Source organism: Paenibacillus sp. USDA918EY (assembly GCF_009870825.1).
Classification (GTDB): Bacteria; Bacillota; Bacilli; order Paenibacillales; family Paenibacillaceae; genus Paenibacillus_AQ; species Paenibacillus_AQ albilobatus.
Genome location: NZ_WTWY01000012.1, coordinates 1 through 57,671, shown reverse-complemented (window position 1 = coordinate 57,671; position 57,671 = coordinate 1). Strand labels below are relative to the sequence as shown.

General features: G+C 47.8%; 48 protein-coding genes and 1 riboswitch (1 of these 49 running past the window's edge). Of the genes, 37 read left to right on the top strand and 11 right to left on the bottom strand.

What is annotated here, in order from left to right:
- From GQY55_RS21380 to GQY55_RS21350, 7 genes are all read left to right on the top strand, one after another.
- Positions 1 to 1,331, top strand: partial view of a GH39 family glycosyl hydrolase gene (locus GQY55_RS21380; RefSeq protein ID WP_160043945.1) — the 3' portion only. The gene continues 1,201 nt to the left of window position 1, outside the view; the window shows 1,331 of its 2,532 coding nt (coding positions 1,202-2,532); its start codon lies beyond the left edge, outside the window; the stop codon is at positions 1,329 to 1,331.
- A 180-nt stretch (positions 1,332 to 1,511) separates the two neighbouring features.
- On the top strand, positions 1,512 to 2,816 hold the full coding sequence (locus tag GQY55_RS21375; protein ID WP_160043944.1) for an MFS transporter: 1,305 nt from the start codon (positions 1,512 to 1,514) through the stop codon (positions 2,814 to 2,816).
- Complete coding sequence (locus GQY55_RS21370; protein WP_160043943.1) at positions 2,813 to 5,113, top strand: glycoside hydrolase family 3 C-terminal domain-containing protein; 2,301 nt, start codon at positions 2,813 to 2,815, stop codon at positions 5,111 to 5,113. The genes GQY55_RS21375 and GQY55_RS21370 overlap by 4 nt, the downstream gene beginning before the upstream one ends.
- A gap of 29 nt (positions 5,114 to 5,142) precedes the next feature.
- Positions 5,143 to 7,425: a glycoside hydrolase family 3 protein gene (locus tag GQY55_RS21365; protein WP_160043942.1), complete on the top strand. Its 2,283-nt coding sequence runs from the start codon at positions 5,143 to 5,145 to the stop codon at positions 7,423 to 7,425.
- 278 nt (positions 7,426 to 7,703) lie between these two features.
- Positions 7,704 to 7,883, top strand: a complete 180-nt coding sequence (locus GQY55_RS21360; protein WP_160044040.1) for a DUF1796 family putative cysteine peptidase — start codon at positions 7,704 to 7,706, stop codon at positions 7,881 to 7,883.
- 203 nt (positions 7,884 to 8,086) lie between these two features.
- Positions 8,087 to 10,483: a YcdB/YcdC domain-containing protein gene (locus GQY55_RS21355; protein WP_160043941.1), complete on the top strand. Its 2,397-nt coding sequence runs from the start codon at positions 8,087 to 8,089 to the stop codon at positions 10,481 to 10,483.
- Between the two features lie 92 nt (positions 10,484 to 10,575).
- Positions 10,576 to 11,229: a glycosyltransferase gene (locus GQY55_RS21350; RefSeq protein ID WP_201452206.1), complete on the top strand. Its 654-nt coding sequence runs from the start codon at positions 10,576 to 10,578 to the stop codon at positions 11,227 to 11,229.
- Positions 11,230 to 11,332: 103 nt separating this feature from the next.
- Here GQY55_RS21350 and GQY55_RS21345 read toward each other — a convergent pair whose 3' ends face one another.
- The gene (locus GQY55_RS21345; protein ID WP_160043940.1) at positions 11,333 to 12,508 is read right to left on the bottom strand and encodes a serine hydrolase domain-containing protein; all 1,176 of its coding nucleotides are present in this window, start codon (positions 12,506 to 12,508) and stop codon (positions 11,333 to 11,335) included.
- 55 nt (positions 12,509 to 12,563) lie between these two features.
- Here GQY55_RS21345 and GQY55_RS31545 point away from each other — a divergent pair, with 55 nt between their 5' ends.
- Entirely contained in the window at positions 12,564 to 12,782 is a 219-nt protein-coding gene (locus GQY55_RS31545; protein ID WP_236575773.1) for a hypothetical protein, read from the top strand.
- A gap of 8 nt (positions 12,783 to 12,790) precedes the next feature.
- Here the strand turns inward: GQY55_RS31545 and GQY55_RS21340 are convergent, their stop codons facing one another.
- Together GQY55_RS21340 and GQY55_RS21335 are read right to left on the bottom strand one after the other, a co-directional pair.
- Positions 12,791 to 14,071, bottom strand: coding sequence for an MFS transporter (locus GQY55_RS21340; protein WP_160043939.1), 1,281 nt, complete (start codon positions 14,069 to 14,071; stop codon positions 12,791 to 12,793).
- Entirely contained in the window at positions 14,068 to 14,775 is a 708-nt protein-coding gene (locus GQY55_RS21335) for a TetR family transcriptional regulator (protein ID WP_236575772.1), read from the bottom strand. Before GQY55_RS21335 ends, GQY55_RS21340 begins: the two co-directional genes overlap by 4 nt.
- A 328-nt stretch (positions 14,776 to 15,103) precedes the next feature.
- Here GQY55_RS21335 and GQY55_RS21330 point away from each other — a divergent pair, with 328 nt between their 5' ends.
- From GQY55_RS21330 to GQY55_RS21295, 8 genes are all read left to right on the top strand, one after another.
- Entirely contained in the window at positions 15,104 to 15,790 is a 687-nt protein-coding gene (locus GQY55_RS21330) for a response regulator transcription factor (RefSeq protein ID WP_160043937.1), read from the top strand.
- Between the two features lie 4 nt (positions 15,791 to 15,794).
- Positions 15,795 to 17,231: a sensor histidine kinase gene (locus GQY55_RS21325; RefSeq protein ID WP_160043936.1), complete on the top strand. Its 1,437-nt coding sequence runs from the start codon at positions 15,795 to 15,797 to the stop codon at positions 17,229 to 17,231.
- Complete coding sequence (locus GQY55_RS21320) at positions 17,228 to 18,016, top strand: hypothetical protein (RefSeq protein WP_160043935.1); 789 nt, start codon at positions 17,228 to 17,230, stop codon at positions 18,014 to 18,016. The genes GQY55_RS21325 and GQY55_RS21320 overlap by 4 nt, the downstream gene beginning before the upstream one ends.
- Positions 18,017 to 18,312: 296 nt before the next feature.
- Positions 18,313 to 19,179: a carbohydrate ABC transporter permease gene (locus GQY55_RS21315; protein WP_160043934.1), complete on the top strand. Its 867-nt coding sequence runs from the start codon at positions 18,313 to 18,315 to the stop codon at positions 19,177 to 19,179.
- Positions 19,180 to 19,194: 15 nt separating this feature from the next.
- A complete protein-coding gene (locus GQY55_RS21310; protein WP_160043933.1) occupies positions 19,195 to 20,076 on the top strand; it encodes a carbohydrate ABC transporter permease in 882 nt (293 codons plus the stop codon).
- 143 nt (positions 20,077 to 20,219) lie between these two features.
- Positions 20,220 to 21,380: an efflux RND transporter periplasmic adaptor subunit gene (locus GQY55_RS21305; protein ID WP_160043932.1), complete on the top strand. Its 1,161-nt coding sequence runs from the start codon at positions 20,220 to 20,222 to the stop codon at positions 21,378 to 21,380.
- 40 nt (positions 21,381 to 21,420) lie between these two features.
- On the top strand, positions 21,421 to 22,749 hold the full coding sequence (locus GQY55_RS21300) for an ABC transporter substrate-binding protein (RefSeq protein ID WP_160043931.1): 1,329 nt from the start codon (positions 21,421 to 21,423) through the stop codon (positions 22,747 to 22,749).
- A 178-nt stretch (positions 22,750 to 22,927) separates the two neighbouring features.
- Complete coding sequence (locus tag GQY55_RS21295) at positions 22,928 to 25,438, top strand: hypothetical protein (RefSeq protein ID WP_160043930.1); 2,511 nt, start codon at positions 22,928 to 22,930, stop codon at positions 25,436 to 25,438.
- A 142-nt stretch (positions 25,439 to 25,580) separates the two neighbouring features.
- Here GQY55_RS21295 and GQY55_RS21290 read toward each other — a convergent pair whose 3' ends face one another.
- Complete coding sequence (locus GQY55_RS21290; protein WP_160043929.1) at positions 25,581 to 26,075, bottom strand: DinB family protein; 495 nt, start codon at positions 26,073 to 26,075, stop codon at positions 25,581 to 25,583.
- Positions 26,076 to 26,249: 174 nt separating this feature from the next.
- Between GQY55_RS21290 and GQY55_RS21285 the strand changes: the two genes are divergently transcribed.
- Together GQY55_RS21285 and GQY55_RS21280 are read left to right on the top strand one after the other, a co-directional pair.
- Positions 26,250 to 26,660 (top strand): MerR family transcriptional regulator, encoded by a 411-nt coding sequence (locus GQY55_RS21285; protein WP_160043928.1) that lies wholly within the window; start codon positions 26,250 to 26,252, stop codon positions 26,658 to 26,660.
- Position 26,661: 1 nt separating this feature from the next.
- Positions 26,662 to 27,423 (top strand): SDR family oxidoreductase, encoded by a 762-nt coding sequence (locus GQY55_RS21280; protein ID WP_160043927.1) that lies wholly within the window; start codon positions 26,662 to 26,664, stop codon positions 27,421 to 27,423.
- Positions 27,424 to 27,497: 74 nt separating this feature from the next.
- Here GQY55_RS21280 and GQY55_RS21275 read toward each other — a convergent pair whose 3' ends face one another.
- A complete protein-coding gene (locus tag GQY55_RS21275; protein ID WP_160043926.1) occupies positions 27,498 to 28,454 on the bottom strand; it encodes a hypothetical protein in 957 nt (318 codons plus the stop codon).
- A gap of 313 nt (positions 28,455 to 28,767) precedes the next feature.
- Here GQY55_RS21275 and GQY55_RS31065 point away from each other — a divergent pair, with 313 nt between their 5' ends.
- Both GQY55_RS31065 and GQY55_RS21270 read left to right on the top strand, forming a co-directional pair.
- Positions 28,768 to 28,908: a hypothetical protein gene (locus GQY55_RS31065; RefSeq protein WP_201452205.1), complete on the top strand. Its 141-nt coding sequence runs from the start codon at positions 28,768 to 28,770 to the stop codon at positions 28,906 to 28,908.
- 359 nt (positions 28,909 to 29,267) lie between these two features.
- Positions 29,268 to 29,912 carry a flavin reductase family protein gene (locus tag GQY55_RS21270; RefSeq protein ID WP_160043925.1) on the top strand — a complete coding sequence of 215 codons (645 nt, stop codon included), beginning with the start codon at positions 29,268 to 29,270 and terminating at the stop codon, positions 29,910 to 29,912.
- Between the two features lie 166 nt (positions 29,913 to 30,078).
- Here the strand turns inward: GQY55_RS21270 and GQY55_RS21265 are convergent, their stop codons facing one another.
- Positions 30,079 to 31,257, bottom strand: a complete 1,179-nt coding sequence (locus tag GQY55_RS21265; RefSeq protein WP_160043924.1) for an MFS transporter — start codon at positions 31,255 to 31,257, stop codon at positions 30,079 to 30,081.
- A gap of 80 nt (positions 31,258 to 31,337) precedes the next feature.
- Here GQY55_RS21265 and yeiL point away from each other — a divergent pair, with 80 nt between their 5' ends.
- Positions 31,338 to 32,009, top strand: coding sequence for a transcriptional regulator YeiL (gene yeiL, locus GQY55_RS21260; RefSeq protein ID WP_160043923.1), 672 nt, complete (start codon positions 31,338 to 31,340; stop codon positions 32,007 to 32,009).
- A 115-nt stretch (positions 32,010 to 32,124) separates the two neighbouring features.
- On the opposite strand, the gene GQY55_RS21255 is transcribed toward yeiL, so the two are convergent.
- Complete coding sequence (locus tag GQY55_RS21255) at positions 32,125 to 32,604, bottom strand: GyrI-like domain-containing protein (protein ID WP_160043922.1); 480 nt, start codon at positions 32,602 to 32,604, stop codon at positions 32,125 to 32,127.
- A gap of 111 nt (positions 32,605 to 32,715) precedes the next feature.
- Here GQY55_RS21255 and GQY55_RS21250 point away from each other — a divergent pair, with 111 nt between their 5' ends.
- The 4 genes from GQY55_RS21250 (at position 32,716) to GQY55_RS21235 (ending at position 36,406) form a co-directional block, all read left to right on the top strand.
- Positions 32,716 to 33,678 carry a helix-turn-helix transcriptional regulator gene (locus GQY55_RS21250; RefSeq protein WP_160043921.1) on the top strand — a complete coding sequence of 321 codons (963 nt, stop codon included), beginning with the start codon at positions 32,716 to 32,718 and terminating at the stop codon, positions 33,676 to 33,678.
- A 186-nt stretch (positions 33,679 to 33,864) separates the two neighbouring features.
- Entirely contained in the window at positions 33,865 to 35,250 is a 1,386-nt protein-coding gene (locus GQY55_RS21245) for an amino acid permease (RefSeq protein ID WP_160043920.1), read from the top strand.
- Positions 35,251 to 35,512: 262 nt separating this feature from the next.
- A complete protein-coding gene (locus tag GQY55_RS21240; protein ID WP_160043919.1) occupies positions 35,513 to 35,932 on the top strand; it encodes a DUF1259 domain-containing protein in 420 nt (139 codons plus the stop codon).
- Between the two features lie 51 nt (positions 35,933 to 35,983).
- Positions 35,984 to 36,406, top strand: coding sequence for a DUF1259 domain-containing protein (locus tag GQY55_RS21235; protein ID WP_160043918.1), 423 nt, complete (start codon positions 35,984 to 35,986; stop codon positions 36,404 to 36,406).
- Positions 36,407 to 36,574: 168 nt separating this feature from the next.
- On the opposite strand, the gene GQY55_RS21230 is transcribed toward GQY55_RS21235, so the two are convergent.
- On the bottom strand, positions 36,575 to 37,486 hold the full coding sequence (locus tag GQY55_RS21230; protein WP_160043917.1) for a helix-turn-helix transcriptional regulator: 912 nt from the start codon (positions 37,484 to 37,486) through the stop codon (positions 36,575 to 36,577).
- Between the two features lie 101 nt (positions 37,487 to 37,587).
- Between GQY55_RS21230 and GQY55_RS21225 the strand changes: the two genes are divergently transcribed.
- The 6 genes from GQY55_RS21225 to ppsA all read left to right on the top strand — a co-directional run bounded on the left by GQY55_RS21225 (position 37,588) and on the right by ppsA (position 44,899).
- The gene (locus GQY55_RS21225) at positions 37,588 to 38,052 is read left to right on the top strand and encodes a VOC family protein (RefSeq protein WP_160043916.1); all 465 of its coding nucleotides are present in this window, start codon (positions 37,588 to 37,590) and stop codon (positions 38,050 to 38,052) included.
- 76 nt (positions 38,053 to 38,128) lie between these two features.
- Positions 38,129 to 39,310, top strand: a complete 1,182-nt coding sequence (locus GQY55_RS21220; protein ID WP_160043915.1) for an MFS transporter — start codon at positions 38,129 to 38,131, stop codon at positions 39,308 to 39,310.
- Positions 39,311 to 39,388: 78 nt separating this feature from the next.
- The gene (locus tag GQY55_RS21215; protein WP_160044038.1) at positions 39,389 to 39,958 is read left to right on the top strand and encodes a YdeI/OmpD-associated family protein; all 570 of its coding nucleotides are present in this window, start codon (positions 39,389 to 39,391) and stop codon (positions 39,956 to 39,958) included.
- Positions 39,959 to 40,002: 44 nt separating this feature from the next.
- Positions 40,003 to 40,485: a DinB family protein gene (locus tag GQY55_RS21210; RefSeq protein WP_160043914.1), complete on the top strand. Its 483-nt coding sequence runs from the start codon at positions 40,003 to 40,005 to the stop codon at positions 40,483 to 40,485.
- 227 nt (positions 40,486 to 40,712) lie between these two features.
- A complete protein-coding gene (locus tag GQY55_RS21205; RefSeq protein WP_160043913.1) occupies positions 40,713 to 41,918 on the top strand; it encodes a glucosaminidase domain-containing protein in 1,206 nt (401 codons plus the stop codon).
- Positions 41,919 to 42,304: 386 nt separating this feature from the next.
- Complete coding sequence (gene ppsA, locus GQY55_RS21200) at positions 42,305 to 44,899, top strand: phosphoenolpyruvate synthase (RefSeq protein WP_160043912.1); 2,595 nt, start codon at positions 42,305 to 42,307, stop codon at positions 44,897 to 44,899.
- Here ppsA and GQY55_RS32135 read toward each other — a convergent pair.
- Complete coding sequence (locus tag GQY55_RS32135) at positions 44,841 to 45,224, bottom strand: MerR family transcriptional regulator (protein ID WP_160043911.1); 384 nt, start codon at positions 45,222 to 45,224, stop codon at positions 44,841 to 44,843. The two genes, ppsA and GQY55_RS32135, sit on opposite strands and share 59 nt — an antisense overlap.
- A gap of 278 nt (positions 45,225 to 45,502) precedes the next feature.
- Positions 45,503 to 46,846 (bottom strand): glycoside hydrolase family 64 protein, encoded by a 1,344-nt coding sequence (locus tag GQY55_RS21190; RefSeq protein ID WP_160043910.1) that lies wholly within the window; start codon positions 46,844 to 46,846, stop codon positions 45,503 to 45,505.
- A 1,065-nt stretch (positions 46,847 to 47,911) separates the two neighbouring features.
- Here GQY55_RS21190 and GQY55_RS21185 point away from each other — a divergent pair.
- Positions 47,912 to 48,547, top strand: coding sequence for a Vat family streptogramin A O-acetyltransferase (locus GQY55_RS21185; protein ID WP_160043909.1), 636 nt, complete (start codon positions 47,912 to 47,914; stop codon positions 48,545 to 48,547).
- A gap of 207 nt (positions 48,548 to 48,754) precedes the next feature.
- Here the strand turns inward: GQY55_RS21185 and GQY55_RS21180 are convergent, their stop codons facing one another.
- Positions 48,755 to 49,624 carry a helix-turn-helix transcriptional regulator gene (locus GQY55_RS21180; RefSeq protein WP_160043908.1) on the bottom strand — a complete coding sequence of 290 codons (870 nt, stop codon included), beginning with the start codon at positions 49,622 to 49,624 and terminating at the stop codon, positions 48,755 to 48,757.
- Positions 49,625 to 49,721: 97 nt separating this feature from the next.
- Here GQY55_RS21180 and GQY55_RS21175 point away from each other — a divergent pair, with 97 nt between their 5' ends.
- The 5 genes from GQY55_RS21175 (at position 49,722) to GQY55_RS21155 (ending at position 57,163) form a co-directional block, all read left to right on the top strand.
- Entirely contained in the window at positions 49,722 to 50,444 is a 723-nt protein-coding gene (locus GQY55_RS21175; protein WP_160043907.1) for a DUF4386 domain-containing protein, read from the top strand.
- Positions 50,445 to 51,162: 718 nt separating this feature from the next.
- Positions 51,163 to 52,455, top strand: coding sequence for a group II intron reverse transcriptase/maturase (ltrA, locus tag GQY55_RS21170; protein ID WP_160043906.1), 1,293 nt, complete (start codon positions 51,163 to 51,165; stop codon positions 52,453 to 52,455).
- Positions 52,456 to 53,067: 612 nt separating this feature from the next.
- Complete coding sequence (locus GQY55_RS21165; protein WP_160043905.1) at positions 53,068 to 54,609, top strand: spore germination protein; 1,542 nt, start codon at positions 53,068 to 53,070, stop codon at positions 54,607 to 54,609.
- Between the two features lie 6 nt (positions 54,610 to 54,615).
- A complete protein-coding gene (locus GQY55_RS21160; RefSeq protein WP_160043904.1) occupies positions 54,616 to 55,830 on the top strand; it encodes a Ger(x)C family spore germination protein in 1,215 nt (404 codons plus the stop codon).
- Positions 55,831 to 56,065: 235 nt separating this feature from the next.
- The gene (locus GQY55_RS21155; RefSeq protein WP_160043903.1) at positions 56,066 to 57,163 is read left to right on the top strand and encodes a GerAB/ArcD/ProY family transporter; all 1,098 of its coding nucleotides are present in this window, start codon (positions 56,066 to 56,068) and stop codon (positions 57,161 to 57,163) included.
- A gap of 334 nt (positions 57,164 to 57,497) precedes the next feature.
- Positions 57,498 to 57,587, top strand: a riboswitch (cyclic di-GMP riboswitch).
- Positions 57,588 to 57,671 lie beyond the last annotated feature (84 nt).

The following is a 57,671-nucleotide window of genomic DNA, read 5'->3' as shown; positions in this document are numbered from 1 at the left end:
TCGACCAGCTGTTCGACTTTTTGCTTTCGATCGGTTTAAAGCCGTTCGTTGAGCTCGGATTTATGCCGTCCGCGATGGCGGCCGATCCGGAGAAAAGCATCTTTTTTCGGAAAAGCTACACCAGCAAGCCGAAGTCGGCGGCGCTTTGGCGCGAGCTGATCGACCGCTTTTTCCGGCACTGCATGAACCGTTTCGGAGCGGCAGAGGTTGAAAGCTGGAGATTCGAGTTTTGGAACGAACCCGAGCTGGAGGCGTTCTGGCCCGGTACCGACAACGAATATTACGAGCTGTATTTGCTGACGTACCAAACGATGAAGAGCATTTCGCCAAACCTTCGCATCGGGGCCCCGGGGCGGATTATTACGCTGCGCTCCAATGCGTTCAGCGAACGTTTTTATGCCTTTTGCAGGGAACATGATTGCCTTCCTGATTTCATCCCGTATCATTTCTATCCGCATGAAAATTTGGAAGGATTCTTCAACCAGGAAGACGACGTCAGCGAGCTTCGCCGGCTGGAGCCATACCGGATCCTGCTGGAACAATTCGAGGGGGTTTCGCCAAATCCGAATTATTTGCGGGATGCGTTAACCCACGAGCTGCATCTGCTTGAGCAGGAGGGGCTGACCGACCGGGAAGTGTACCTGACGGAATGGAATTCCACCGCTTTTCACCGTGAGTTGACCAACGATACGCTGTACAAAGCCGCTTATATCGTCAAAAACCTGGTCGAAAATCTCGACCGGATCGACGGCTTCGGCTATTGGGTGCTCAGCGACAATATTGAGGAAACGTCGGCATCCCCCGCTTTATTTCACGGCGGACTCGGTCTGATTGCTCAGTACGGCATTCCGAAAGCCGCGATGTATGCTTACGAATTGATGGCAAGGCTAGGAGACCGTCTCGTGTCAATGGATGAAGGGTATATCGTGACGAAAAACGGCAGCGGGTACCAAATTTTATGTTACAACTACTGCCATTTCGATGATTTGTATGCGTTGGGGGATACGTCCTTCGTTACGCCTACAAGCCGGTACGGCGGCTTCAAAGGCGAGAAAACCTTGAAGCTCGAAATAGAGCTTCAAGGAATACCGGACGGACGATACGTAATGAAATCGCGCAGCATTACCCGTTCGGCCGGCAGCAGCTTCGACGCCTGGGTGGATATGGGGGCGCCGGAGACGATGACCGAGGAAGAACTTCATTATTTAAGAGCTGCATCGCAGCCGGATCGTCGCATGATTCAAGTGGAAGTGGAGGGACGCCAATTTCACTGCAATTGTACGCTTGAACCGCATGCGGTGGAATTGGTTGAGCTTATCCCGGCGTTTTAACCGATAGCAGGGACGTTGTGTCGATTTTTAATCAAAATTTCCTTGGTATAGAATAAAACGCTTTCAAAACCGTTAAAAATGGCCATAAAAGACCGCAAACAGCCGCCTCTCATCCGATGGGCGGTTTGTTTTATAATCGGGTTGTAAACGTTTCCACACACTTTGAGGAGGTTATCTCTTATGGCTAAAGCAACGATCATCGGCCAAACGATCACGCCGTTCAAACGGCTTACGTTCGGCATCATGTTCGGTTATGCCTGCATGATGCTGGCGCTAATGACTCCGGCAACGCTTCTTCTAACATTCAAAATGATTGAAATCGATCCGAACGGCTACACCTCTTCCTATGGCCTGGTTTCGGGCGTTGGGGCGTTTTTCGCACTGATCGGCAATCCGCTTGGGGGCGCAATCAGCGACCGCACCAACATCAGGTTCGGCCGGCGGCGGACTTGGATATTGTTAGGCCCGCTTTTCGGCTGCGCGGCGCTGCTTTGGGTGGGCTTCTCGACCCAGATCTGGCAGATTTTTATCGGCTGGGCGATCGCCCAATTGTTCTTTAACTTCGGTATGGCAGCGTATACTGCGTTGATTCCGGACCAGGTGAAGGAAGAAAAGCAGGGAACGATCTCCGGCATGCTCGGAACCGTTCTGCCGGTGGCCATGGCCCTTGGCATGGTGTTGATGACGGCGATGACGAACGCGTTCTCCGTTACGAAATGGACGTTGCTGGCGGTCATCGGGATTGTGGGACCGGTTATCAGCTTGTTCATCATTCAGGACGGGAAGGTTCAAATCGTCAACGCGCCGCAAGAAAAAGTGTCGATCGGCGAGAAGTTAAGCAAGATTTATCCTAATCCGCGCAAGCACCCGGCGTTTACCTGGGCCGTCATCTCCAAGTTTCTGCTCATGATGGGTTACTGCAGCAGCTTGTACCTGACCGTCATGCTGGTCAACCGTATGGGATATTCTGAAAGCGCCGCAACGGCTTCGGTGGCTACCATCAACATCATTTCCATGATCGCCATGGCGGTAACCAGCATTTTCGGCGGCGTGTTATCGGATAAATTCCGCAAGCAAAAACCGTTCCTGTACGTTTCCGCGCTGATCATTATCGTTTCGATTTTGATTTACGCCATTTTCGCCCATAATACGGCCTTTATCATTGCTTCCGCAATCATGGGGCTCGGATTCGGATGCTTCACCGCCGTCGATATGGCGCTTGTGTCGCGGATCCTTCCGAATAAGGAGGACGCGGCCAAAGATTTCGGCATCATGAACGTAGCCAACGCGCTGCCGCAATCGATCGTGCCGGCCATCGCCCCGTTACTGTTGGGCATCGGCGGCTGGCCGTTCTTCTACATCGTTCTTGCCGTGTGCGTCGCCATCGGGATGGCTGCGCTTAAGCCTCTGCCTGAGGTGGGGCAGCATGACCATGACGACAAAGCGAATTCAACCAGTTTAGAAATGGGGAGAAGCATATCATGAAACGAAACCTGAACGAAATCCTATCTCAAATGACGCTGGAAGAAAAAGCGAGCTTGTGTTCCGGACTGAACATGTGGCAGACCAAATCCGTGGAACGGCTCGGCATTCCATCCATCGTCATGACGGACGGTCCCCATGGCCTGCGCAAGCAGGCCAACCCGGGGGACATGTCCAGCAAAACGGTGCCTGCAACCTGTTTCCCGAGCGGAGCGGGGCTGGCATCGTCCTGGGACCGCGATTTGATCCGGGAAGTCGGTGAGGCCATCGCCGAGGAATGCCTGCAGGAGGACGTGCAAATCATTCTCGGTCCGGCCGTCAACATCAAACGCTCGCCGCTGTGCGGCAGAAACTTCGAATATTTCTCGGAAGACCCGTACTTGTCTTCGGAGATGGGCGCAAACCATGTAAAAGGCGTCCAGAGCAAAGGCGTCGGAACATCGGTCAAACATTTTGCCGCCAACAACCAGGAGACGCTGCGCAATTCCATTAACGCAATCGTAGACGAGCGGACGTTGAACGAAATTTATTTGCGCAGCTTCGAAGGGCCTGTCGTAGAAGGCGATGCATGGACGGTCATGTGCGCCTATAACCAGGTAAACGGGGATTACTGTTCGGAGAACGACTATCTTCTGAATCAAGTATTGAAGAAAAAATGGGGGCATCGAGGTCTGGTGATGACCGACTGGGGTGCCATCAATGAACGGGTGAAAGGACTCAAGGCCGGATTGGAGCTGGAAATGCCGTACGTCGGTCCGGAGCATGACCAAATGATCGTCGATGCGGTCAAATCCGGCGAACTGGATGAAGCCGTGCTGGATGAAGCGGTGATCCGCTTGCTGACGGTCATCTTCCAGGGGGTCGACGGCAGACAGGAAGGCTTCACGTACGACAAGGAAGCGCATCACCTTCTGGCCCGCCGCGCCGCCGCCGACTGCATGGTGCTTCTGAAGAACGACGATCGGCTTCTGCCGCTCCATTCCGGGCAGTCCGTGGCGGTCATTGGCGCGTTCGCGAAGCATCCGCGGTATCAGGGAGGCGGCAGTTCCCACATTTCGCCGACCCGGATCGACGCCGCATTCGACGCGATTTCAAGCATGGCGCAGGATGCGGAATATGCGCAGGGTTATAACCTGAAAGGCGACGACATTCGGCAAGACCTGATCGATGAAGCGGTGAAGCTGGCCCGGAGCAAGGATGTAGCCGTCATTTTTGCAGGGCTGCCGGAGTCGTTCGAATCCGAGGGAGTGGACCGGACCCATCTGGATATGCCTTTGTCCCAGATTCGCCTGATTGAAGCGGTTGCCGCCGTCCAGCCGAATACCGCCGTCGTATTGTCCAACGGTTCGCCGATAACGATGCCGTGGCTGCCGCAGGTGAAGGCGGTGCTCGAAGGTTATCTGGGCGGCCAGGCAACGGGCAGCGCGACAGCCGACGTGCTGTACGGCGCGGTAAACCCGAGCGGGAAACTGGCCGAGACGTTCCCGGTCCGCCTGGAGCAAACGCCGTCCTATCTCAATTTCCCCGGCGGCAAAAGCGAAGTGAACTACGGGGAAGGTTTATTCGTAGGCTACCGGTATTACGAAGCCAAAAAGGAGCAGCCTTTGTTCCCTTTCGGTCACGGCCTTAGTTATACGACCTATGCCTACGAAGGGATCGCCTTGGATAAAACGAAAATCAAAGATACGGAATCGCTGAAAGTCGCCGTAACCGTTCGGAATACCGGACAGGTCGCAGGGAAAGAGGTCGTGCAGCTGTACGTGAAGCCGCTCGGCAGCAGTGTGGTCAGACCGATCAAAGAGCTAAAAGGTTTTGCCAAGGTCAATCTTGCCCCGGGAGAAGCAGCGACCGTCGAATTTACGCTCGATAAACGTTCATTTGCTTTTTTCAATACGGAGATTCATGACTGGTTCGCCGAAACGGGCGATTACGAAATCGTCGTTGGCCCGTCGTCGGCGGAAACGCCGCTTGCCGCAATCGTTCACCTGGAATCGACCGCGGTACCGTTCCGAAAAGTCGACCGCAACACCAAATTTTTTGAGCTGCTGGCCATTCCTGAAACGGCCGAATTTGCCGATCAAGCGATGAACGGCAGCCTGGAGCGGATTAAACAAATGGGAGCCATGTTTGCCGAGAGCATGGGCGATGACGGCCTTGCCGAACTTTTTGAAGCTGTGGTGCAGTGGCGCAAATACGATGCTCTCCGTTCCTTATCCGGCATGATGGGCGGGGGCATGACCGAAGCGGAGCTGGCGAATGTCATCGACGAGTTGAACGAAAAGCTGAATTTAAATTCATAAGGTGCAACACGAGTGGAGGGAAACGAATAATGCAGCATACAAAGAGAACAGAAAACGCGGAAATTCGTTATATACAAAATGACAATGGGCCGACGCTTGGATATTCCGTCGGCTCCGGCGTCAAGATTATCGAACGGGACGGCCTCTTTTTTAAGGACTTGAACAAAAACGGGGAGCTGGATCCCTATGAGGATTGGCGTTTATCGCCGGAGGAAAGAGCCCGGGATCTGGCGTCCAAAATGACCGTCGAGCAAATCGCGGGGCTGATGCTGTACAGCCGGCACCAAGCGGTTCCCGCCGCCAGCACCGGCTGGTTCTCCGCAACCTACGGCGGCAAAACCTATGAGGATAGCGGCGTCAAACCTTGGGAACTGACGGATGAACAGCTGCAGTTTCTGGCCCGGGACCATGTAAGACATATATTGGTGACAACGGTGGAAAGCCCGGAGGTTGCCGCCAAGTGGAACAACCTCGTTCAGGCTTTTGCCGAAGGGGAAGGGCTTGGCATTCCGGCCAATAACAGCTCCGATCCTCGGCACGGATCCGATTCGAGCTCGGAATTTAACGCGGGCTCGGGAGGCAAAATCTCCATGTGGCCGGAAACGCTGGGGCTGGCCGCCACCTTTGATCCGGACGTCACGAAGAAATTCGGCGAAGTCGCTTCGAAAGAATACCGGGCGTTGGGATTATCGACGGCTTTATCGCCGCAAATCGATATTGCCACCGATCCGCGCTGGTTCCGGTTCAACGGGACGTTCGGGGAAGATTCGGCGCTTGCGGCGGACATGGCCCGGGCTTATGTCGACGGCTTCCAGACTTCGGAAGGGGAGCGTGAGATCCGGGACGGATGGGGTTACGACAGCGTAAATGCGATGGTGAAACATTGGCCCGGCGGAGGTTCGGGGGAAGGCGGACGAGACGCCCACTACGGATGCGGCAAATATGCGGTATATCCGGGCGATAACTTTGCCGAGCATTTGATTCCCTTTACGGAAGGGGCTTTCAAGCTGTCCGGTAAAACGGGAAAGGCTGCCGCGGTCATGCCTTACTACACGATTTCTTCCGGTCAGGAACAGGCCAACGGCGAAGAAGTAGGCAATTCTTATAATTCTTATCTGATCAAAGATCTGCTCCGCGGCCGGTACGGTTACGACGGCGTCGTATGTACCGACTGGATGATTACGGCCGACGAATCGCCGGAGAAAGATTCCTTTCTCAGCGGCAAGCCTTGGGGAGTCGAGCACTTAAGCGTCGCCGAAAGACATTACAAGCTGCTGCTGGCCGGCGTCGATCAATTCGGGGGCAACAATGAAGCCGCACCGGTCCTTGAAGCCTACGAGATGGGAGTCCGGGAGTACGGGGAGCCGTTTATGCGCCGGCGTTTCGAGGAATCCGCCGTCCGTCTTCTGCTCAATATGTTCCGGCTCGGGTTGTTCGAGAACCCTTACCTGGATCCGGAATCCAGCGCCCGCGTGGTCGGGAACCCGGATTTTATGAAGGAAGGATATGAAGCGCAGCTGAAATCGGTTGTCCTGCTCAAAAATAAAAACCGCGCGCTTCCGCTTCAACCGGGTTTAAAGGTGTACATTCCGAAACGTTACACGCCGGCGGGAACGGACTGGTTCGGCAATCCGACGCCGGAATCGCTTGAATATCCGGTGAATCTGGATATCGTGTCCAAATATTTTACCGTTGCGGAGCGCCCGGAGGATGCGGATGCCGGGCTTGTGTTTATCGCTTCCCCCAAGTCGGGCAAAGGCTACAGCCGGGAGGATGCCGAACAGGGCGGCAACGGTTATGTGCCGATCAGCCTGCAGTACCGGACATACACCGCGGAACATGCCCGCGGGATGAGTCTTGCCGGCGATCCGCGTCCGGGCGACGTGTTGAACCGTTCATACAAGGGCAAGCGCGTTACGCCCGAGAATACGTCCGACCTGGATGCAGTGCTAGAAACCCGAAAATTGATGAACGGAAAACCCGTCATCGTATCTCTGCAGCTTTCCAATCCGACGGTCGTTGAGGAATTTGAATCCGAAGCAGACGCCATCGTCGCCGATTTTGGGGTTCAAGCGCAGGCCATTATGGAGATCATCACCGGAGCGGTGGAACCGTCAGGGCTGCTTCCTCTGCAGATGCCCGCCAACATGAAAACGGTGGAAGAGCAGCTGGAAGACGTCGCACATGACATGGAGTGCCACGTAGATACGGAAGGCCAAATCTATGATTTTGGTTTTGGACTGAACTGGAACGGCCCGATCGATGACGAACGGACGCGAAAATACCGGAAGCGACGGAACGCGCATGCCTAAAGGTTTGGAACGATGCAAAAAGCAAACGGTGAGCTCTCGAAGCTCGCCGTTTGCTTTTTTTTATGTTCGTATTTTTTTCGTAAATTGAGACGCTAAGCGCTAAAAAAAGAGATTTTACGCTAACATGGGACGAAGCTGAGCCGGGATCCTCTTCTGAGAAAAACAAACGCTGCAAGAGCCTTCCGTTGCCCGAACATCTATGACGGATTGTCGCCAGGTTGAATAGAATAGGCAAATCTATCAACTAGAAAGCGGTGACCCATGTGAAGCTAGAGAACATGAAAGGCGCTTATGACATCATCGTCAGCTTGGGCAGCTGGTGCGGGCCATCCATCTTTTTGTGTCGTCGCCAGCTGCGTCGTTTCTCCTTTCCGTTAGACTGGATGATATCAAACTCGGTTACGGATCTGACAAGACGACATCGGCACGCTGCAGGTTCCCCCCGAACGTCCTTATGATGAAGCAGCCTGGAATAGGATCATGAACGGTCTGTCGTTGACAGGCTATTGGTAAAAGGGATCAAATAAGGCGCAGACGGAATGGTCTGTTTTTGCAAATAAGTCCTAATATTTTCCCTGAAATTCCAAATTGCAATCCAGCTCTCAAACTTCCCATGTTATAATCATTATGGATGATAATGGAATAACAGGGAGGAAGAAAGATGGACGAACTAAAACATGCTGCTGACATGCCAATAACCCGGGCGAAAGGAAGGAGCCTAACAACCGCATCCGTCGTGAAGAAGGTGCTTGCAGGCACGCTTGGACTTAGCCTGATACAAGTGCCCCTGTTGGCGTCAGCGGCTCCAGGCTTAACACTGGTTACGCAAGAATCAACAGCGCCAACAAGCAAGGACAGTGCTTCCGCGGCATCCAAAGGTCTCAATCCGGCAGACGCCAAGATTACGAAAGACCAGGCCGAAGCGCGGGCAAGATCTTTATTCCCCATACTGAATGAGGCAAGGCTGGACGGCATTACTTATGGAGAACAGAACGTATACCCGCCAAACACGAAAAAAGTATGGGTGCTGAATTGGGCGATTCAAAGAGGAAACGGCTCGACGAGCTTTAATGTCGACGTGGACGCCTTAACGGGGGATATTTTGAGCTTTTATTATCCATCCACGTGGCCACAAGCGGACTCCAACACGGCCTATTACCCACCGCCGGTCTCCAAACAGGAAGCTGAAAAGATTGCCGAAGCGTTTATATTCAAAGCAGCTCCGTCCATCAAGGCGGGAACGATGAAACCATCGAACCAGTACGGTTATGCGCCTAACAAAACGTTGTTTGGACCGGTTCAGTATTCGTTTACCTATTCGGTCGATGTCAACGGATTACCGGCCGATAATGAGTACGTGAGCGTCGATGTAGATGGAAACGGCAATATCGTCCGTTTTAATCGAAGCGCTTTCCAGGGCGATTTTCCATCGGCCAAAGCAGCCATCGGCAAGGAGGAAGCGGAGAAGCGGCTTAAGCAGGGATTGTCTGTGAAACTCGCTTACATACCGTCTACCCCGCTGTTTAATTCGTCCGCCAAACGCGAATGGAAGATCGGCTATATGCCTGACCGGAATTTGGAGCCTATGGATGCCAATTCCGGGAAGCGGATCGATACGATCTGGGGAAAAGATCTCGATGAAGCCAGTCAAGCGGTTAGCTATACCGCATTAACGCCTTCCAATAAAATGTTCACCCCGCATAAGGGCGGGCAGCTGACTTCGGACCAAGCACAGGCGCTGCTACAGGGAATTGCTCCGGGTCCGGATTACCAATTCCAAGCCGCCCTGGGGAATTATTGGAGCGATCGCAGGCAGGTTTGGAATCTGAGCTGGAACAAAAGATCTTCCGGTTTGTATCAGGGGGATAGCAAACACGCGGTCGTGGATGCCGAAACAGGACAGTTGCTGGCCTATAATGAGTTCCAGTATCCGGGAAGCGAACCGGTCAAAGCCACCGCTTCCGCCGTGACGGAAGCCCAGGCTAAAACGAAGGCCATCGAGATGGTGTTGGCCTATTATCCGAATGCCACAGAAGCCTTGAAACTGACGGACGCCAAAACGTCGAACAACCCGTCATCCTCGAAAACGGTATACCAATTCGTGTTCCAACGCTTTTATAAGGACTTGCCCATTAACGGTAGTACGGTGAACGTCTCGATCGACGGCAGCGGCAAGCTGACAAGCTACGATACGAATGGCAATCTGTCGGATGCGGACTTCAAAGCAATGGATGCCTTGACGGCGAAAATCAGCCCGAAAGACGCTCAGGAGCGCCTTCTGAACGAGCTCGGGGTGGAGCTGCGGTATATCAGCAGCGGCGGCTATCCCGTTGATAACACGTATGTGGAGCCTACTGTTCGATTGGCTTACGTTCCAATGCTTAATAAGGACAGGTACCTGGGTTATATCGACGCGGTCACAGGCAAAACGGAAGTCTTTAACGTGCTGCCGAATCCGGGCAACGGACAAAGCACCGAGCTTCCTAGCGATGCGGTGAATCATGCGGCAAGCAAGGATTTGGCGACGCTGCTTGAATACCGTGTTTTGTCTCCGTCGCAGGACGGATTGCTTCATCCCGACGCGGAGCTGACTTTGGGCGATTGGATTCAGATGATGGCTAAGGGGATGAATCCCGATCAAGATTATTTTGGCGGCCCAATGAAGCCGATTTTCACGGATGTACCCGCGGACAGCCCAATTGCTCAGGCGGTGCAGCTGTTCTCCGAAAAAGGATGGTTTGGCAATGTCAAATCTTCCGAGCTGCATCCGGAGCAGAAGCTGACCCGTGAAGCGGTTGCGGCCACCCTGACTTTGGCTCTTCATTACAATCGTTTGTCTGATTTCTTACAGCAGGACGCGGAGGCGTTGTCCCTCTCGGACGCAAATGCGATTAAAGACAAAGGAGCCGTTGCGCTTATGCTGAAGCTCGGTCTGATGGAGGCCCTAGGCGGCAAATTTGATCCTGCGAAGCCGGTCACCAGGGCGGAAGCGGCAACGATTATGGTGCGGCTGGCGAATCTTCAAGGAAAAGTGGATACGCCGCTGAACGAAAGGTAAACGAATCAAATCATCCTTCTGTATAAAATCGGGTACTGCAACCATAATAAGACAAACTATTTTATTCCCGAAGTACAGAGGAGCAGATCAAAGTGAAAAACAGACGGTTGCAGGCTTTGCTGATCATCATGGCGCTCGTTTTTAGCGTGACGCAGGCGACGGTACCCGTGCAGGCGATGGCAGTCGAGAAGAAGGATCCTACTTGCATTAGTCCGAAAATGGTACGGTTGAAGACCGATATGCAGAAGGTTTGGATCGACCATACGATATGGACCAGAAGCTACATTGTCAGCGCTGTATCCAATCGTCCGGACCAGAAGGACGTATTGGACCGGCTTTTGCGGAACCAACAGGACATAGGCAATGTGATCAAACCTTATTATGGTGAAGCTGCGGGCAATAAGCTGGCGGATCTTCTAAGGGAACATATTCTGATTGCAGGGAAAATCGTAGCTGCGGCCAAAGCGGACAACCAAGCGGATGTGCAAAAATTAGAGGCGGATTGGCATCGAAACGCCGACGATATTGCCAAATTTTTAAGCACGGCGAATCCGAACTGGCCATTTAAAACGCTGCAAGATATGCTGTATACGCACCTGCAGCTGATTACGGAAATCGTCCTTGACTGTCTCAAAGGAGATTGGAAATCGGATATTGCGGCAACCGACAAAAACGAGATCCATATGATTCATTTAGCGGACATCCTGACCGAAGGCATTGTCAAACAGTTTCCTGGAAAATTTTAAAGAAAAGGCGACGTCGCTGTAAAGTTTTATAAAGCGGCCCGCTAAAATTAAAGTGAACCGCGCCTGGGATCATTCCCTCAGCGCGGTTCACTTCGTTGTGCCCTTACAAGGTGCTGAACACGATATTGCGCAGCTTGCGCGTAATCGGCATCGTTCCGGCATCTTTTTTCTGGATCATAAACAGGATGGTTAGACGGTCTTGAGGACTGTTGCAGAAGTATGCCCCGAGCCATCCGTCCCAGCCGTATTCGCCATGGCTGCCGATATAGCCGGCTTTTCCCGGGTCGGTCATGACGCGCATCTGGTTGCCATAGCTATGGCCGCGTTTGGTATGCCATGTATCGAAACCTTTTTGCTGCCAATCGGTCAACGCAGCCGACGTCATATATTGAACCGTTCTGGGCCTTAACAGTTGAACGCCGTCGAAGCTGCCTTGATTCATCAGCATCGTCGTAAATTTGGCGGCATCGTCAATGGTGGAAGCGAGGCCCGCTCCGCCGGACTCGAATGCCGGTTCCCTGTCCATTTGATGGACGATGCCAAGATGGCTTTCCGCGTACAGTTTAAGGCCGCCTTCACCGTCATCCTGATAGGTTTTCACAAGGCGGTCTCTTTTTTCTTCAGGCAGCCAGAAACCGGTGTCCTTCATTCCCAACGGTTCGAAAATTTCTTTTTTCAAAAATTGCCCGTACCGCATGCCGCTTACCGCTTCGACAACCGCGCCGAGAACGTCCGCCGACGTTCCGTATTGCCAATTCGATCCCGGCTCGAACGAAAGAGGCCCTTGGCCCAGGCGGTTTGCGAATTCCATGGTGCTTATGGGGTTTTCTCCATACAATCGGCTGCCGATTTCCTGGAACAATGCTTCCGTATGACGCCCGGCTTTGTCGGTTCCGCCATAGACCAATCCCGACGTCATGTTCAGCAAATCGTGAATGTTGACTTCCCGGCTGCAAGGCACCAATTCTCCGTTTTTCTCTACCCGTTGGTTTTTGAATCCCGGAATATAGCGGCTTACCGGATCAAACAAATCGATATCCCCGCGTTCCAACAGCATCATGACGGAAGTGGCGGTGATCGGCTTTGTCATCGAATACAAACGGAAAATCGAATCTCTTGCTATCGGACGTCCCGATTCGATGTCGGCCAATCCGTCTTCATGGTAAAAAACTTCGTCGCCGTCCTTGATTACCATAAAGTTCGCGCCTGCGATATCCCCGTTGTCGATACTTGCTTTCAGCTTTTTTTTCAATTGGTTGGTTATGCTTGGTTCCAGCATGTTTCTTATGGGCTCCTTCCGAATAAGTTCTCTTCAATGAATGGGGATGTTAACCATGCACTATACAAATATTAAGCGCTTTCGAACCGATTGTATAGAAATTATTATCCGATTCTTTGAACTTCAATGGACTACCGAGAAAAAGGGAACTGACGCCAGAAAGCCAGATATGGTTTATTCGATGTTAAGCGAAAGTAAAGCGACTGATCGGGCGCTCAAAACAGCAAGAGGCGATGTTATGGAATATGCCCACCTGTCATTTTTGGTGATCTGACCGTTTTTTTAGAAGATTTCCTCCTTAGCGGTTGTAGGCTCATCCGTTGCACGAGCCATGTTTTTGCGGACCAGGGGAGGGAGGGCGGTTAAATAGAAAAAGCTTACTCCTACGGTACAAATGGCCAGTATATAATGCAACCATGTGACGGATATCCAAGCCGGAAAAGCTAAAGCAATTCCCCCCAAGGCCAGGGAGTGGCCAAGCATCATGACCGGCTCGATCAATGCGTTAACACGCCCCATATTTTGAGGGGGAACGAGCTCCGGCATCCAGCTGCCAAGGGCGATATTTATGGGAGCAATGGCTACACCCGCTACCAATACAAGTACAAAATAAACTTCAACTCGTTCGGCCCAGCCCAGTCCCCCAATAAGCAGGCTGGATATAAACAGGCCGGCTACTAGGATCGGCGCTCTCGTGAAACGACGGATCAGGTGCGGACCAAGCACGGTCCCGACAAGAAAGCCGATGCCCAGGAAGACGGTAATAAGTGAAGAATGAACGACGTATTGATCGGGACTAAGCTTATATTTCATAGCAAATATGGGGAGGACGGCGAAGACGCCGTTTACGATGCCGAAGAACAGAAAACCGCTAATCAGCACAAGAAGCAGCCGATTACCCGCAATATATTGAAGGCCATGCCAAAAATCTTTCAGGATGACGGAAAAACGCAGTTCGCGAATGCGGTTTTTTCCGTTTGGAGTACGCGCATGTTCAGGAAACTCCCCCAAGGAAAGAAGCAAACCGGATAATAAGAAACTGAGCCCGTCAACAACGATGGCCCCTTCAATTCCGATGAAATGATAAGAAGCGGCCCCTAAGCTCATGCCAAAAAGCATAAAAACACCCGTGATCATTTGGTTCAAACCGGAGGCCTGAATATATTGATCCTGATCGATGCTCCCTTGCAATAGTCCCATTTCGGCGGGACCGAAAAATTTGGATATCGAACTGCGCAAAAACAACACCAGAAAACAGGGGAGAAGGAAGTCATAATGAACAAAAAGCAGCAACAGCAAGGTCAACCCGGCCCGAATCCAGTCACTATAGGCTGCGATCCGTTTGCGGTCGAACCGGTCTGCGATGACGCCGACCATCCAGAACAAGGCTAAAGTCGGCAGTGAGTACATAAGCTCTGCCGTTGTAGCTAACGACGGTTTTTCACTGTACCTGTCTACCAAATAATAGGCGAATGCCATATTTCCTACAACCGTTCCTAGCTGGGAGGCAAATGTTGCAAAAAACAACTTAGAGAACGTAGGATTGCGAAAGAGCGCCTTCATTCCATCTCCTCCTGTTGATCTGACTCGTGAACCCATTTCGAACAGAGGAGGCTTTTCAAATATTCCACCAAAGAATCAAACTGCATACGGGTGCTCGCTAGCTCGGTACCAACGGTGATGGAATGGGTCATAATGCCTTCCTGATAAGATGCTGCAAGTCTTGCGATATCCATAATGCTCATATCAGGTGAAAATTCACCGCGATCGACACCCATCTGAATCAGCTTCGCAAATTGGGCTACACCCTTTTCGTAGCGCTTCATAAGAAGTGCGCGGCGCTGCCCATCTCTCCATCCGATGAGGAAATACTCGTAGAATGCGGGCATCAATCCGGCGTTAGGGGGATTGTACAGTTCCTGAAACTGCTGCGTTAAGAGCGTAATCATCACTTCCCATATATACGAGGACGATTTGATGAGTTCTTCCACATAGCGTTCATGCTGCATGTCCTGAAGATCCAGCAGTGCCTCAAAGATTTCATCTTTGCTCTGAAAATACAAGTAAATCCATCCCCGGCTCATTCCGGTTTCCTCAACAATATCCTTGAGCGTAGCTGCCCCGTATCCTTTCTCGATGAAAACTCGCTTGGCCGCTTCGAGTATTTGCAAGCTTCTTCCTTCTTTACGACGATCCGTTAGTTTAGGGGACAATCGCGCCACCGCCTTTTCGTTTCCGCAAAATGAATTGCGTGTCACTTTGATCATAATGACATGCGATTCATTTTGCAATAACAAATTACATTCTTGGCGACGAATTCCCTTTGTCCGGCTTAAGGAAATATTAAGAAAAAAATTAGAATACTACAGTTTACTTGTATTTTGTCTTTATCTCTCTCTATTATTCTTTCTATTGGAGAGAGGGACAAATAAAATATGACAAACCCTTTTTCGCAAAGCCTGCCGTGAGGGGATTTGATCCGTAATCCGTTTCAAGATATTTTTAGAAAGTCAGGATGGGGTATGGATTGTAGCGACCTGATACCCCAAGCACAGCAAGGCGGTTATTACAGGGAAAGGTGGCATTGGAATCCGAGTGAACAAGCAGATTTTAATCGTAGAGGATGACATACATATTTCGAATATTATCAAGATGAATTTGAATATCGTAAACTACGAAACGGTCCAGGTTTATGACGGACTGGCGGCGCTTGAGGCCGTTCAAAACAGACAGAACCAGGGAAGCGGCTCCTCCGCCAGACCGTTTGACCTAATTATAATGGACGTGATGATACCCGGGATGGACGGGTTTCAATTGATGGACCGGATTCGTCCGCTGGGCATACCGGTTATTTTTCTGACTGCCAAGAATGCGGTGTTTGACAAGGTCAACGGCTTAAAACTGGGAGCGGACGATTACATGGTCAAGCCGTTCGAGGCGATTGAGCTGTTGGCTCGTATTGAAACCGTGATGCGCAGGTACGGGAAAGAAGAGCAACTGATTCATTTTAAAGGGATAAGCGTCAACCTGAATAAGCGGGAAGTCACCGTAAGCGGGGAAAAGGTGGAGCTGACGCCTAAGGAATATGATCTGCTCGTCGTTTTATTGAAGAACAAAAATATTGCGCTCTCCAGAGAGCAGATTCTGGATAAAGTGTGGGGGTTCGATTATTTCGGTGAAACCCGAACCATTGACACGCATGTCAAAGCGCTGCGCAAAAAGCTTCATCTGCAGGACAGCATCCATACGGTCTATAAAATCGGCTACCGCTTAGAGGATTAGGGCTATGAAATTTTGGCAGAAAATTTGTCTGTTTTCCATTCTCACGTTTGTCGTCATCTTCAACATCGCCTCGATTATGGTCATTGAACGCAATCACAACCAAATGCTGCAGCAGGAAATAGGCAATGCCTTAAGTGAAAATATGAGCATTCATTCCAGTGTAAATGGAGTTATTCCCATTCTGAACGTGTATGACAGCATCGATTATGAGAAGACGGTACTGACGAATATCGCGACAGGATTTGTGAATAAGAACCAAGAAGAGAACGTATACATCCAGATCACCGAAGGCAGCCGGATCGTGTACAGCAATACGAATTTTTCAATGCCCCAGAGCCGTAAGGAACTGATTCGACTGACCGCTGATGAAATTAGGTATATTCTTCGTGATATCGGCAAAAGAACAATGCTGTTCACCTCAAATCTTGCACCCATTAACGGCAAATATTACGTGTTCACTTATATTAAAGACGTGACGCCTCTTTATGATGAGCGCATGAATCAATACAGCTTTTTCTTCAAGGTGGATGCAGGTGCCGTCATTCTGTATGCACTCGTCATGTTCCTGATCAGCAAAGGGCTGACAAAGCCAATTGACCGGATGATCCGCATGGCGAAGGTTATTGCGCAAGGCAGATTCTCGGAACGCGTCAAGTTGAAATCACGGGATGAGATCGGCATGCTGGGTGCGAACTTCAATGAGATGGCTGAAGTCGTCGAAGAGAAAATCAATGAGCTCGAAAGAAACAACAATGAGAAAGAGCGATTTATCCAGAACATTACGCATGAGTTGAAAACACCACTCACTTCGATTATCGGTTATGCGAATTTTTTAAGAATGACGAAGGTGGGAGAGGAAACACTGTTGGATGGACTGAACGTCATCTATTCCGAAGCAAAGAGACTCGAGCATCTTTCATTTAAATTGATGGATCTGATTCTGCTCAGGCAAGGCCATACTGAACTAAGAACGGTCAATATGAAGAATGTGATCCGGGAAGCGGAGGCTTCCTTGCAAATGAAAGCCGCGGATAAGCATCTCCGGCTCATTACCCGTTGCGTGGATGGAGAAGTGCGGATGGATCCCGACTTAATCAAAGTTCTGATCCATAACCTCGTGGACAACGCGATGAAAGCATTAACCGAAGCGGGAATGATCACGCTGCAATCACAGGCAGGGCAAGGGTGCTATACACTTGAAGTTATTGATCACGGGATCGGTATTCCTGAGGAGCATCTGGCAAACCTGTTTGAGCCGTTTTATATGGTAGACAAAGCTAGAACCAAAAGCCAGCATGGTGCCGGGCTGGGTCTATCCATCTGTCAAAGCATCGCCGAAGTGCACGGGGCCCGGTTAGAAGTGGAGAGCCAGCCGGGAGAGGGAACCACCGTGCGTGTGATGTTCCCGCTTCAATATAAAGGGGGAGGTGAGCGGGAATGAAACGGTTGTTATTCATTGCCGCATATGTATGTACGATCTGCGTTCTAAGCGGGTGCGACGGCTTTTATCAGGCGATCGAGAAAGACACCGTCATGGTAAAACATATCGCCAAAGATTCTGATGCCAAATTGGTGGAATATAACGGCATGCTGTCGCAAGAAACAGTAACAAGATTAAGTATTAATGCAGTGAATAAATTTTATCATCTGAAGCTGACTTCGGATCAGGTAAGAATCGGGATCTATTCCATGTCTCAGAAAGAGCTGGAGAACCTATTAGCTATGATGGAAGGGAACTATAAAAACTATGAGAACTTTAAAGCAGCAGGAGAACGGGAAAAGAAAGCTTTAAAAAGAATCGGGAAGAGGATCACTCAGTTTACAGATGGCCTTACCTTTGTCAGTCTTCAGGGCAAAACCGATCAGAGTGGATTCGAGGTGCTCATGAACCCCAAGGACGGTAAAGTGGAAAGCATCATGCAGCGTGGCGCGGAATATTTTAATGATGCAACGGGAAGCGATATGAATTCAAAAATGATACCCAAAGGACTCTCGGGCGAAGAAATGGTCCATAAGGCCGAGAAGTATCTTGCACAGATCGAAGGCACTGCAGCATCCGCTTATCAGTTGGACTACCAATACTCGTATGGGACAACGCAAGAATTGTATTATCGAACCAAGGAACCCGATGTCGGCGAACTCAGACTTGTGATAGATACTAATGCGGGAGAGTTCATAGGGTTCGACAAGGATAACTTGAGCGAAATGTGGTTCTACAACAATTGACATTAGCGGTTCGAAGGCAAAGCTGTATTCTACAGCGCGAGCGAGAAAAAAGAAATGTTTGATCCCCAAAATGGGTAGATCAAAAAGGCTGGATCTGATGACCGGCCTTTTTTGTATGTCATTACTGAATTGAATATCATTATGCAGGCCAATTTTTACAATTTCATCACAACTCTACCCGACTTCCAATATATACGTGCCATAAGATAGCTTTGTGCTGCTGAGATGAAATATCGAATGTAGATATGTTAATCCGTCCACCTTTAGCAGCAGGTCATGAAAGGATGAAGACAACGATGAAGAGATGGCTCCGCAAAGATGCTTCGGCAGCCGTGATGTTCCTTGTGCCTAGCGGCGTCGGATTTTCCGTTTTTTACCTGATCCCGTTTGTCATGGGAGTGTTTTATTCCTTTATGGACAGTACGGTGGGTGGGCATTTTGTCGGATTCGACAATTACCGCGAACTGCTTGCGAGCGGTTCCTTCCGCAAAGCGGCATCCAACACGTTTTATTTCAGTGCGGTTAGCGTTCCGCTTATGCTTGCACTGTCGCTGGGGCTGGCCATGCTTTTAAACCAAAGTACATATCTTCGAAGATGGCTTCGGACGGCCTATGTGCTGCCGCTGGTCGTACCCGTGGCCTCGATCGTTATGATCTGGCAGATCCTGTTCGATTGGAACGGTTCTCTGAACGCCTGGCTGAGCCATTTCGGGGCAGCTCGCGTGGATTGGATGAAGACGGATTCGGCCCGAATTGTCGTCATCGTCGTGTATTTATGGAAAAACATCGGCTACAACGTGATTTTATTTTTAGCCGGTTTGCAGCAAATTCCGAAAGACTATTACGAAACCGCCCAAATCGAGGGGGCAGGGCGTTTACGGCAGTTCAGAAGCATCACGCTGGTCTATCTAACCTCCACGATGTTCTTTGTCGTCATCATGTCGATCATCAATTCGTTTAAAGTATTCCGGGAAACGTATCTGATCGCAGGTGATTATCCGCATGACAGCATCTACATGATGCAGCACTATATGAACAACATGTTTATGTCGCTCGATACCCAGAAGTTGACTGCAGCGGCGACCTTCATGTTCGGCTGCATTCTGATGATTGTCATGGGACTGTTCATGCTTGAACGCAGGCATCGGCAATACATGGAATAGGAGGTGAGAGAAAACGTGCCGATTGCCAAAGTTTTGCGAAACATTTCATTAACGTTCGTCACCAGCGTTATTGCCATCCTATTGCTGCTTCCGATTGGGGTCACATTCGTCAATTCGCTGACGACAGAAAAGGAAATAGAGATCAATTATAGAGCCATAGGGCAGAAGAATGATGTAGCCGCAGCCGGGAAAACAATGCCATTCGTCAATTTGAAATTGTTGCCGGACAAAGTTTCTTTGGAGCAGTATGGCAAGGTGCTCGTGGACAACCCGAAATATTTGACGATGTTTTGGAACTCCGTAGGAATGGTTGTGCCGATCATTGCCGGACAGACTTTTGTGGCGGCGCTCGCAGCATACGCGTTCTCCAAGCTGAAATTCCGCGGCAGGGATCCTTTGTTCCTCATCTATGTTTTAACCATGCTCATGCCGTTTCAGGTCACGCTGGTTCCGAACTATATCATGGCGGATCGGCTTGGAATGCTGAATAGTCCGAGTGCCATTATATGGCCCGGCATTTTCGCGGCATTCGGCGTATTTATGCTTAGGCAGTTCATGCTGGATATTCCTTATGCTTATATCGAAGCGGCTAAAATGGAAGGAGCCGGGCATTTGCGGATATTTTTCAAAATCATCGTCCCGATGATCAAACCGGGTCTGGCGGCGCTCATCATTTTATTGTTCGTCGATTACTGGAATATGGTCGAGCAGCCGCTTATTTTTCTGGACGACCCGTTCAAGCAACCGCTGTCGGTTTTTTTATCCAGGGTCACCGACGGGAATCGAGGGATTGCTTTTGCAGCATCCATGCTATATATGGCTCCGATGGTGCTGTTGTTCCTATATGCGGAATCGTATTTCATTGAGGGTATTCAATTGTCAGGCATCAAGGGTTAATGAACTCGAAGCTGAATGTTTGCAAGGGAAGTCAGGCTTTCGCGCAGCCAAGAGCCTACGTGGCAGCTTTCCTTTGGGGATTTTAGCCAGCGCTTACGATGCAATCTTTCCTGCAGAAAGGTTTTAGGAGGAGAAAGACGGATATGGAGTTAGGAAAAGAGCCGTCTGACCGAAGACGCAAACGCATGATTCAAATCGTATTTACCCTTTTTGTGGGGGTGCTTCTGTTTTTTACCTTGTTCAGCAATACGCTACAGTCGCTCACCCTGCCGAAAGTAGGGACGGAAAAGCCGACCAAAGGAAGCCTTACTTTTAAGATCGAGGGCAGCGATATCCTAAAGCCGCTGGACGAAGTGAAACTGTCGAACCCTGCCGGCTGGAAGGTTCAAAAGATTCTCGTCAAAGAAGGAGATTACGTCCAAAAGGGGCAGAAGCTAATCCTCTATGACAGCAAGGCGGCGGAGCAGGAGTTAAATGCAGAAATCACAAACCTGGAAAAACAAAAAATCGAGCAACAGAACTCTCAAGATCAGTACATCCTTTCGGCGGTGGAGGAGGACGAGCTGAAACTTCGGAATGCAAAGCGGGACATAGAAAAGGGCAAGCTTGAAATCGCCTTGGAGGAACAAAAAATTAACGGGATGAGAGAACTTTTAACCAGCCAAAAGCAGCTGACCGCTCCGTTCGATGGGATCGTTACAAAACTGAATGCGATTGAAGGGTTCGCCTCGGCGGGAGACCCGGACGTGATTGTATCGAACGGCAGCCTGGGTTACCGGATGAATATTCCTGTCGATGCCAAGCTTTTGTCCAGCTTAGGGATAAAGGTAGGGGAGAAGATCGAGGTCGAAGTGGATACAGCCCAGGATCAACAAGCAAGGGTATTGAGCGGGACGATTGCGGAAATCGCGAATGCAGAGCCGCTTCAAGGCAGCTCAACTGCCGAGGAGGCGGAGAAGAGCACGACAATCCCGCAGAAGACGCTTCGCATCAAGGTTGTTGATACCGAATTGAAAGGAGGCGAGCAGGCATCGATTAAACTCGAGAAACGCTCACTCCATGAGGGATTCCTTGTTTCCAATAAAGCGATCCATCAGGACCGCGAGGGAACGTATATCTTCAAAGTCGAAGAACAGCCGGGGACATTCGGCAATGTCTTTGTTGCCCGCAAAGTCCGGATTGCATCCAGTGAAACGAATGGTGCGGTAACGATGATTCAATCCGAAAATATCTTCGAGGACGACCAGATTATTTTAGAAAGCAGCGAGCCTTTGCAAGACGGCGACCGCATTCGCTTGCAATAGTCAAGCATTGAAGTAAGAAGAAACAATAGGAGGTTATACGATGAAAAAGTGGCTTTTGATGATGATAGCAGGCGCTTTAATGATAACAACAACGGCATGCAGTTCCGGAAGCAGCGGGAAAGAGAAACAGACCACCAAGGAAGGAAAGACCGTTATTACGTTATCTCTGCAAGAATCGAGCCCATTCTACGAGATCTTAAAGAAGAAGTTTGAAGAGAAGTACCCGGATATCGACCTGCAAATCAAATCCTATAAAAACGCGGGCGAACAATGGGGCCAGGGCGAGTATGAAAAATACGTAAAAACGACGAATACGGCCCTGTTATCAGGGAAAGGCGCGGATATCATCGAATTAAGCGGATTGCCTTTGGAAGAATATGTGAGCAAGAAGATGCTTCTCGACATGAAAGATTTAATGGATCAGGATCAAACGCTGGATAAGAACGATGTACAAATGAAAGTGTTAGAGTCTTTGAAGTTAAAAGGCGGGATGTATACGATCCCTGCCGGTTTCGGAATAGCAGCATTCGTTGGTGATGGGAACGTGTTGAAGAACTCCACGGTGAAGATCGACGATAAGAGCTGGAGCTGGAATACCTTTGAGGAGATCTCGAAGCAGCTTATTCAACAAGCAAGGAAGAGCGGCAGCAAACAGCTGTATGCCTTGGCGAATTACCCGCCGGATATGTTACTCGAGGAAATGGTTGTAGAAAATTACGCGCAGTTCGTCGATGGCGAGACGAAAAAAGGAAAGTTCGACTCTCCCGAATTCGTGGAACTGATGCAGCAGATCCAAAACATGTACGAAGAAAAGGTCATGACCGCAGATCAAGCCGAAATGGGTCATCAGTTGTTTTCTCCCGCTTCTTTATTGTCGCCGGGAGACTTGATCGACGTCTTATATTCATCCTTCGAAAATCCGGTACTGCTGCAAAAGCCGCATACGGGGCAATCCGAAGGAACGCGGATTTTTCCCTTAAACGAATTTGCGATCCGGGCCAATTCTCCGGTGAAAGACGAAGCGTGGAAGTTCATTTCCTTCTTATTATCTGACGAGGCGCAATCGCTGCAAGATCGGGAAGGCTTTTCCCTGCTTGCATCCGTAAACGACAAAAAAATAAACGAGCTTCAGGAAAAAGCGAAAAGCGGAACCTATAAGCTGCCGGACGGTAAAAAAGCCAAAATATCGGACGATGCATTTACGCAGTTCAAACAATTCGTTCATAGTGCGTATCGATATGTGAACGTGGATGGCAGAGTCGTTCCAATTATAGGCGAAGAGTCCGCAACCTTTTTTAATGGGCAGAAGTCTGCAGAAGAAGTAGCGAAGTTGATCCAGAACCGCGTAACAACCTATTTAAACGAATAGGAAAAACGGAAACGAAAGAAGCGGCCCACCTTCGTGCGCTGCTTTTTTCTAAGAGGAGCATGAAAAGATAAATTTCAAAGGCTTAACATTCCACATCTCTCGAAACAGTTTGCGTTACACACGGTTTGTCTTCTGAGAAAAGATTGTCGATATACATGTTCAACAAGGAGGGCAAGTTATGCTCAAGCCAATAAGGAACTGTGCTGCAGTTTTGCTCAGCTCAGCGATAATAAGTCAGACTATTGCACTTGAAGCCCATACAGCACAGGCAAGCGTTCCATCCAATAACAAATCAGCGGCGGCAGCAGTATTCACGCTGGAGAGCCTCGGATCCGTAGCTTTGAGGAGCCATGTCAGCGTCAAGCTGACGAATATCGACATGTTCGCCCAGCCGGGCGGTAACATCCTTATCTATACGCTGAGTTATAACAACGGCACCGGGAGCAATGTCGCCCTCATCGATTATTTTTCCCAGGTAACTACATCGGGCGGTACGGTTGTACAAGGAAAACCTATCACGAAGGATGCAGCCATAAAAACAGTACCCGCCAAGAGCAGCCAAACCGTTACTTATTATGTCAACATCGGCAAGGCCGCCAAAGTAAACGGAGTAAAGGTATCTATATTCGGTTTTGATTTCAGCAGCGCCAATTATCAAAAAAGGCTGGGCGTTTTTACCATTCCAACTCATTATTCAACGATCGTTCCTGAAGGACAAAGCCGGAAAATGATGGTCGATGATCTACCTGTGACTGCGAAAGCGGAAAGTCTGCAAAAGATTCAAATGAACGGAAAAGTATATTTGAAGGCAGGCATCAGTTTGGCGAATTCGGGTACAAAGGCGCTAAGTGATCCCGGTTATAAAGCATACCTGAAGTCTTCCGGCGGCTCGGTTTTTGATCTCAAATTGGATGATGCCAGCAGCAGTTACGCAGTGCAGCCGCAGGAGAAAAAAATGATCTACTATCTGGCAGAGGTTCCTTCCTACTTGAAAACAGAAAATATGATACTGCAATTAGCGCAGGAAGACCCGACTTTGAAAGTGAATCTGCCGATTCAATCCTTTAGTCTTCCAGCTGTAACCGTACTGGATTCAGCGGTACCTATTTACGCTGTCAAGAACATTTTCATCGGCAAGAATGCAGTCGAAACGCAGCTCAAGAGCACCTCTGTTTATCCGGAGAATGATTTCGCGAAATGGAGTTTGAAGTTTCGAATGAAAAATCTCGGCAATAAATCTGTAACGCTGCCAGCTTACGAGCTCGTCGTTAAGACCGCTGAAGGTTACAGCATTCCGGTGGATGCTAAGGCGTTTGCCAACGTAACCTTAAAACCGCTGGAAGAGAAAATCTTTGATCTCAGCGTTGATGTGCCGTTAAAGCTGAACCAAGACAGGTTGCAATTGCACTTGAGCGAGCCACCGGCGCCCGATAAAGTCATTTTCCCGACAGCACGTTACATGATCCCTTATTCCTTGGAAAATAGCGGCAAGCTGGGAATAGAAAACTTGTTTGAAAACAGTCACGGGACATTCGCGGTCAAGCTCGACTCTTTCCAGCGTTTGCCATGGCAAGATGGCGATCAAATGGCAGCCAAAATCAGCATTCGCAACACATCGTCTCATGCCGTTCAGATGCCTAAACTTAAAGCTCTGGTCAAGGCGGGAATGAGCGACCTCAGCGGCTCGGCGCACCTCGTAGCTCCTAATGGCTTAACGGCGCTCGCTCCTAACGAATCGGCAGAGATGTACGTGCTTGCGGGCGTTCCGTATTCCTATAGCTTCAACCAATTAAGGATTATTCTGCAGGAGAGTTCAGGTGATGAAGTTACGACATTCATCTCATTGAATACGAATGCTCTCAACAATGTGATGAACAACGTGGATGCAGGCGGTTCCTTCCATATTGATATCCCTGGCAAAAAAGCAGAAGTTCGCGAACGACGGACAACCGTTTATAGCGACAGCGGATCGAATGTAATATATACGGAGTTGGAGATGGTGAACGGAGAATCCCGGCAATCGAAACCGGCACAGCTTGTTGCTTATTACAAAACATCTGATAATCAATACTATGAAGCTAAGGTGAGTCAATCGCCCAATTCCATAGGCCCGAATGGTAAAAGTTTGGTAACCGTCTGGAGCAAGCTTCCGCAAAGTGTGAATACTTCAGAGCTTATGCTTTATATTGGCGCAGGTGTAGCTGACGGTAAGCTGACAGATCTAGGCGGTACATCAACCGGATATATCAATACGGTTGGGCTATCCCTTAACGCCACACCAATAAAGCCGTCTAATTTAAACAGCTTGGATTTGTTCCCTTACAATCTGTCGATTGTAAATGCGGTTAGTACCATTACTGAAGGGAAGGATACGCTGGATACAGTTATCCATTACAACTTATCCAAGAACGAAGAATACGAAACAGGTTCTTATGAGCATAAGCTTGTGTTGGAACTCATTGACCCTTATGGAGAATCCATGGAAAAAACTTTAGCCCTTGGGACGGAGTGGACGATTGGCAATGGTAAATCATACGAAATGTCCTTCAATAACAAACTCCGCAAAATATATGGCGGAACCATTCGCATAAATCTGTATGATGAGTTCCAGGGCCGAAGAATTTTGCTGGGGAGCCAAGCTTATCCCATAACTTACGTGAAAGCGCCAAACGATGCAAATCAACAGTGATAGGGTGCTTTGATCTAATCGGAAGGGGCCACTCCTTCAAGATCTCTGTCTTGAAAAAGTGGCCCCTGTTTTATTCACCTATAAGGCGGCATATTGGCATATTCGCCTTTTGCCCTGCGAGTTTTATGCACAACCCAATTTACTAGCTTTGCTCGTCGGCGGAGGGACCGTACATCCCCGGCACCGGAATATCAAGAAGCCGGTAATAAACCCCAAGCTGTGCCCGATGGTGAACCATGTGGCTTATTCCGAAGGTGCGAAGCGCGATCGCCCGAGGTTGGCGGAGGATGATATGGTCGCCATGCCGCAAAGTCCATTCCTCGCCGAGCGCATTCTCGTCGCATTCGTCTAACAGCTTTTCAAGCTTGACGACGTTCGCGTCGAACTCCTCCAGCACGTCTTCGCGTCTTTCCAAAGCTTCCCGCCGAGACGGCACGGTCGAAAGATCTAATTCCGCGGAAAGAAAAATTGCGACTTGCCAGTTCAGCAGATTGATCAGGTGCGTCGCCAACCCGCCCAAGGTCATCGATTTGTCGTGCGGTCTCCAGTTCATGTGTTCATCAGGCAGGCGCTCCAATACGCGGCGCGTAGTAGCGAGCTCATGTTTGGCATCTCCGAAGATCAGTTGTTTCATCATAGATTCCCTCCCCTTCGCTATAAGGCAAGCATACTATAAACCTAATTGACTGAAAAGGCTTTAAATGTAAACTTCACGGATTAAGAGGTTTTTTCTTTTTCTGTTGACTTAAACCATGGTTTAAGTCGTATCATATTCCTGTCGACACGTTAAGAAAAAAATGGAGGCCTCCAGATGAAATATTGTTCCATTAGCGAAGCTTCAGCCAAATTCAATATTCCGGAATCAACGTTACGTTATTATGAAAAAAAAGGTCTGCTGCCATTAATCGAGCGTGATGAAGCGGGGAGGCGGTTGTTTTCAGAAGACCAAATGACGCTCCTCGAGATCATCATTTATTTAAAAAACACGCACATGTCAATAAATGATATCAAGCAATATGTGGATTGGGTCGTGGAAGGCGATGACACCACCGAACTCCGGCTTGAAATGTTGAAAAATCACAAACAAGCGGTACAAGCTGAAATGTCGTTAATGCAAGAAGCCTTAAAAGGAATTGACGTTAAAATCACACGCTACATCAAACGTATCGAGAAAAGGAAAGAAGCAAGACAAACTGAAAAAATAATCGAAAAGAGGAATTAGCATGAAACTTTCGGGAAACACGATCCTCATTACCGGAGGCGGTTCCGGAATCGGGCTGGCTTTTGCCGAACGCTTTATCAAGGCCGGGAATAAAGTCATTATTTGCGGCCGGCGCGAACATGTACTCCAAGAAGCGAAAGAAAAATTCCCTAACCTTATTACCCGTGTCTGTGATCTGGATATTGAATCCGAACGCATAGCGTTGTTTGACTGGGCAACGGCAAACTATCCGGAAGTGAATGTGCTGGTTAACAACGCAGGCATCCAACAACGATTTAATGTATTAAAATCAGATGCGAAGCAGAATTGGAGTTATTTCCGAAAAGAAATCACAACCAACATTGAAGCGCCTTTCCATCTCGTTATGCTGTTCGCTCCATTTTTTGCTACAAAAGAAGAGGCGACGATCATTAACGTGACATCCGGGTTGGCTTTTACGCCGTTTGCGATTGCTCCGATCTACTCGGCTTCCAAAGCGGCGCTTCATTCATTTACAGTGAGCCTAAGACACCAACTTTCCGAAACGTCTGTAGAAGTCATTGAGGTCGCTCCTCCGGCAGTGAATACGAATTTAGGCGGAGCGGGGTTGCATGTCCAGGGAGAACCATTGGATGCCTTCACCGATGGAATTTTCAAAGGATTAGAGGAGGGGCAAAAGGAAATTGGATATGGTTCTTCCGCGAACCGCTTACGCATGTCACGCGACGAAATCGACCAATATGTAGAAAATATGTATAAAGCCACAAAAAGCACAATTGAATAACTTCAATTCGAATGTACCGTATCTAAAACCCTTCAATCCCTTTCAGCAAGAGATTGAAGGGTTTTTATATTCCATTATTCGGAGGCGCTGTAATCGTTGAAATAGTGCACTCCGTCGTGAGCCGTATCACCAGGTTGTGTTCTTCGGTTGGTGTTGAACCAGAGTTTATCCCCGTCCGCGATCCCAACGCCCTCGATTTCAAAAAGGTCAGGGTAGGCAGAGGACGTAACACGGAATGATAGATTGTCATCTGCGCGTATTGTGCCTGAAGCGGTAGAGATATTTCGATACACAAGTACAATGCTGACGTTTTTGTATGTCATTGGAACATAAATGGTATTGTTATAATAACCGAAACCTTGGAATGCATATGACGTGATGTTAGGCACGGTGCTGCCGTTGACCCGTGCATCTTCAACATTTAAAGTGAAGCCGCTGGATAAATCAATGGTTCCACTGTTTGCGGTCAGGGGGAGCGATCCCTTGTAAAAGGTCCGTCCGGTTTTGAATAAAAAGTATATCTTGTTTGCGTCTTTGCCGGTAATTTTCACACCCGACATGGCCTTATCCGCATGATCGTATTTGATGGCATAGCTGCCGACTTTATAATATGTCGTTCCGACATACTTCAGTTTTACGAGACTCATATTGCCGGAGTTCATGGTGACGATAAACATATAATAATTCCCGTCGATTGTACTGAGGGCGACATCATTGGCGTGGCCGAGGTAGGTAGCGAAAGTTTTCCCTGTATCCCCGTTCGTCATAAGCGTCGTGGTTCCATCGCTCATTTTGGTCCGATAAATGACTGCCTTAGTATTCTCAGTGTTGACTTTCACAGAATAGACGTAGGTAGATCCCACAGCAAATCCCTGAGCGGCGTTGCAGTCATTTGCATTGCCCAGCGTGGCGACGGTGGTGTAGGTGTTGTAATAGGCTGCACTGGCTATCGCGGGGATGAACATGGACGCACAGAGAAGAAGGATTGCAAATAAGGCGAATCCCTTTTTTCGTGGATAAAAACTTTTCATACACGGAAACCTCCATAAAATTTGTATGTTTATATTGAAAACACAGGAAATATATGGTTGATTTTATTGTACAACATTAACCTCTTCCGTGAACATTGAATCACATGATGCATAACCAAAAAATATGTAAGAACGTTTTCATCCATCGCCGCGCTGGTTTCTTTTATGATCGCTATCCGTAAATGGTGAATGAGTCTTTACGCTTGTGAACGACAGAAAGATAACCAAGAGAAGAATTGTCGATATCTGGATTCAGCGCCAGGGTATGAAAACAAGGTCAGGCGCACAAGTTATGTATGGGGGTGAACGTCAAATGACTGGAAGAAACAACAAGCCGAAAAACGACGGACCTGCCTCTTCGCCGGGACGGCTGGATCAATTCGGTGAGAAGCTGACAGAAGTCGATGGGAACAAACCGATGAACCCTGGTAAAAACGGCGGAAAAAGCTGCTGAATAAAGAGCTTACCTTTTCCTGCTTAGAGAAATCCCGTAAAGAAACGGCCCCATTAAACGGCAGTCGTTTCTTTTTGTATCATGATCACCAGCTTTATCATAAACTCGACCTACATAAAATTCTAAAGTACATGGCGTGATTTCAAGAAGGGTTAGCACAAGGGTTAGGCGGAATATGCCTAGCCCAATTTTCATTTCGTCAAGTATGGGTCCTCCACAATATCTTTATCTTGCGGTCATATTCGCGAAAGCCAATCAGGCATAAATATGCGTGTTATACTCTTGAAGACAACAACGGGTTGCCGATCTCGCATGATGAACCATAAGAAATCATTTCAAGAGAAGGAGCGTCGTTTGAAATGCATAAAGTTATAGAGCCTAAAATTCTTTACTTTGGAACTCCTGTCGTTCTCATAAGCACATTAAACGAAGACGGTTCCGCTAATTTGGCACCCATGTCCTCCGCATGGTGGTTAAATCAGTCTTGCATGCTCGGAATGAGCCGCAAATCGAAAACGGTGCAAAATCTTATCCGTGAGCAAGAGTGCGTCTTGAATCTTCCATCGGCGGATCTTGTTGGCGCCGTCGACAAACTGGCTTTGCTTACCGGCGCAAATCCTGTGCCCGAGACCAAAATGCAGCGGGGATACAGCTACGAATCCGATAAGTTCGGCACGGCCGGACTCACCCCGGAGCCTTCCGATTTGGTCAAAGCACCCCGCGTGGCGGAATGTCCCGTTCAGTTAGAGGCCTCTCTCATTAAAGTACATGATTTCGGTGAACCCAGCAGTCTGGTCTCGATCGAGGTAGCCGTCACCAGAGTGCATATTGATGAAAAGCTGTTAATGACGGGGGAGAAAAATTACATTGATCCTGAAAAATGGAGCCCGCTGATTATGAACTTCTGTGAATATTTCGGATTAAGCGGTAAACTGCATCCCTCCAGATTGGCACCGGTATTCGGTCCGCCATCCCGCGAGGAAGGTTCGCGAGCCTTGAGCTAAGATGGAGCTGCATCAAAATCAAAAAAGCCGGATTCGTTTATTAACGAGCCGACTTTTTTGGTTTAAGATCCTTTTATACCCTTGATGGTGGTTGTTTACGTCCTGCATTTAAAAATTTGGGCCGGTGGCATGCTCGTTTAATCGCGCTGCTTTACCTTTTTATTGATCACTTGTTTGTCTCCATTTGTTCACCCGCTTGATGGTCTAATTTCCGGTAAACGAGGGCAAGCAGCATTGAAGGAATAGTACAAACAATCATCCCGATAAAAGCGTATCTTGGCTCGATTTCGTACAAATAACCGCCGAAAATCGTAAAGATCGCCGTGCTCCAGCTCAGTGCAAGCGCGGAATACATGCCTTGAGCATTCGGAATTTGCGCAGGAGGCATATTTTTAAACAAGTATTTCATAAAGGCATAATGCCCCATCGCAAAAGAGCAGGCATGCAACGCTTGCGAGATACAGAAGACGACCACGTTCGGAAAGGCAAAGACGAGTATCCAACGCAAGGTTGAACCAAGCGCCGCAAACGCCAACAAGGAACCAACCGAAAATCGTTGAAAGCTCCGGTCCGCGATCAGAAAGAAGATGATTTCCGCGATGACGGCAATGTTAATGATGACGCCGATCAAATATTTGGGTGCATGGATTTCCTGCAAATAAATATACCCGTAGTTGTAATAAGAAGCGTGCGCCGCTTGCAGCAATATGACGATCATCAGCACGACGCCGAAGTGTTTAACGCGAAACAATTGCAGCATGCCGAGTTTTTTGCTTCGATTTGCCGGCGGTTTTTCGCTTAAAATAACGGGGGCACGCATGAAATGAAGACAAACGAGCACCAACATGCCAAGCAGCAGCGCCCATAAAATCACTTGATCTCCCAGCGCTCCCGTGAAGACGGTTAAAATCATGCCGGAAACGACAAAGCCGATGGAACCCCACGAACGGCTTTTCCCGTAGTGTTTTAATTGCTTGTTTTGTACCAGGATGCCGGCCGCGCTATCCAATGCAGGCATCAAAGCCGGATAAAACAAATGCAGCAGCAATGTGGCTGCAAGCAAGCCGGCAAAAGAATTCGCCGGAATATAACATAACATGGCGATCAGGGTGCCGATGGACATCCCGGTCCGCAAAGTTTTGCTGCTGAATTTGCCTGATAAAAACGGAAAAATGAATAAGGTAGAAAGGCCTCGCGCCACCAATCCCAAACTCATAATCAAACTGGCTTGCGAAACCGAAATTCCTTTGGTATGAATCATCCATCCCGTCCAAAAGGGGAGGAAAATCCCCCAAGTGATGAAGAAACTAAAAAACTGTCTGCTCATCCAACGTTGCGAATTCATTTTTATTCCCTCCAATGTTTTGCATCTTATCATGGAGAGTCGTACAATAATATGAGATATCTCATCTTTTGGAGCGGGTTATGGAAATTTACAGAAGCGAGAAAAGGCAGCGTTATTTGGAGGAAGCTTCGATTGGGCATTTATTTTCTTTTCCGATCGAAGAGTTTATGGAAGTGCATAAATATGAACGCGATGAATGGATCATTCAGGAAGGCAAGCGGCCGGATTTTTTGTTTTACGTCATAGAAGGTAAAGCGAAAATTTATGTGACGCATCATAACGGAAAGGTTTCCTTATTAAACTTCGTTCAGCCGATGGATTATATCGGGGAAATGGAATTATTAAATCAGACTTATTATTCCAAAGGGATTCAAACTTCTACCGAAACCGTTTGTATTGCGATCCCTTTTCATGCTTGCCGCACAAAAATGCTGGAGGACGCGAAGTTTCTGCGCGAACTTGCCAAGTTTTTAAGCATCAAATCGACGCAAATGGCTGCAAAGTATGCGCAAAGCCGCTCTTTCCCGCTTGAAAACCGGCTTGCAGACTTTATTTTGCAAACGGCCGATGGAGAGATGTATAAGGAGAAGCACGTCACCGTCTGTGATTTTTTAGGCGTCACCTACCGCCATTTGCTATATGTGCTTGCGCAGTTTTGCGATAAGGGATATTTGCAAAAGGATGGGCGTCACTATCGCATTCTGCAGCCCAACGCGCTGAATAAACTTGCAGGCATGTTAACGAATGAATAACGAGAGCGAGCAGCTAACAATTCAGAAAATTCCATGCGTAAATCCGTTGAAAAAAAGGAACAGCACCCTCGAATTGGTTGGAGAGGTGCTGTTCGTTCGTAACCGCAGTATTTCTTTATTTTCTAACCACGGGAATCCACATTTCGCCAACGACGTCGCCGTTTCGCTGCCCCATCTCAACCGTTGCATTTGGCCCGCCGACATAGGCAAAATCCTTTGCTTCAGGCAGCACTTGGCCAAAGGCGATGCCGGCAAGCGTGTTACTCAACTCTTCGGAAGTCTTCGCTTCCCCTTTAACCACGAGGTATTCTCCCTTCGGGAATTGAATGATTCTCGATGCTTCGGGTAGCGATGCCTCCGTCATGACGCCGGCATAATACATCATCTTGTTATTCACCGCTTCGTTCACGGCAAAAATGTATTCATTTGCGGCGATGGATTTTAAAGTGTCCAGTCTTCCGTCTTGTTCGACGGCCGACCAAAAGTCTGCTTTTTCCTTGTTTATGCCGGCATAGTCCGTGTAATGGCTTTTAAGCTCCGTTCCAATGCCCAAAACGGTAAAGCCGTCTTTTTCCTCAAGCGTAAAATTTGCCATATTCAAAACCTTCCTTTTTTTTTGAATTTATCAAATGATTTGTCTTTTCACTTGATGGGTTTATAATAGCTTTTAATCATGTCAAAAAATGATACTGTTTAGGGGGTTCCGATGAAAAAAGTTGAACGGATTAATATCATCATGCGGTATATCAACAACCGCGCCCACTTTACCATTTCTGAAATTATGCGGGAATTTAACATTTCGCGTTCGACAGCGGTTAGGGATATTAGAGAAATTGAAGCCATGGGGATGCCGCTTGTCGCAGAAGTGGGGAGGGATGGGGGGTATTTTGTGATGAACAACTCCGTCCTGCCCACGGTGCGTTTTACCGATACTGAAATCAAGGCTCTTTTTATTGCTTTTATGGCCACAAGAAACCAGCAGCTCCCTTATCTAAAAAGCCGCCAGTCTTTGGCTGAAAAATTGCTGGGCCTCATCTCGGAAAACCAGCAGGATGACCTTGTTCTTTTAAATCAAATTTTGCTGTTTGAAGGGACCAACCCGAATAATCCCGACCTGCTTGATTTGTCGGACCTGCCCCATCCCATGTTGGAAAAACTGATCCAAATCCTTCTTGTGGACAGCTATTTATTGATTACGATCGAAGAAGAGAAGGTAATCAAGTCCTATTCCATTTATCTTTTGCATCTTTATCGCGAAAAAAGCTTATGGCATATTGAAGGCTTTGACTTGGAGGAAGAGCGGAGACGGATTTTTTCTGTCGACAATCTCACCGATGTCAAACCATACCCAGTGAAACATAGATTAAGCAAAAAAAAGATTCTAGAAAAGCTAAGTATGAAGGATGAAGTCACTAATCTTGTCCTTGAACTTGGTCCAAAGGCGATTGCCCAATTCAAAAAATACCATCCTATCAAAGTTTCCATTTCCTATACGAATCCTTACCAAACGACAGCTGTTCTAAAGACTTTTATTAATGTGAATCATTCCGAAGAATTGACCGAAATAACAAATTGGCTGCTTTTTCTCGGCGAGGATGTCAAGGCTAGGGAAGTGCCGGAAGAAGTCTTAAAAGGTATACAAGATAGGTTATGCATATTCCGCCCTTAAGCCGTGCGGGTGAAACCCAAATCGTTTTGAATTTACCCGGACGCCCCTTGAATGTTTTCCAAATGAAGAGGATTGTTTTCATGCGTACAAGATAATACAATTAGAGTAGCGCTTACAAAACCAAAAAAGTAATCCATTGCGACTTATCCAATGAACAGCGAAGAGAGCAGCAGAGGGGGAAACTGCATGAAAAACAACGAATTAAAGAGAGGGCTCGGAGCTCGTCATATTCAGATGATAGCTTTGGGCGGCACCATCGGTGTCGGGTTATTTATGGGCTCTGCAAGCACGATCCAATGGACGGGTCCATCGGTGATGCTTGCGTATGCCATTGTAGGGATTTTTATCTTTTTTATTATGCGCGCCATGGGGGAAATGCAGTACGTAGAGCCGAGCACGGGGTCATTTGCAACCTTCGGCCATAAGTACATTCATCCATTGGCAGGGTATATGACGGCTTGGAGCAACTGGTTTCAATGGGTGATTGTCGGGATGTCGGAGATCATTGCCGTTGGGACGTACACGAAATATTGGTTTCCGGATTTGCCGGCTTGGATTCCGGGAATCGTCGCCATGGTGATTCTCGGGGCAGCCAATCTATTTTCCGTGAAATTATTTGGCGAATTTGAGTTTTGGTTTGCGATGATTAAAATCGTCACCATCATATTGATGATTGTTGCTGGGGTTGGCCTTATTTTCTTCGGGATCGGCAACGGAGGGACTCCGGTCGGATTTTCCAACCTGTGGCAGCATGGAGGCTTTTTCACCGGTGGATGGTCGGGCTTTTTCTTTGCCCTCGCGCTGGTGGCCGGGGCCTACCAAGGCGTTGAACTCATCGGAATTACAGCAGGAGAGGCAAAGAACCCGCAAAAAACGTTAATGAGCGCGACGCAAAGCATTATTTGGCGGATTTTGATCTTTTACATTGGCGCGATTTTTGTGATCGTAACGGTTTATCCTTGGAATCAATTGCAAGCCGTCGGCAGTCCGTTCGTTGCAACGTTTGCGAAAATCGGCATCACGGCAGCGGCGGGGCTCATCAACTTTGTCGTCATCACCTCTGCCATGTCAGGTTGTAACAGCGGGATATATAGCGCAGGACGCATGCTTTATACATTAGGAGTCAATGGACAGGCGCCGAAAATCTTTACGAAATTGTCCCGCAACGGCGTGCCTCTGCTGGGAACGATTGGCGTACTCGTAGGATTGGGCATTGGCGTAATCTTAAGCTATATTGCACCGAAAAATTTGTTTGTGCACGTGTACAGCGCCAGCGTACTTCCCGGTATGGTACCGTGGTTTGTCATTCTAATCAGTCAAATCAAATTCAGAAAAGTCAGAGGGGACGCAAATCATCCGTTCAAAATGCCTTTTGCCCCGCTGACCAACTATGTAACCATCGCCTTTTTGCTGATGGTCCTGGTTGGAATGTGGTTAAACGATGAGACGCGCATCTCCCTTTTGATCGGCATCGTTTTCTTAGGTATCGTTGTGATTAGCTTTTACGCTTTTAGGGTCGGCAAGGCTGTTCCCATAAGCGATCAAACAACTTCCGAACATCGCGGCAGATGAATCGGGCGGCAAACGTCCGCTAGAATAAACTATAAACATCCCACTCTCGCCGGAGAAATGGGATGTTTTTTTATTTTCAAATATTCGTGTCAGAAGAAAGAGGCTTCTTGCCGCCCTATGTTTTATAAAAAAATCGTATTGTTTAAGACCTCATTCCGCCTAGGCCATCTTGCAATTAGTTTTTAAAATACGAACAGCCATCCAAGTCCTTTCATATCTTTCGTCATAGAATGAACCGAGCATGATGAAAGGGAGGATTCATATGGCGAAACAAGTGAAAGTAAGCCCGCAATTCCAAAAGCTTTGTACTCAATTCGGAAAAATATTAGGAGGCGAATCGGAAGTCGATCAAGGTCCGGTTTGTTTTGTCACGCGGATGACGAACCTCAGAGAAACCATCTTGGGAAGAAGAACGCGATCCCCATTGGTTCAAATGCAAATGTTTTCGTTTGAATCTCTGGATAAGTCGGGACGCGCGCTTTGTTTGGGTGAGACTGCCGTACACCAAAATCAAGTCAATCGATTGATGTCGAATCTCCGTAAACGCGGGATAAAAGTGACTGCGGTCCACAATCACTGGCTGAACGAAAACCCACGGTTGATGTACATGCACTGGGAAGCCAAGATGAATCCTATTGTGTTTGCAAAAAGAACCAAAGAATCCATAGCGTTCTTAGGTTAATGCGGCCCGAATTGAAGGTGTATCGATCATTTAATGAAAGGATGATACTGCATGTCTCAACCAGTGAAAGCAAGTGCCCGCTTTAGAAAAATATGTAATGAATTTTCAACTATATTAGGTGGAACAGAGCATTCCATTACAAAAGGTCCGGTTTGTTTTGTTACCAGAAATAGAAAGATAAGAGCGTCTGTTTTAGGAAGACGTTCGACATCCCCATTGATCCGCTATCAACTGTTCTCGTTTGAATCATTGGACAGTTCGGGACGCGCGCTCTGCTTAGGGGAAACGGCTCTCTTTCAAAACCAGGTAAATCAATTGCTGACAAACCTCCGTAAAAACGGCATTAAAGTAACCGCCGTTCATAATCACTGGCTGTTTGAGGAACCTCGTCTAATGTACATTCACTGGGAATCGATCGACAACCCCATTGCTTTTGCAAAGAAAGTAAAACGCTCCATCGCTTTCTTAGGGTAGTAGGGATCGTATTATATCCCGCGTCGATGGCAGCTTCTTTGGAATACCCTCATTCCAGTGAATCGATCATGAATTATGACTAGACTGCTTCAATCCGTGTTAAGATCCTCTTATGGTACGAGGCGAAATAATACCTGGTGCTGTAAGGGGATTTTTAAATGCCGGCTTTTAGATGTACTTTTCCATCATTTGATTTAAATAATTTCGAAAGTCTTCAACATATGTTCTCGGCGCTACGATTTTTAAATTTGTACCGAAACCCGCTAAAAATTGAAATCCAATGCTGTTTTGAGGCACATGGATCGTTGCCAGGAAAAATTCGGAATTATAGTTTTCGATACTCTTACGGCCGTATCTTTCAATGAAATGATCTTTGATGTTAGGCGAAATCAACGCTTTTACAGCGACCAGCTCCGGTTGATAACTCGCATCTTGCTCTTGTTCTAACGAATCATCTCTAGGGCTGAATGTTTTTTCATCCAACTGAAGATGATCCATCCGGGACAATTTAAACGTTCTGTATCTCATACGATGCAAACAGAAACCTTTTAGATACCAACTCGTTTCGCTAAAATGAAGCTGATACGGCTCGACCATTCTGTTCGTAATTACGCCATTTTTATCGATATAATCAAATGAAATGAACCTTCTCGCTAATATTGCTTCTTGACACTTCTTCAAGGTTTGGCGAATTTCCGACCGACCCTCCCAATCATAAAACGACAATTGGATCGAACCTTTCGGAGTCAATGGGCTAACCATGGCTTCTATTTTTTTTATCGTCACTTCAACTTCTTCGCTGATGAGAATTTGTTCCAATCCGCCGAGCGCAGTTAATATATTCTCCAGGTCGGCGCTGCTTAAAAGGCGTTTATCAACCTTGTATTCATCCATAATACCGTAGCCGCCGTTAACTCCGTTGACCGCATAGATGGGGATGTTGGATAAACTCAGCGTTTCCATGTCACGAAGAATCGTTCTTTTGGAAACGTTAAACAATTGTGCGAATTCTTTGGTTGAAACAACATCCTTTTTCAGCAAGATCATGATGATGGATATTAATCTCTCAACCTTTTCCATAGGTTCTCCTTCTTTTTTTGCACTTATTTATAAACGGTGACATACAGCTGTCACCTTTTGATCATTATACTACATTTATACCAAGAAGGAGGTTTTACTTTATGCCAGCGATTGTTTATTTAAACTTTGATGGGAATGCAGAACAAGCGATTGAATTTTATGCGGAGGCTTTAAACGCCATTGAAGTAAAAAAGGTTAAATTTAAGGATTTCCCGCAAGATCCAAATTACCCGTTGCCGGAAAACGAACTGAACATGATCATGGAGTCTTCAATCGAATTTGCAGGCGGGAAAATCATGATGTCGGATATTTTGCCGTCGATGAAAAATGTAACTGGCGAGTTGGTTAAAGGCAACAATATACTGATTAGTATCGTTAATGATGATAAACAGACGCTGGAAAATTACTTTTCCAATTTGTCTGAAGGCGGTTATGTGATCATGCCGTTATCGAATACGCCTTGGTCTTCGTGCTTTGGAATGTTGGTTGATAAGTACGGAGTCTCCTGGAAGTTTAATGGTGACGCAGACAAGTTTCTTGATAACGTCATCTCTAACAATCCGTAAATCACTCTCAAAAATGGTCTTGCAACTGAAGGCCATTTTTTTATTAGTATGACGCAAACCCATGGAGGCGCTATTTATGAAAAACATTCGTTCTTCGCTTATCTTTTTTCTGGCTTTAGGTATCTTTGGCATCATTACAACCGAAATGGGCATGATCGGCGTTCTTCCCCAAGTCGCTCAAAAATTTGGAATAACGTCTTCACAAGCCGGGTACCTTGTAAGCGTATTTGCTTTTATTGTCGCCATTTCAGGTCCATTCCTGGCATTACTCGCTTCCGGCGTCAATCGAAAAGTGATTTTACTAACCGCTATCCTTATGTTTGCCGTCTCTAATATTGTGTATGCCTATACTACCAGGTTCGAAGTGATGCTGGCTTTCCGGATTGTTCCTGCTTTTTTCCATCCTATCTTTTTCTCGATTGCGGTTGCGACCGCCGCCAGCCTTGTTTCTCCCGAAAGGAGCGGCAAAGCGGTCACCCAAGTATTGGCCGGAGTAACCGCCGGATTTGCTTTTGGTGTGCCGATTACAACCTATCTTGCCGCAAAAATTTCACTCGGAGCTGCATTCCTGTTTGGAGCTGTTGTGAGCGTGATTGCTTTTATAGGCATACTTCTCTGGCTTCCTTCGATGCCTGTTAAGGAAAGAATGTCTTTCGGCAAGCAGCTCGGCATATTGCGCAAACCCCAATTGTGGTTAACGATCTTGATCGTCGTGACGATCTTTACAGCCATGAGTTCGGTGTATAGCTACTTTGCCGAATATCTTGGAGAAGTCACCCATATGAACGGCACATGGATTAGCGTGATGTTGATGGTCTTTGGCGTCACCATGATTGTCGGGAACTTTATGTTCGGGTTCTTTCTGAACAAAAGCATGACAAAAACGGTCATCTTGTTTCCTCTCGTATATGCGGTCATTTACTTGTGCGCTTATTATTTTGGTGCTTATTTTTTGCCGATGGCGGTCATCGTATTGGTTTGGGGAGCCGTGCATTCCGGAGGGCTTATTCTAAGTCAAGGCTTGTTGATGACGGATGCAAAAGAAGCTCCCGAATTCGGGAACAGTTTATTTGTTTCCTTTTCGAATGTCGGCATTACGGTGGGGACATTGATCGGCGGCTGGTTTATTTCTCGGCTGGACGCGCATCGGCTTATCTGGAGCGGTATAATGCTTTTGATGATTGCCTTTCTGCTGATCATGATAAAAATAGCAATTGCCAAATCAACGGTCGAGAAAGCAAACATAAACGAACGTTAGGGAGGCAATAACGAAAATAATCAGGGCTGGCTAATATGGGGAATGAAATTCATTTAGAAAGGAACATGGATTTTAATGATGGAAATCGAAAATTTAATTCCAGTACGATCGAGAGAAGACTTGAGGAGTTGGCTGCAGGAAAATGGCCAGATTGAAAAGTTCTGCTGGGTCTTGGTTAGTATGAAGCCTACCCCGGATATGCTGTATTATTTGGACGCGGTCGAGGAAGCGTTGTGTTTTGGTTGGATCGATGGAGTCAAAAAGAAAATTTCGGAAACGGATCTGGCGCAGAGACTGTCTCCCAGAAGTAAAAAAAGTTCATGGACGGAATTAAATAAAGAACGTGTCCGCCGACTTGAAAAGTTGGGGTTGATGAGGGGCGAGGGAAGAAGGGTTCTTCCTGATATGGATCTAAATTCTGTTAAAATAGATAAGGGGATAGAGCAAAGGTTAAAAGAAGATAAGCAAGTATATGAGAATTTTTTGGCGTTTCCGGATCTCTATAAAAGAGTTCGGATCGACACGATCCAAAGCATTAAAAATCAACCGGAGTTATTTAAGAGCAGATTAGACAAATTCATAACGAACACGAAAGAAAACAAACTGTATGGTCAATGGAACGATCACGGTCGTCTATTAGATTATTAAAATGCTCTGGGGTTGTTGTTAAACCTTCACGGGAGGCTGCAAAAATGTTGAAGCTATTCGAGTATAACTGGCAAGTTCGGGACGAGTGGTTCGACTGGTGCGATTCGGTGAGCGAGGCAGAGCTGCTTAAAAAACGCACCGGCGGCATAGGTTCTATCCTTCCCACGCTGTATCACATTGTTGCCGTTGAATACGGATGGATATGCGGTGGTATACAAGAAAAAACGATTCATATCCCTCCGTTTGAGGAAGTGGCTAGTGTGCAGCGAGTAAAAGCTTTTTCCGCCTCTTGCCACGCGGAGCTCGCTCCATTCGTCTATGCTTGGAACGACAGCCTGGAAGACCGAATGATGATCGACATCACCGATTCAGGGGAACGGGAACCCCATAAATACGGGGAAGTGATGCGGCACTTAATCGCCCACGAGATTCATCACATCGGTCAATTGTCCGTATGGGCAAGGGAGATCGGAAGAAAACCGGTGACCGCCAATTTGATTGGCAGAGGGTTGTTCGAAATTCAGTGACTACATATTATGAATGAAAAATAAAACGTTTTGACAATCTTATCTATTGATTCATGGAGCAGGCCAAAGGGGCCTGTTCCTTTTTTTCTTGCGAGGTTTGAGGGTTCGGGATCTGATTCAAGTGAAGTGAGCACAAAGGATCTCTACGAGGAACGGAGTGCCAGTTGAAACGCATCTTAAAGACCGTGATGAATAAGTTTCAGTTTTGTTACATATTGTAGGACAAAATGGATCTTAAAAAAAACGGGATACTCGGTGCCAGGTCCGGACGAAAGTTGGAAAAGAAAATACGAGGAAGCATCTCTGTCAAGGAAGCACAATCAGCCGGACACACTCCGTTTATGGAGTGGAGTACAATTCAAACCTTTATCGTTACGAGGAACTTCATCACTTTACTGGGAAGAGGTGTGTTCATGCGTAAAATATTCAAGCAAAAATTGTTCGTATATGTGATTTGTCTTAGTGTGTTACTTACCACCGGTATGGATTTTTTACCGAGTCTGGTCGCTGATGGGCAGAAACCCGATAGATTGGCGACGTTTGTTCAAAAATCGAGTCCGCTCGTTATTACCTCAAACGAGTTGTCCCCTGTTTATTCTCCCACGGTTCCGCAAACCCTTTCATCCTCTCGAATCATGCAGGCCGAGGCTTTGCGTTCTGAAAAATTGCATATGCGAAAATCCGTGAACTTATCCGGGACGGAACAACCGCACACGTATAAAGTGACTGCATCCTATCTGAATGTTCGAAGCGGGCCGACTGCGAAATCCCGGATTCTCGCGGTGCAAGAGCAAGGCGACAAGCTGCAAATCGTCGGTGTGACGGGAAATGGATGGCTTAAGCTTAAGGATGGTGGATACGTACATAGCGGTTATGCGAAAAAAATGGAAGGGCAGACGTCATCACTGTTACCCGATCCCGTGACTACGACGAAACGCCCTGCTCAAACGATTCCGAAAACTTCGGCCAAGTCTGCTGCGAAGCGATCCTCTGCCAAACCTTCGGCACCGTCGTCATCGATTCGTTCGGATTCGGGATTGGAGGCACAGCACATTAAGGAATTGCTTCGCGGAACGGGGCTTGCGGGACATGGTCTCGAAGAAGCGGTGCTCGAAATCGAAGAAAAGTACGATATTAATGCCTATTTCACAATTGCGGTCATGAAGCTCGAGAGCGGCAATGGGAGAAGCAAGCTTGCGACGAGGAAGAACAATTTGTTCGGACTGAACGCGACAGGAGGTTCGAACAATAAAGCGTTTTATTTTAAATCGAAGGAAGATTGCGTGGAGAAATTCGGCCAACTCATCTCGAAGAACTACGTGAATAAGGGTTATACCACCGTAGAGAAAGTCGCGAAAAAATATTGCCCTGCAAATCCGGAATGGCCGAGGCTCGTGAAAGGGATCATGAATAGCGACTATAAGAAAATATAAGGGAAGATCATTACCCGTTAAAAGTCGCTATTTTAGCGGCTTATTTCGTTATATGAATATGAACCAAGTTCCTGTCCGAACACTGAGGACAAAAACTTGAATCCTATGCAGTAAAAGACAGGAAGAGGGGCATGGGAATCGCCGAAGCTTGACTCACCGTAATGTAGAAAGCAGTCAACGACAAAATCAAGAAACCAAAAAAGAACCTGGACAAAAACCCCAGGTTCTTTCTTATTGCACAAAAAAAGACGTGATGATATAATCAGATCACGACTGACTCATGTCATAAAGTCATAAGTATCTTATCTTACATTTTAAGTATAACATGCCGGTTAAATTTTTGTCAAATGTTTTTTTCTCAATCTAATGGTTAGGGAGATGGTCGAATGAGTTCCATGGTTATTGGGTTTCAGGAAATCGAAAAATCGCAGCTTTATCTCGTTGGCGGAAAAGGGCTCCATTTAGGGGAATTGTCTAAGATTGAAGGAATACAGGTCCCCGAAGGATTTTGTATTACAACAGCGGGATATCAAAAAGCCATCGGACAAAACGAAACATATCATGCTTTGCTCCATCGACTAATCATGCTAAACGCAGATGATCGAGACCAAATTGGTGACATCAGTAAGAAGATCAGGCAGGCCATTATGGAAGCAGAAATTCCTTCCGCTGTCGCGGAGGCTGTGACTCGCTATCTCTCCCGGTTCGGTGAGGAGCACGCTTACGCCGTGCGTTCGAGTGCGACTGCCGAAGATTTGCCGCACGCCTCTTTTGCGGGTCAGCAGGATACTTATTTAAATATCATCGGCGTCGATGCCATTCTGCAGCATATCAGCAAATGTTGGGCTTCCCTTTTTACGGATCGCGCTGTTATCTACCGTATGCAAAATGGATTTGATCATAGTCAAGTTTATTTATCCGTCATCATTCAAAAGATGGTATTTCCGCAGGCTTCGGGGATATTGTTCACCGCTGATCCAATAAGCGGAAACCGGAAGCAGCTGTCCATCGATGCCGGTTTTGGACTAGGGGAAGCGCTGGTCTCCGGCTTGGTATCCGCCGATCATTACAAAGTACAAGACGGGGAAATCGTCGACCAAAGGATAGCAGCCAAAACATTGGCGATCTATGGACGAAAAGAAGGCGGAACCGAAACCCGGCAGGTCGATCCGGATCTGCAAAAGGCCCAGACCTTAACCGATCAACAAATTGTGCAGCTGGAACGGATCGGAAGACAGATCGAAGCTTATTTCGGCCAGCCGCAAGACATCGAATGGTGTTTGGCTGATGATACGTTTTATATTGTTCAGAGCCGGCCGATCACGACGTTATACCCGATCCCTGAAGCAAATGATCCGAATAATCACGTCTATCTGTCTGTCGGTCATCAACAAATGATGACGGATCCGATAAAGCCGTTGGGATTGTCCTTTTACCTGCTGATTACTCCAGCACCTATGCGTAAAGCCGGTGGAAGGTTGTTTGTTGATGTTGCACATTGGCTGGCTACACCTGTCGGACGGGAAACTTTATTAAATAACATGGCATCCGATCCGTTGATAGAAGGTGCACTTAAGACCATCATCGAGCGGGATTTTATTAAATTGTCACCGAATGATCAAACGGCACCGACTCCCGCTAAAATTAATACAGATAAGCCGGCAGCCTTCGAGAACGATCCGACCATCGTTTCTGATTTGATCCAGCAGAGTCAAGCCTCCATACAAGCTTTAAAACAAAACATCCAAACGAAATCCGGAGCGGAGTTGTTCGATTTCATCCTCGAAGACATCCAGGAATTAAAGAGGATTTTATTTAATCCGCAAAGTACGGCTGTGTTTACGGCTGCGATGAATGCTTCAGTATGGATCAATGAACGCATGTACGAGTGGTTAGGCGAAAAAAACGCAGCCGATACGCTATCTCAATCCGTGCCGAACAATATCACCTCGGAAATGGGCTTGGCGCTATTGGATGTCGCGGATGTGATCCGCCCTTATCCGGAAGTGATTGCATATTTACAGCATACAAAAGATGATCGATTTTTGGATGAATTGGCTCAGTTTGAAGGCGGGCAGGAAACCAAAGAAGCGATCGATGCTTATCTGGAGAAATACGGCATGCGATGCGCTGGAGAAATCGACATTACCCGTCCCCGCTGGAGCGAACAACCGACTACGCTTGTCCCGTTGATCCTGAGCAACATCAAAAACTTTGAGCCTCAAGAAAGCCAAAGGAGATTTGAGCAAGGGCGTCAGGAAGCTTTGGCCAAAGAACAAGAATTGTTAGTTCGATTGAAGCAATTGCCGGATGGCGATCTAAAGGCTAAAGAAACCAAACGCATGATCGACCTTATCCGGAATTTCATCGGATATAGAGAGTATCCCAAATACGGTTATATTTGCCGTTACTTCGTTTATAAGCAGGCTATACTGAAAGAAGCTGAACGACTCGTAGAAGCAGGCGTGATTCATGATATCGAAGATATATATTACCTTACCTTTGAAGAGCTTCACGAAGCCGTTCGCACCAATACACTGGATGATCGGATCATCGGCAAACGCAAAGACGAGTACAAAATCTATGAAAAACTGACCCCGCCGCGTGTCATGACGTCTGATGGTGAAATCGTTACAGGTGCGTATAAACGGGGAAATCTCCCAGCCGATGCGATTTTAGGTCTGCCTGTTTCTTCCGGAGTGATCGAGGGACGAGCGCGTGTCGTCCTAAACATGGAAGATGCCGATCTGGAGGAGGGAGATATCTTGGTCACCGCTTTTACGGATCCAAGCTGGACACCTTTATTTGTATCCATTAAAGGATTGGTCACGGAAGTCGGCGGCCTGATGACCCATGGAGCGGTCATCGCGCGAGAATATGGCTTACCTGCAGTTGTCGGGGTGGATCATGCGACCAAGCTGATCAAAGACGGACAGCGAATTCGCGTGAATGGAACGGAAGGGTACATTGAAATAGTGTAATGATTGATATGAGACGATCAATAGCCATTTTCCTGTGGATTTGTTCATTTAATGCAGCGGAAATCTCGATGCGTTTGCGTATCAATTGGTGAACGAAGCTTGTACTTTCCATGGGTCCGCTTAAGAGCTCCTTGATTTCTCTCAGGGAAAATTCCAATTTTTTCAGAATCATGATCCAATTCAAAAGATGCGATCGCTCTGACGTATAGGATCGGTAACCTGTTTCGGAATCAATTGCCGCTGGCTTAAGCAATCCGATCTCGTCATAGTGTCGGAGCATTTTTGTAGTCACGTGATTTAATTCCGCGAACTCTCCGATTTTCAAACAAAGACACCCTTTCGCGAGGTATTCCGGCCGGAAATCCTTAGGTAAAGCATAAACCTTACCATAACAGGAAAGTCAAGACTTCCAGATATAAAACCGGAAAATTTCCGTTAAATACTTGCCGTTACAAGCAGTTGTTGCGCTAACGGTCGTGCTAGCTCATGAAATGACGAAAGAACCTCCCATTTGACTGGAAGGTTCTTTTACACGAGGGCATTTGGCGAATGTTGAAAAATACAGAAGGGATGGAGAATCTTCCGTGCTCCGCGTCAGAAGATTTACCAGCCTATGCGAACAATCAGGCCTTTCGGATCGCTTACTTCAAGATAAGAGGATTGGCCGTTGACATCGTCATAAGGAAACCCGTAGGCCAAGCGGTTTATACTGTGATCATGCCAAAATTTTGCGTAATAATTGGCCGGCGCGGCTTGATAGTAATTCGAAACGTTATTCCAGTCGTTAGTCGTATATACATGACGATTAATGGCTGCACAAGTGGCCGCATCCGTTAAAGCGCCGTCGCACCGGAAAATATCCTGCGTACTGTATGGAGCGTACCCGCCGAAATAGTTGGCATTTGCGCCACCCTGGGCGAAAGAACCGTGACTTGGCGCGACGATGCGATAAGGCGCTTGAATCGTGGCCAGCGATTTGAAAGCGGCAGGAACTTCGGCTTGGAATTTGGCGAAGAGGCCGCTTCGGGTTTCGGATTCGAGCTCACCCGTGGTTTTATCGAAGGATCCGGATTTGTTGACCAGTCGATGCTGGATGGGGAAACCGAATACATCGACGCGTGTCGTATTGCCGTGATATCCAGCCGCGTCGATCGTGAATTCGACGAAATCGAAATAGATGTCGCGGTTCGGATCGGTCGGATTGTTCAGATCGGGGCCGGCGAATCCATCATTGTAGGTTTTGATGTACAGTGGAGTACCGACGCTAAGGAACATACGGCCTGCCGTGATCTTTGGCAAGGTGACCCAGGAAGCGTCGCTGATCTTATGGTAAATGTTGGCGTAATTATTGCCGTTTTTGGTTAGATGGCCCGGCGCATCATTCAAGGCGCCCGAGATGGGGAGCAGATTGCCGTTGAGGTCCAAATAGCTCCACTGATTGTTGGCGGGATTAATGCCGAGAACGCCCCAGTATATTTGTTGATCGGTGTAAGCGCCGTTGGTGCCGTTCATGAGCTTCACCGAGACGGCGCCGTTTGGCGGCACGGGGATCGAGGATGGAAGAATGTCATAAATAGAGCCGGATGAGGTGGGTGGCGTGGAGCCCGCGGTATAAGTAAAGACTTCGGTGTCGTAGGCCGGGTTTCCATTATTGTAGGTAAATGAATACGTAATCACGGAGCCTGCGGCAATGTTGGAGATGGCCTGTTCATATCGGAAATTGCCGGCGTTGTAAGCCATTCTGAAATTTTGCTGAACTCCTCCGTTCACTTGATAATGTACATCGACCCAACTAGTGTTGACGGCGGATTTGAACCATACGGTGGCTACGCTTCCGGATAATTCGACGCCCCGCGTATAGTCTGCAGCTTCGGCCTTCGTTCCGAAGAAGGCACAAAAGGTCAGCAGCAACGACAGGATCAACAGGTAAGGCATTCCCTTTCGCATGTTCAAATTTTCCTCCTTTAAAATGGGGATAAAATCAGCTTCGCAATTGGGTTGGGAATGGCATCACCCCTTTGTTCCGGCGGAGGTATTGGGTTGTCTGAAATTTAATGAATGCGGTTACAAAGGGATTATAACCCCAATCACTAAAATATGTAAGTATTGGAATTTCGGGATGGGGTTCATAATTTCGGATTAGCCGGTTCGTGTTTATCCGGTCAATTGGATAATCGGTTACCCGCTCATTATTTATGGGTTCGATGAACATGTGCATTCGCCTAAGCATACTGTAGCGTAACAATATATATTGATCCTAATCAGGAAGGAAGAGGTCCATGAATACCAATAGAGCACTCGGTCCGTTTTTGCCTTTTCCGCCAGGTATCCCCACGCCTGGAATTCCGGTGCCAGGTGGCGTGCCCATGCCTGGAATTCCGGCGCCGGGAGGAGTACCGGGAGCGGGATTGCCTCCAGGCGTTACGCCGCCACCGCCTCAATTGCTCGGTGCGTTTCAGCAGCTAGCGCAGTCCCCGGCTCAAGTGCAAAGCTTTGTATCCCAGTATCCGACCCAAGGCATCACCACATTAGCTGCAGGCTGTCAGAACCGATGGACGCTAATTGTTACTCGTACCTTTAACGTTTTCCTTATGTATGTCACTTCTACCAACCCATTTGGTTTTACACAGGGTTTCGTATTTCCGACGTATTCGTTTGGAAGATTCCCTTCATCCGTCATTTTATGGTATACCTGTTTCTAAACAAATACAGCGTGAACAGGTCCCCTATGCCGTCATGGTGCGGACCTGTTCTTCTTGTTGGGGAGTATTACGGCGGCTCCAAAAAATCTCGGAATGAACTCTGAGGAACACACAAAGGGAAGGGAGGAAAGCAAAAAAAGTCTATTTTGGATACAGAATCAAGCTATAATAAAATAATCGAAATCATTTTATGGATTAACCGAGAACACTCGTGAATTCAGTCATGAGATGAATCGGCTTCGGACAAGGCGTAACTTTTGACACGTCAATTGTCCGACATATGTTATATAACATGAAGGAGGGATTTTAGATGGAATATGGACCTGATCCTAATGCAATCTACCCGAACGAAGCTATGAAAAGTATATGCTATATTAAAAACGTTATAACGCGCCCCAATATTATTGTCGGTGACTATACATATTATGACGACATAAACGGTGCCGAAAAGTTCGAAGAGCGTGTCACACATCATTATGAATTTATTGGAGATAAGCTGATTATCGGAAAATTTTGTGCAATTGCAAAGGGTATTGAGTTTGTAATGAACGGTGCAAACCATAGAATGTGCAGCGTCACGACCTATCCATTTAACATTATGGGTCATGGTTGGGAGAAAGCAACTCCAACATTGGCGGATTTGCCCCTAAAAGGGGACACCGTAGTTGGAAATGATGTGTGGATCGGTCAAAATGTCACCGTGATGCCCGGCGTGCATATTGGCGATGGCGCCATTATTGCAGCCAATTCCGTCGTCGTAAAAGATGTTCCTCCTTATCATATTGCAGGCGGGAATCCATGCAAAATCATAAAGAAAAGATTCGATGACGAACTTATCGATTATCTTCTTGCCATTCAATGGTGGAATTGGCCTGTCCGTAAAATTTTTAATCATCTTGAAACGTTATGCAGCGGGGATCTGACAAAAATCAAGGAAATGAAATAGCAAGGACATCATTTATAAAAGCCGCATATTTGCGGCTTTTTGAGCATTTATCACGAAATGCATCGGAGAGGTGCATTTTTTTGTTCCGAATTACAGCAAGATGTGGAAAGTCCGGCGAAACCCGTTATGTTATTTTATTAGCAAGAAAGCAATGATCAAATTCGGAAACAGGAAGGAGCAGACAAAAATGAGAGGTGGGCCGCGATCTTACACATCGGAATCGGTAGGAAGTTTCTTGATTGGTGCATAGATATGGTAGTTCGAATCCAGATGGTGGACGTCATCAAAAGCTTGAATGAGTTCAATTTCCGTTTCTGCCGTTTCTTGCCTGGAGATTTTCAAAAATCTGGCATAGTCGCTTTTCAGTACATCCCCAATGTCCAGCAGATCGCCGCGATAGTTGAATCTGGCACAAAAAATCCGTGGCACATCAACGGTGAAATAATAAGGTTTATCAATTTCAATGTTGCTTGGGATTCCGAATAGAACCTTGAACCGAGGTGAATCCGGCTGACAGTTTGAATAGATGACATAACAGGGGCCACTTATGGTTTCATCAATCTGACTCAGCAGCATTTCTGAATGTGCGCGGATTTTCTCCTTATAATCATCATGGGCTAAATCCACTTCAAAGGCGATCCCGCTGATTCGGGTTTCCTTGAAGTCGGTCAGGGTGAAATCCGTGACGATATCGCCGTTAATGTTTTTTACAGGTCTATTCACGACTGTAGGTACGGGAACCGGAGAAATGGTGGCCATCCCTGTTTTTAAAGAGCTTGGAGCAACACCGTATTGTCGTTTGAAAGCACGAGTGAAGGAGGCTTGCGTACCGAAGCCCAGATGATAAGCAATATCGGTTAGAGAACTGTTTTGGATTTGAATTAAGGCTAAGGATGCGTTCAATCTTCTGGAAAGGATGTATTGGTTTAACGAACAACCCATCATAGCGGAGAACAGCCGATGAAAATAGTATTTGGACATGTTAAAGGCATTGGCGACGGATTCCACGGTTAAGGGCTGCTGTAAATGGTCCTCGATATGGATCAAGGCACGTTCGACGATTTGGTTATGGTTCATAATACCTCCGGATACCAAGTGTTTGCAGGTCATTGTTATTCTAAGTGTTCAATACGTCCATCAGCAATAACATTATGATCCTTAGGAGGAAAAAAAGATGAAGCAAGACCGAAGAAATGCCATAATACTGGGGATTTTTTATATCCTTGCTGCAGTGACATCCATTATAGCGGTTGTTTTGTATGGGCCGGTTTTGTCTGAATCATGGCAGACGGCCGTGGCAAACGGATCGGAAACGAAGATCTTAATCGGCGTATGCAATGACCTTTTGCTTGTGGTGACGGCTGTTGGTACAGCAGTGATGCTGTTTCCATACGTTCGGCATTGGAATGAGCATCTTGCATTAGGGTACCTTTGTTTTCGCTTTATGGAAGCCGTTTTTATTGCGATCGGTCTCGTAAGTATATTGGGCTTGTTACAACTTAGTTCGTATTATGATACGGCTGACCTCGCCAGTAAAACCAATATTGAACCAATGGGGCTGCTGCTGCAAGCGATTTACCGCTGGACGGCGATGTTGGGTCCAAATCTCATGTTGGGCGTCAATACAAGTCTGTATAGTTATTTGCTTTATCGAACGGGCTATGTGCCTAGACCGCTCGCGATCTTCGGAATGGTAACGGCGGTAATGGTTTTTATAGCTGGTTTGCTGCAAATGTTCGGGATCATCGGGCCCTATTCGGCGGTAAAAGGACTGATGGCGCTGCCTGTAGGCGTTTACGAGATGAGCTTGGCAGTCTGGCTCATTGCGAAGGGATTTCATGGGGAGACCCTTGCCAAATTGAGAATGAAAGCAGCTTCTTCGTCTATAGCAAAATAATCGAGCGGAAGGTTTTTGACCGTCAAGATGATCGGATGCCTTATCGTTTGATGCAAGTTTTAAACCCTTAAGAGAATTTCAAAATACCCGTTTTATAAAAAAACACGAAACTGCGCAGAAATGACGATGCGCAGTTTTAGGGCAGTTCCGGCTTACCGGGGCTGTCCTTTTTTCTTCTTAGCGTGCCCAGCCAAGCACGCATCTTCTAGCCGGTGAAAGTCCGGTCACGGGAGGGGCCAAGCCCCCGTGTAGCTAGGATGCCTGCATACAGCGAAATCTGTGTGTAGAAGCGCATCGACAAAAGTACCCGTCAGAGACGGGGCGAGCAACCGATCAGGCCGTAACATCAAGTGAATCCTGCCGCGTCGTCAAAAAGGCCTCGCAAGAGGGGCAAGAGGAAGCCGAGTCTCGTAAGATTGGACGAAGGCCATGGAAGTTGCCTGGAACTTGGAGCAGCAACGAAGAATCCTCCGGCGTAAGGGGAGCGGCATGTCCGGAAAGAAGATGCAGTGAACTGGGGAGACCCTCCCCTGCATGGAATTTCAAATTTTTTTTTTGAGACCGTAAAGAGACGTTCTATAAGCCCGGAAGGTGAAGTGAATCGTCTGCAGGAAGGGAGTCCGAGGGGCTCATACTACCGAGGAACCGTAGGACAACACAACCTGCGGGAGGGAAGGAGCCCTGCTTTGTTCATGTTTTTTTTAGGAGGTACGAGTCAGTGAATGCCAAACGGCTAACGACACCAAAGGAAAACGTTCAACAACTCCAGGAAAAACTAGGTCATGCGGCCAAGGAAAATAAGAAGCGAAGATTCCACGCACTGTACGACAAGGTCTATCGCATGGACATCTTAGAGGAGGCTTGGCGGAGGGTGCGAGCCAACAAAGGGTCGGCCGGAATCGATGGAGAAACACTATCGGATATCGAGAAGCAGGGAGAAGCACGCTTCTTGCAAGAGTGCCAAAGATGCCTGAAGGAAGGCAAGTATCACCCACAGCCTGTTCGCCGGCACTACATTCCGAAGAAAGACGGGAAGCAAAGACCGCTGGGCATTCCCACCGTCCGGGATCGCGTCATACAGATGGCAGCAAAATGGGTCATAGAACCGATCTTTGAAGCGGATTTTCAGGAATCGTCTTTTGGATTCCGTCCGAAGCGAAGCGCGAAAGGGGCGCTTGACCGTATCCGAAAAGCATGTAACCGCAAAGGGAATTGGGTGGTCGACGTCGACATCCAAGGCTACTTCGACAATATTAACCAAGAGAAGCTGATGAAACTGGTGGAAATGCGAATCAGCGATAGACGCATCTTGAAGTTGGTGCGGAAGTGGCTGAACGCGGGAGTGATGGAGGAAGGAAAGGTCAGGCGCTCAGATTTAGGAACGCCACAGGGCGGTGTAATCTCTCCGCTGCTTGCGAACATTTATCTGAATTACTTCGATATCCTGTGGGAACGACATGGCAGTGGAATCGGGGAACTTACGCGTTATGCGGACGACCTCGTCGTTGTATGCAAAACGAAGAGAGACGCAGACCGGGCATATGAACTTATCCATGCGATCATGGGGCGGCTGGAACTAACACTGCATCCAACCAAAACGCGCATCGTCGGGCTATGGACAGGAGAAGAAGGGTTTGATTTCCTAGGCATGCATCATCGCAAGACGAAAGCCGAAACCTCACAGGGGAAAGTGTACTACACAACGCAGCAATGGCTGTGCCGGAAAGCGGAAGAACGCATCCGGGAAGTGGTAAAAGAACGCCTGTCCCCGCCTAACCAGAGGCATAAGTCACTTATGGAACATGTGAAGTGGCTAAACCCGAAGATTCAGGGCTGGCGTAACTACTACTATACGGCCTACAGTCAACGAAAGATGGCAAAGTTGGATTGGTACATCGTGCAGCGTCTGGCGAAATGGTATGCAAAGAAAAGACAACTTTCGCGGTGGCAAAGTACGGTCCGGGAGATCCGGCACATGGCGAGTCAATGTGGGCTTAAAACGCTCTTATAATCTGTATGCACATGAATGACGAACATCGGAAAGCCGTATGAGGGAAAACCTCGCGTACGGTTTGATGAGGAGGGGCAGAAATTCTCTGCCCTTTACTCTAGTTCCGCAGTCAGTCGAACTTGTTCAACGAATCAGACAATCGCCTTAAATGATTCAACAAGTTTGTTTTTTCCTCCGGTGTCCAATCCTCCAATGCTTCACGCATGATACGCTGACGGGTATGGTTAATCATTGAAATGAGTTCCTTCCCGTATGTTGTCAATTCTGACAAACGAATCCGAGAATCTTCCCTTGATGGATAGGTATGAGCAGCAAACTCCTTTGTGGAGATTGTTATCTTCCCCGCGGCTGCTATTTCAAAAACGCTTTTAACGGCCGAAAGCATATCCGATTTTGAAACACTACCCTTCTTTCATTTAAAATAATGTGCATTTTGCACATAAAATAACATGACACAATTATGTGCAAAATGCACGCTATTTAATGGAAAATGAAATTGCCCGATGAACGAATAAAGAAATTAAAATGTTATTTTTGGTAAAAATAACAGGAAGAGAAAACAGATGTCAATCATGAGAAATGGACTTCACAGAATAGGCTAGGTGACCCGTTATGAATAAACGGTCTTCATTCTCAAAAACAACCGATGAAAATTCTTCATCCCATACGGCGCTTGTTCTATCGCTTGAGCGGAACGTCGAATCGCTGAAAAACATTTTGGGAGAAGCCGACGATGTAGTGTTTCGCTCCTTCCGAGTAGGCAAGGAGCTTGAGGCTCAACTCGTTTACATTCCAGACATGTCGGACAGACTGGAGATCGACAACAACGTTCTGAAGCCGCTTATGATGATGACCGATTCGGAACCCCTAGATTTTTCATCGATAAAAAACAGGATTTTGCCCGTCGGATCGATTGAGGAGCACACCGATGCCCATGAATGCGTGAGACAGTTGATTAAAGGTTATCCTTTGCTGCTGCTGGAGGATTGCAACCGGGCACTGCTGCTGAAGATCGCCAAATGGGATAAACGCTCGGTGGAAGAACCGCAGACCGAGACGTCGTTGCGGGGGCCGCGGGAAGGGTTTACCGAATCGATTTCGACCAATTTGTCGCTCCTGCGGCGAAAGGTCCAAAGCGTCAAGTTGAAATTAAAATCGTTCCGGCTTGGCCGATATACGGAAACCGAGATTTATATCGCTTATATGGAGGGCATTGCAAAGCCGGATCTAATTCAGGAGGTGGAAAACCGCCTGAAACGTATTGATATGGACAGCCTCCTGGAAACCGGATATATAGAAGAATTTATGGAGGATGATCCCTACTCGCCGTTCCCTCAACATCAGTTTACGGAACGGGTTGATATCGCCGCGGCCGGATTGATCGAAGGCCGCATCGTCATCCTAGTCGACGGTACGCCTGACGTGTTGATCGTTCCCGTAACGTTCGTAACGCTGCTGCAGGCGGTGGACGACTATTACAATCGCTCGTTATATTCCAGCTTGCTGCGGATTCTTCGCTACTTTTCACTGTTTGTTTCCCTAACGCTTCCGTCGGTGTACGTTGCGCTCCTGACTTTCCATCAAGAAATGATTCCGAACAAACTCCTGATGAGCATTGCTTCCTCGCGGGAGGAGATCCCGTTTCCAACCATCGTGGAAGTGTTAATAATGCAGCTTGCATTTGAGGTGTTGCGGGAAGCGGGGCTTCGTCTTCCGCGGCAAATTGGTTCTGCGGTAACAATTGTCGGCGCGCTCGTTGTAGGCGAGGCGGCGGTATCCGCCGGTCTCGTATCGGCGCCGATCGTGATCATCATCGCCTTTACGGGCATCGCCGGATTTACGGCCCCGCATTATTCGCTGGAATTCTCGGTTCGCCTGCTGCGTCTCCTGCTTGTTTTGGCCGGAGGGATGCTCGGGATTCTTGGCGTCATGTATGGGCTGATTGCCATAGCGGTTCATTTATGCACGCTGCGCTCATTCGGCGTTCCATACATGTCCCCGATCGCGCCGTTTGTGGCGAGCGATATGAAGGATGCGGTAGTTCGAGCCCCTTGGTGGAAAATGATCATGCGCCCGAGATATTCGGCAAAAAGCAACCGCCGGCGCCTCGCGCCGGGACAGCGGCCGAATCCGGGGAAAGGGGGCGACCATTGAAACGATATGCGAAAAAGTAAACCGATAGCTGTCATGGTTCAACTGGGCAAGCGGCTGCTGCCTTTAGTGGCGGGAGCGGCCATCCTGTCTTTGACAGGCTGCTGGGACAGCGACGAAGTGAACAGCTTGGCCATCGTTGTGAGCGCGGGTTTTGATCGGACGGAGGACGGAGACATTGAACTGATCTTGGAGATCGTCGCGCCGGAACAGAAGCAAAGCGGGAAGCCTCCAAGCGGGGACCAAAAGAAAGGGGACGGAAAAACGATAATACGCTACGCGGTCGGCGATACGGTGGCAGATGCGCAGGGGCGGCTGCAATTCAAGCTGCCGCGCACGATTTATTGGGGGCAGCTTCAAGTGCTGGTTGTCGGGGAATCGCTTGCAAGGGACGGGTTCCGAGAACAACTGGATTACCTGGTGCGGGACAATGAAATCCGCCTGCGGGTTGTGCCCTTTGTCACTCACGGAAAAGTCCGGGAATTTTTCGAATCGCCTTTTTTGTTGGAGCAGACGAAAGCGGACTTTCTGAAGGGTGAAGCCGCGCGCGTTTTTCATAAGCCGTTGACGATAAGTCGGCTTGTTCAGCGTTTAAGCACCAATGACAACGCAGCGATCCTGCCCTTCGTTGATGTCCCGCAAAACGGAGGTGATGGAGGTGGGGAGCCGTACATCAAGGGGTATGCGGTCTTTAACCGGGGACGTATGGTCGGAACGATGACGGGGAATTCGTTTTTCGCTGCAAAGTGGGTGATGAATCAATTGAAAAACGATGTCCAAACCGTAGACCTCGGGATCGGGTCTCCCTCCCGGGTGACGTTCATAACCATCGCTTCCAATTCGCGTTTGATTCCATCCCGGAAGAAAGGGGAGTGGCAAATGATGATTCGTGTTGATTCGGAACTGAGTATGATCCAAAATACATCCCGTCTGGATATGGCCGATCCAGCAAATGCCCGCTTACTAGAAGCGGCGGTGGCAAAACGTATTCGGGAGATGGTAAAACAGACCGTTCATGATGCTCAGCGGATGCACGCTGATATTTTTGCTTTCGGGGAAGCGATCAACCGCGAGAATCCCCGCGGATGGAGCAAGCTTGAGCCGCATTGGAAGAGTTTCTACCCTGGGATGGAAGTCCGGGTGGAGGCCGGCGTGAACTTACGCCGCATCGGCATGAACAGCACACCCCTTGGACAGCAGCAAAAGGAGCTTACAAAACCATGATTTGGCTGAAGGTTGCGGGGATATCGCTAGTCGTAGCTCTTATCGTAAGTTTCGAGTGGGCTCGTCTGGACAAAAGCAGCGTCCGTGAACGTGGGACACTCGTGGCCATCGCTGTCTTTAGCTGGATATCCGCCCTGCTAGTCGTGTTATTTCCGGAAATGCCGGGCCCAATCCGATTGATTGAGTGGCTCTACAGACCATTTTCCGGCTTATTAAGTTGATGAGGTGTTTGCAGATGGTGGAAAAAGGGAAAATATCTTCAGGGCAATTGGCGCTTCTACTCTATTCCCTGATGGCCTACGACGGTCTGCTGCTGATTCCCAAAATTGCGGGGGAGGCGGCGGGTCGGGATTTATGGTTGTCGCCCATTTGGTCGCATCTGGCCGGAATATTCTTCGTGCTGGCCATGCTGCGGCTCAACCGCATGTTTCCGGAAGAAACAATTATCGGGTACAGCAAGCGGATTTTTGGAAAAATACTGGGGAAAGCGGCGGGATTAGTCATCATATTTTACGCCGCTTATCTGACAAGCGTAATTTTACGAATTTACAGTGATTTCATTTCCTCCGTCTTTTTGGAGAATACCCCGCCCCTCGTCATCTCGGGAGGCATAATGTTTCTTGTAGCATATGCGGTTAGAGGGGGCGTAGAGGTGCTTGGCCGGTTGGCGCAATTGTTTCTTCCGGTTACCATCGTTGTGTTCGTAATACTGAGCGTTCTCACGATTCCTGAATGGGCCGTATCGAATGCTTTTCCGATCATGGGAAAAGGTCCGGTACCTTCGCTTAAGGGAGCCATCGTTCCATTCACCTGGTTCTCCGGGTATCTTTTGTTGGGATTGTTTTTCCCGTTATTGTCGAGTAAGCGAAGGGCAGCGTTATTCGTAATGGCTGCCTGGTTTGGAGAAATGCTCACACTTGCAGCGTCCGGGCTTGTATCCGTTTTTCTTTTTGGCGAGTATGCCGGTACATTGAACTATCCGTTTATCGAAGTCGTCCGATATATCGGACTCGGTGAATTTTTTCAGCATATCGATGCCCTGCTGTTAGCTGTATGGCTGCCAGGCACGTTTATCGAATTGTCCACTTATCATTACGCTGCCGTGACAGCCATTGCCGAATGGAGCGGACTCAAGGATTACCGGGCGCTCGCCTTGCCGCTTGGATTTTTGTCATTGATCGTGAGCTTCTGGGGCCTTTCCAGTGACGTCGAGTTTGAACGTTATTTGTCGACGAGTCACATATGGTTCGATTTCTCGTTGCTTGTGTTCGGGCTGCTCCTCTTCCTGGTAGCATGGATCCGTAGCAAGCTGCAGGCGGCAAAAGGCGGATAGGGCGCTGATGAGAAAGCAACATGAATTCGGCAGGAATTTTGAGGAAAATGACAAAAACTCAATGGGGCAGCGTAAGAAAATTTCAACTGTTCCATTAAGCTTTTTGTGCTTCATGCAATTATTGCTATGAGTAAATGTAATGCGGACAATAGTATGATACAGCCAACTTAGCAAGTAAACCCATTTTGAGCCTATGGGTCTGCTGCTTCAAGATAAAAGTTTTATTATTTCCTTTTGAAAATACATCGAATATACTGTTTATATCCAATCATTTTCATAATGCCGCTTTTGTTTAATAACCCATTATGAAATGGATTCATCAACAAATGAATACAGACTTTTGGGGCAAACCGGTTGAAAAGCCGGGACGCAAAGGCATGGGTCGTCGATTTCGTTCATGGAATACCGATTGCCAGCCCGCATTACATATGTCTCCTAAGCAAACCTCCTTATACTGAACTGCACCCCAATAGTTAGACACCATCTAACTATTGGAGGTGCAGTTTTT

Coding starts and splice junctions, on each gene's coding strand:
- GQY55_RS21300 (WP_160043931.1), top strand. CDS start 21,421: ATGAAAAAGTGGCTTTTGATGATGATAGCAGGCGCTTTAATGATAACA.
- GQY55_RS21255 (WP_160043922.1), bottom strand. CDS start 32,604: ATGGCAAATTTTACGCTTGAGGAAAAAGACGGCTTTACCGTTTTGGGC.
- GQY55_RS21185 (WP_160043909.1), top strand. CDS start 47,912: ATGGAATATGGACCTGATCCTAATGCAATCTACCCGAACGAAGCTATG.
- GQY55_RS21235 (WP_160043918.1), top strand. CDS start 35,984: ATGTCTCAACCAGTGAAAGCAAGTGCCCGCTTTAGAAAAATATGTAAT.
- GQY55_RS21180 (WP_160043908.1), bottom strand. CDS start 49,624: ATGAACCATAACCAAATCGTCGAACGTGCCTTGATCCATATCGAGGAC.
- GQY55_RS21340 (WP_160043939.1), bottom strand. CDS start 14,071: ATGAAGGCGCTCTTTCGCAATCCTACGTTCTCTAAGTTGTTTTTTGCA.
- ppsA (WP_160043912.1), top strand. CDS start 42,305: ATGAGTTCCATGGTTATTGGGTTTCAGGAAATCGAAAAATCGCAGCTT.
- GQY55_RS21175 (WP_160043907.1), top strand. CDS start 49,722: ATGAAGCAAGACCGAAGAAATGCCATAATACTGGGGATTTTTTATATC.
- GQY55_RS21165 (WP_160043905.1), top strand. CDS start 53,068: ATGAATAAACGGTCTTCATTCTCAAAAACAACCGATGAAAATTCTTCA.
- GQY55_RS21155 (WP_160043903.1), top strand. CDS start 56,066: ATGGTGGAAAAAGGGAAAATATCTTCAGGGCAATTGGCGCTTCTACTC.
- GQY55_RS21305 (WP_160043932.1), top strand. CDS start 20,220: ATGGAGTTAGGAAAAGAGCCGTCTGACCGAAGACGCAAACGCATGATT.
- GQY55_RS21280 (WP_160043927.1), top strand. CDS start 26,662: ATGAAACTTTCGGGAAACACGATCCTCATTACCGGAGGCGGTTCCGGA.
- yeiL (WP_160043923.1), top strand. CDS start 31,338: ATGGAAATTTACAGAAGCGAGAAAAGGCAGCGTTATTTGGAGGAAGCT.
- GQY55_RS21205 (WP_160043913.1), top strand. CDS start 40,713: ATGGATCTTAAAAAAAACGGGATACTCGGTGCCAGGTCCGGACGAAAG.
- GQY55_RS21210 (WP_160043914.1), top strand. CDS start 40,003: ATGTTGAAGCTATTCGAGTATAACTGGCAAGTTCGGGACGAGTGGTTC.
- GQY55_RS21190 (WP_160043910.1), bottom strand. CDS start 46,846: ATGCGAAAGGGAATGCCTTACCTGTTGATCCTGTCGTTGCTGCTGACC.
- GQY55_RS21270 (WP_160043925.1), top strand. CDS start 29,268: ATGCATAAAGTTATAGAGCCTAAAATTCTTTACTTTGGAACTCCTGTC.
- GQY55_RS21230 (WP_160043917.1), bottom strand. CDS start 37,486: ATGGAAAAGGTTGAGAGATTAATATCCATCATCATGATCTTGCTGAAA.
- GQY55_RS21220 (WP_160043915.1), top strand. CDS start 38,129: ATGAAAAACATTCGTTCTTCGCTTATCTTTTTTCTGGCTTTAGGTATC.
- GQY55_RS21335 (WP_236575772.1), bottom strand. CDS start 14,775: ATGATCAAAGTGACACGCAATTCATTTTGCGGAAACGAAAAGGCGGTG.
- GQY55_RS21215 (WP_160044038.1), top strand. CDS start 39,389: ATGGAAATCGAAAATTTAATTCCAGTACGATCGAGAGAAGACTTGAGG.
- GQY55_RS21285 (WP_160043928.1), top strand. CDS start 26,250: ATGAAATATTGTTCCATTAGCGAAGCTTCAGCCAAATTCAATATTCCG.
- GQY55_RS21325 (WP_160043936.1), top strand. CDS start 15,795: ATGAAATTTTGGCAGAAAATTTGTCTGTTTTCCATTCTCACGTTTGTC.
- GQY55_RS31065 (WP_201452205.1), top strand. CDS start 28,768: ATGACTGGAAGAAACAACAAGCCGAAAAACGACGGACCTGCCTCTTCG.
- GQY55_RS21355 (WP_160043941.1), top strand. CDS start 8,087: ATGGACGAACTAAAACATGCTGCTGACATGCCAATAACCCGGGCGAAA.
- GQY55_RS21160 (WP_160043904.1), top strand. CDS start 54,616: ATGCGAAAAAGTAAACCGATAGCTGTCATGGTTCAACTGGGCAAGCGG.
- GQY55_RS21240 (WP_160043919.1), top strand. CDS start 35,513: ATGGCGAAACAAGTGAAAGTAAGCCCGCAATTCCAAAAGCTTTGTACT.
- GQY55_RS21265 (WP_160043924.1), bottom strand. CDS start 31,257: ATGAATTCGCAACGTTGGATGAGCAGACAGTTTTTTAGTTTCTTCATC.
- GQY55_RS21290 (WP_160043929.1), bottom strand. CDS start 26,075: ATGATGAAACAACTGATCTTCGGAGATGCCAAACATGAGCTCGCTACT.
- GQY55_RS21315 (WP_160043934.1), top strand. CDS start 18,313: ATGAAGAGATGGCTCCGCAAAGATGCTTCGGCAGCCGTGATGTTCCTT.
- GQY55_RS21375 (WP_160043944.1), top strand. CDS start 1,512: ATGGCTAAAGCAACGATCATCGGCCAAACGATCACGCCGTTCAAACGG.
- GQY55_RS21320 (WP_160043935.1), top strand. CDS start 17,228: ATGAAACGGTTGTTATTCATTGCCGCATATGTATGTACGATCTGCGTT.
- GQY55_RS21275 (WP_160043926.1), bottom strand. CDS start 28,454: ATGAAAAGTTTTTATCCACGAAAAAAGGGATTCGCCTTATTTGCAATC.
- GQY55_RS21245 (WP_160043920.1), top strand. CDS start 33,865: ATGAAAAACAACGAATTAAAGAGAGGGCTCGGAGCTCGTCATATTCAG.
- GQY55_RS21360 (WP_160044040.1), top strand. CDS start 7,704: ATGAAAGGCGCTTATGACATCATCGTCAGCTTGGGCAGCTGGTGCGGG.
- GQY55_RS31545 (WP_236575773.1), top strand. CDS start 12,564: ATGCACTATACAAATATTAAGCGCTTTCGAACCGATTGTATAGAAATT.
- GQY55_RS21225 (WP_160043916.1), top strand. CDS start 37,588: ATGCCAGCGATTGTTTATTTAAACTTTGATGGGAATGCAGAACAAGCG.
- GQY55_RS21365 (WP_160043942.1), top strand. CDS start 5,143: ATGCAGCATACAAAGAGAACAGAAAACGCGGAAATTCGTTATATACAA.
- GQY55_RS21345 (WP_160043940.1), bottom strand. CDS start 12,508: ATGCTGGAACCAAGCATAACCAACCAATTGAAAAAAAAGCTGAAAGCA.
- GQY55_RS21370 (WP_160043943.1), top strand. CDS start 2,813: ATGAAACGAAACCTGAACGAAATCCTATCTCAAATGACGCTGGAAGAA.
- GQY55_RS21295 (WP_160043930.1), top strand. CDS start 22,928: ATGCTCAAGCCAATAAGGAACTGTGCTGCAGTTTTGCTCAGCTCAGCG.
- GQY55_RS21250 (WP_160043921.1), top strand. CDS start 32,716: ATGAAAAAAGTTGAACGGATTAATATCATCATGCGGTATATCAACAAC.